Origin of the sequence: Paraburkholderia sp. CNPSo 3274 (assembly GCF_024206475.1) — a bacterium.
In the GTDB taxonomy this organism is placed as follows: Bacteria; Pseudomonadota; Gammaproteobacteria; order Burkholderiales; family Burkholderiaceae; genus Paraburkholderia.
Window position 1 is genome coordinate 1 of the sequence record NZ_JAMBPR010000070.1, and the last position, 57,671, is coordinate 57,671.

48 protein-coding genes, 1 tRNA gene, 1 rRNA gene and 1 pseudogene are annotated in these 57,671 nt (G+C 64.4%); 35 read left to right on the forward strand and 16 right to left on the reverse strand.

Annotated elements, in window-relative coordinates; genetic code table 11:
- Positions 1-105, forward strand: a 5S ribosomal RNA gene (rrf, locus tag M3I54_RS34235); the annotation flags it as partial.
- 154 nt (positions 106-259) lie between these two features.
- Here rrf and M3I54_RS34240 read toward each other — a convergent pair.
- A complete protein-coding gene (locus M3I54_RS34240; protein ID WP_254343815.1) occupies positions 260-1,453 on the reverse strand; it encodes a M20 aminoacylase family protein in 1,194 nt (397 codons plus the stop codon).
- Between the two features lie 179 nt (positions 1,454-1,632).
- Here M3I54_RS34240 and M3I54_RS34245 point away from each other — a divergent pair, with 179 nt between their 5' ends.
- A complete protein-coding gene (locus M3I54_RS34245; protein WP_254343817.1) occupies positions 1,633-3,711 on the forward strand; it encodes a molybdopterin-dependent oxidoreductase in 2,079 nt (692 codons plus the stop codon).
- A 148-nt stretch (positions 3,712-3,859) separates the two neighbouring features.
- Entirely contained in the window at positions 3,860-5,533 is a 1,674-nt protein-coding gene (locus M3I54_RS34250; RefSeq protein ID WP_254343826.1) for a long-chain fatty acid--CoA ligase, read from the forward strand.
- Between the two features lie 169 nt (positions 5,534-5,702).
- Here the strand turns inward: M3I54_RS34250 and M3I54_RS34255 are convergent, their stop codons facing one another.
- Positions 5,703-6,902 carry a porin gene (locus M3I54_RS34255; RefSeq protein ID WP_254343828.1) on the reverse strand — a complete coding sequence of 400 codons (1,200 nt, stop codon included), beginning with the start codon at positions 6,900-6,902 and terminating at the stop codon, positions 5,703-5,705.
- 306 nt (positions 6,903-7,208) lie between these two features.
- Between M3I54_RS34255 and coq7 the strand changes: the two genes are divergently transcribed.
- The 18 genes from coq7 (at position 7,209) to lpxC (ending at position 27,710) form a co-directional block, all read left to right on the forward strand.
- The gene (gene coq7, locus M3I54_RS34260) at positions 7,209-7,871 is read left to right on the forward strand and encodes a 2-polyprenyl-3-methyl-6-methoxy-1,4-benzoquinone monooxygenase (RefSeq protein WP_254343831.1); all 663 of its coding nucleotides are present in this window, start codon (positions 7,209-7,211) and stop codon (positions 7,869-7,871) included.
- 398 nt (positions 7,872-8,269) lie between these two features.
- Positions 8,270-8,698 carry a division/cell wall cluster transcriptional repressor MraZ gene (gene mraZ / locus M3I54_RS34265; protein ID WP_028207782.1) on the forward strand — a complete coding sequence of 143 codons (429 nt, stop codon included), beginning with the start codon at positions 8,270-8,272 and terminating at the stop codon, positions 8,696-8,698.
- A 17-nt stretch (positions 8,699-8,715) separates the two neighbouring features.
- Complete coding sequence (gene rsmH / locus M3I54_RS34270; RefSeq protein WP_254343833.1) at positions 8,716-9,669, forward strand: 16S rRNA (cytosine(1402)-N(4))-methyltransferase RsmH; 954 nt, start codon at positions 8,716-8,718, stop codon at positions 9,667-9,669.
- A complete protein-coding gene (ftsL, locus tag M3I54_RS34275; protein ID WP_254343835.1) occupies positions 9,666-10,022 on the forward strand; it encodes a cell division protein FtsL in 357 nt (118 codons plus the stop codon). The genes rsmH and ftsL overlap by 4 nt, the downstream gene beginning before the upstream one ends.
- The gene (locus tag M3I54_RS34280; RefSeq protein ID WP_254343836.1) at positions 10,019-11,914 is read left to right on the forward strand and encodes a penicillin-binding protein 2; all 1,896 of its coding nucleotides are present in this window, start codon (positions 10,019-10,021) and stop codon (positions 11,912-11,914) included. Before ftsL ends, M3I54_RS34280 begins: the two co-directional genes overlap by 4 nt.
- Positions 11,911-13,461, forward strand: coding sequence for a UDP-N-acetylmuramoyl-L-alanyl-D-glutamate--2,6-diaminopimelate ligase (locus tag M3I54_RS34285; RefSeq protein ID WP_254343837.1), 1,551 nt, complete (start codon positions 11,911-11,913; stop codon positions 13,459-13,461). The genes M3I54_RS34280 and M3I54_RS34285 overlap by 4 nt, the downstream gene beginning before the upstream one ends.
- Positions 13,458-14,894: a UDP-N-acetylmuramoyl-tripeptide--D-alanyl-D-alanine ligase gene (murF, locus tag M3I54_RS34290; protein ID WP_254343838.1), complete on the forward strand. Its 1,437-nt coding sequence runs from the start codon at positions 13,458-13,460 to the stop codon at positions 14,892-14,894. The genes M3I54_RS34285 and murF overlap by 4 nt, the downstream gene beginning before the upstream one ends.
- Positions 14,895-14,914: 20 nt before the next feature.
- Positions 14,915-16,084, forward strand: a complete 1,170-nt coding sequence (mraY, locus tag M3I54_RS34295; protein ID WP_028207787.1) for a phospho-N-acetylmuramoyl-pentapeptide-transferase — start codon at positions 14,915-14,917, stop codon at positions 16,082-16,084.
- Between the two features lie 28 nt (positions 16,085-16,112).
- Positions 16,113-17,630, forward strand: a complete 1,518-nt coding sequence (gene murD, locus M3I54_RS34300; RefSeq protein ID WP_254343839.1) for a UDP-N-acetylmuramoyl-L-alanine--D-glutamate ligase — start codon at positions 16,113-16,115, stop codon at positions 17,628-17,630.
- A complete protein-coding gene (gene ftsW, locus M3I54_RS34305; protein ID WP_254343840.1) occupies positions 17,627-18,889 on the forward strand; it encodes a putative lipid II flippase FtsW in 1,263 nt (420 codons plus the stop codon). The genes murD and ftsW overlap by 4 nt, the downstream gene beginning before the upstream one ends.
- Positions 18,886-19,989, forward strand: coding sequence for an undecaprenyldiphospho-muramoylpentapeptide beta-N-acetylglucosaminyltransferase (murG, locus tag M3I54_RS34310; protein WP_254343842.1), 1,104 nt, complete (start codon positions 18,886-18,888; stop codon positions 19,987-19,989). Before ftsW ends, murG begins: the two co-directional genes overlap by 4 nt.
- Positions 19,986-21,380 carry a UDP-N-acetylmuramate--L-alanine ligase gene (gene murC / locus M3I54_RS34315; RefSeq protein WP_254343844.1) on the forward strand — a complete coding sequence of 465 codons (1,395 nt, stop codon included), beginning with the start codon at positions 19,986-19,988 and terminating at the stop codon, positions 21,378-21,380. The genes murG and murC overlap by 4 nt, the downstream gene beginning before the upstream one ends.
- A 5-nt stretch (positions 21,381-21,385) precedes the next feature.
- Entirely contained in the window at positions 21,386-22,339 is a 954-nt protein-coding gene (locus M3I54_RS34320) for a D-alanine--D-alanine ligase (protein ID WP_254343928.1), read from the forward strand.
- Positions 22,340-22,399: 60 nt separating this feature from the next.
- Entirely contained in the window at positions 22,400-23,155 is a 756-nt protein-coding gene (locus M3I54_RS34325) for a cell division protein FtsQ/DivIB (protein ID WP_254343845.1), read from the forward strand.
- A gap of 27 nt (positions 23,156-23,182) precedes the next feature.
- A complete protein-coding gene (gene ftsA, locus M3I54_RS34330; protein WP_028207794.1) occupies positions 23,183-24,415 on the forward strand; it encodes a cell division protein FtsA in 1,233 nt (410 codons plus the stop codon).
- A 142-nt stretch (positions 24,416-24,557) separates the two neighbouring features.
- Positions 24,558-25,760 (forward strand): cell division protein FtsZ, encoded by a 1,203-nt coding sequence (gene ftsZ, locus M3I54_RS34335; protein WP_028207795.1) that lies wholly within the window; start codon positions 24,558-24,560, stop codon positions 25,758-25,760.
- Positions 25,761-26,023: 263 nt separating this feature from the next.
- Positions 26,024-26,533, forward strand: a complete 510-nt coding sequence (locus tag M3I54_RS34340; protein ID WP_254343847.1) for a peroxiredoxin — start codon at positions 26,024-26,026, stop codon at positions 26,531-26,533.
- A 259-nt stretch (positions 26,534-26,792) separates the two neighbouring features.
- Positions 26,793-27,710 carry a UDP-3-O-acyl-N-acetylglucosamine deacetylase gene (lpxC, locus tag M3I54_RS34345; protein ID WP_028207797.1) on the forward strand — a complete coding sequence of 306 codons (918 nt, stop codon included), beginning with the start codon at positions 26,793-26,795 and terminating at the stop codon, positions 27,708-27,710.
- A 102-nt stretch (positions 27,711-27,812) separates the two neighbouring features.
- Here the strand turns inward: lpxC and M3I54_RS34350 are convergent, their stop codons facing one another.
- A complete protein-coding gene (locus M3I54_RS34350) occupies positions 27,813-28,286 on the reverse strand; it encodes a DUF721 domain-containing protein (protein WP_254343849.1) in 474 nt (157 codons plus the stop codon).
- A gap of 383 nt (positions 28,287-28,669) precedes the next feature.
- Between M3I54_RS34350 and secA the strand changes: the two genes are divergently transcribed.
- From secA to mutT, 4 genes are all read left to right on the forward strand, one after another.
- On the forward strand, positions 28,670-31,474 hold the full coding sequence (gene secA, locus M3I54_RS34355) for a preprotein translocase subunit SecA (protein ID WP_254343851.1): 2,805 nt from the start codon (positions 28,670-28,672) through the stop codon (positions 31,472-31,474).
- 118 nt (positions 31,475-31,592) lie between these two features.
- Positions 31,593-32,834 (forward strand): bifunctional glutamate N-acetyltransferase/amino-acid acetyltransferase ArgJ, encoded by a 1,242-nt coding sequence (gene argJ, locus M3I54_RS34360; RefSeq protein ID WP_254343853.1) that lies wholly within the window; start codon positions 31,593-31,595, stop codon positions 32,832-32,834.
- Positions 32,835-32,853: 19 nt separating this feature from the next.
- Positions 32,854-33,726: an ATP-binding protein gene (locus M3I54_RS34365; RefSeq protein WP_254343855.1), complete on the forward strand. Its 873-nt coding sequence runs from the start codon at positions 32,854-32,856 to the stop codon at positions 33,724-33,726.
- A complete protein-coding gene (mutT, locus tag M3I54_RS34370; protein ID WP_254343864.1) occupies positions 33,723-34,154 on the forward strand; it encodes an 8-oxo-dGTP diphosphatase MutT in 432 nt (143 codons plus the stop codon). Before M3I54_RS34365 ends, mutT begins: the two co-directional genes overlap by 4 nt.
- Positions 34,155-34,244: 90 nt before the next feature.
- Here mutT and M3I54_RS34375 read toward each other — a convergent pair whose 3' ends face one another.
- The 9 genes from M3I54_RS34375 to M3I54_RS34415 form a co-directional block, all read right to left on the reverse strand.
- Positions 34,245-34,439 (reverse strand): DNA gyrase inhibitor YacG, encoded by a 195-nt coding sequence (locus M3I54_RS34375; protein WP_254343866.1) that lies wholly within the window; start codon positions 34,437-34,439, stop codon positions 34,245-34,247.
- Positions 34,440-34,488: 49 nt separating this feature from the next.
- A complete protein-coding gene (zapD, locus tag M3I54_RS34380; RefSeq protein WP_028207804.1) occupies positions 34,489-35,244 on the reverse strand; it encodes a cell division protein ZapD in 756 nt (251 codons plus the stop codon).
- Between the two features lie 128 nt (positions 35,245-35,372).
- Positions 35,373-35,993, reverse strand: a complete 621-nt coding sequence (gene coaE / locus M3I54_RS34385; protein WP_254343868.1) for a dephospho-CoA kinase — start codon at positions 35,991-35,993, stop codon at positions 35,373-35,375.
- 4 nt (positions 35,994-35,997) lie between these two features.
- A complete protein-coding gene (locus M3I54_RS34390; RefSeq protein ID WP_254343870.1) occupies positions 35,998-36,915 on the reverse strand; it encodes an A24 family peptidase in 918 nt (305 codons plus the stop codon).
- A gap of 28 nt (positions 36,916-36,943) precedes the next feature.
- Positions 36,944-38,164 (reverse strand): type II secretion system F family protein, encoded by a 1,221-nt coding sequence (locus M3I54_RS34395; protein WP_254343871.1) that lies wholly within the window; start codon positions 38,162-38,164, stop codon positions 36,944-36,946.
- The gene (locus M3I54_RS34400; RefSeq protein WP_254343873.1) at positions 38,161-39,453 is read right to left on the reverse strand and encodes a GspE/PulE family protein; all 1,293 of its coding nucleotides are present in this window, start codon (positions 39,451-39,453) and stop codon (positions 38,161-38,163) included. Before M3I54_RS34400 ends, M3I54_RS34395 begins: the two co-directional genes overlap by 4 nt.
- 78 nt (positions 39,454-39,531) lie before the next feature.
- Complete coding sequence (locus M3I54_RS34405; protein WP_254343875.1) at positions 39,532-40,851, reverse strand: HlyC/CorC family transporter; 1,320 nt, start codon at positions 40,849-40,851, stop codon at positions 39,532-39,534.
- A 187-nt stretch (positions 40,852-41,038) separates the two neighbouring features.
- Positions 41,039-41,115 (reverse strand) — tRNA-Pro (locus M3I54_RS34410).
- 37 nt (positions 41,116-41,152) lie between these two features.
- Positions 41,153-42,145 (reverse strand): polyprenyl synthetase family protein, encoded by a 993-nt coding sequence (locus M3I54_RS34415; RefSeq protein WP_254343877.1) that lies wholly within the window; start codon positions 42,143-42,145, stop codon positions 41,153-41,155.
- Positions 42,146-42,438: 293 nt separating this feature from the next.
- Here M3I54_RS34415 and rplU point away from each other — a divergent pair, with 293 nt between their 5' ends.
- From rplU to proB, 4 genes are all read left to right on the forward strand, one after another.
- Positions 42,439-42,750, forward strand: coding sequence for a 50S ribosomal protein L21 (rplU, locus tag M3I54_RS34420; protein WP_007180329.1), 312 nt, complete (start codon positions 42,439-42,441; stop codon positions 42,748-42,750).
- Between the two features lie 26 nt (positions 42,751-42,776).
- Complete coding sequence (rpmA, locus tag M3I54_RS34425) at positions 42,777-43,040, forward strand: 50S ribosomal protein L27 (RefSeq protein WP_028207811.1); 264 nt, start codon at positions 42,777-42,779, stop codon at positions 43,038-43,040.
- Positions 43,041-43,240: 200 nt separating this feature from the next.
- Complete coding sequence (cgtA, locus tag M3I54_RS34430; protein WP_254343878.1) at positions 43,241-44,344, forward strand: Obg family GTPase CgtA; 1,104 nt, start codon at positions 43,241-43,243, stop codon at positions 44,342-44,344.
- 85 nt (positions 44,345-44,429) lie between these two features.
- Complete coding sequence (gene proB / locus M3I54_RS34435; RefSeq protein ID WP_254343879.1) at positions 44,430-45,548, forward strand: glutamate 5-kinase; 1,119 nt, start codon at positions 44,430-44,432, stop codon at positions 45,546-45,548.
- Between the two features lie 106 nt (positions 45,549-45,654).
- Here the strand turns inward: proB and M3I54_RS34440 are convergent, their stop codons facing one another.
- Positions 45,655-46,422, reverse strand: a complete 768-nt coding sequence (locus M3I54_RS34440; RefSeq protein ID WP_254343929.1) for a CNP1-like family protein — start codon at positions 46,420-46,422, stop codon at positions 45,655-45,657.
- A gap of 14 nt (positions 46,423-46,436) precedes the next feature.
- Positions 46,437-46,920 (reverse strand): annotated as a pseudogene (locus tag M3I54_RS34445) (RNA pyrophosphohydrolase); the annotation flags it as partial.
- A gap of 265 nt (positions 46,921-47,185) precedes the next feature.
- Between M3I54_RS34445 and M3I54_RS34450 the strand changes: the two are divergent.
- Positions 47,186-48,922 (forward strand): proline--tRNA ligase, encoded by a 1,737-nt coding sequence (locus M3I54_RS34450; protein WP_254343880.1) that lies wholly within the window; start codon positions 47,186-47,188, stop codon positions 48,920-48,922.
- Positions 48,923-48,957: 35 nt separating this feature from the next.
- Positions 48,958-49,557: a MarC family protein gene (locus tag M3I54_RS34455; protein WP_254343881.1), complete on the forward strand. Its 600-nt coding sequence runs from the start codon at positions 48,958-48,960 to the stop codon at positions 49,555-49,557.
- 87 nt (positions 49,558-49,644) lie between these two features.
- Here the strand turns inward: M3I54_RS34455 and M3I54_RS34460 are convergent, their stop codons facing one another.
- Positions 49,645-50,196, reverse strand: a complete 552-nt coding sequence (locus tag M3I54_RS34460) for a hypoxanthine-guanine phosphoribosyltransferase (protein ID WP_254343882.1) — start codon at positions 50,194-50,196, stop codon at positions 49,645-49,647.
- A gap of 148 nt (positions 50,197-50,344) precedes the next feature.
- Complete coding sequence (gene ffh / locus M3I54_RS34465; protein ID WP_254343887.1) at positions 50,345-51,712, reverse strand: signal recognition particle protein; 1,368 nt, start codon at positions 51,710-51,712, stop codon at positions 50,345-50,347.
- Between the two features lie 105 nt (positions 51,713-51,817).
- Between ffh and M3I54_RS34470 the strand changes: the two genes are divergently transcribed.
- The 4 genes from M3I54_RS34470 (at position 51,818) to M3I54_RS34485 (ending at position 57,282) form a co-directional block, all read left to right on the forward strand.
- Positions 51,818-52,747 (forward strand): inner membrane protein YpjD, encoded by a 930-nt coding sequence (locus M3I54_RS34470; protein WP_254343890.1) that lies wholly within the window; start codon positions 51,818-51,820, stop codon positions 52,745-52,747.
- Between the two features lie 22 nt (positions 52,748-52,769).
- Positions 52,770-53,096 (forward strand): PP0621 family protein, encoded by a 327-nt coding sequence (locus M3I54_RS34475; protein WP_254343892.1) that lies wholly within the window; start codon positions 52,770-52,772, stop codon positions 53,094-53,096.
- The gene (gene ampD, locus M3I54_RS34480) at positions 53,093-53,731 is read left to right on the forward strand and encodes a 1,6-anhydro-N-acetylmuramyl-L-alanine amidase AmpD (RefSeq protein WP_254343894.1); all 639 of its coding nucleotides are present in this window, start codon (positions 53,093-53,095) and stop codon (positions 53,729-53,731) included. The genes M3I54_RS34475 and ampD overlap by 4 nt, the downstream gene beginning before the upstream one ends.
- Positions 53,732-54,291: 560 nt before the next feature.
- Entirely contained in the window at positions 54,292-57,282 is a 2,991-nt protein-coding gene (locus tag M3I54_RS34485; RefSeq protein WP_254343896.1) for a ribonucleoside-diphosphate reductase subunit alpha, read from the forward strand.
- Positions 57,283-57,671 lie beyond the last annotated feature (389 nt).

Below are 57,671 nucleotides of genomic sequence, written 5' to 3' on the forward strand. Positions count from 1 at the left end.
CATAGCGAGCTGGTCCCACCCCTTCCCATCCCGAACAGGACCGTGAAACAGCTCCACGCCGATGATAGTGCGGATTGCCCGTGTGAAAGTAGGTAATCGTCAGGCTCCTTATGCTGTAACGTCCAGAACCCCGGTGTCTCCGAAAGAGAGCCGGGGTTCTGGCGTTTGGGCGCGTGGGAAATAAAAGGCAGAACGCGACACGCAATGCAGGAAACAGAAAAGCCGTCCTCTGGACGGCTTTTTGCGTTACTGCGCCGAATTACTGCTGAGCGAGAAATTTCGTCGCCAAGTGCACCCAAAACGACGACCCCACCGGCAGCAGTTGATCGTTGAAGTCATAGCTCGCGTTGTGCAGCATGCAAGGGCCTGCGCCGTGTCCTGCATCCCGGTGGCCGCCTTCGCCGTTGCCGAGAAACGCGTAGCAGCCGGGCTTCTCCAGCAGCATGAACGAGAAGTCCTCGGCGCCCATGGTCGGCTCGACGTTCGCGTCAACGTGATCGGCGCCGACCACCTCACGCATGACCTCCGCGGCAAACTGCGCCTCCGCGCTGCTGTTCACCGTCGGCGGATAGTTGCGATGGAAGGTGATGTCCACCGAGCAGTCGTACGCTTCAGCCGTGCTCCCGGCGATCTTGCGCAGTCGCGATTCGATCAGATCCAGCGTTTCCGTCGTGAAGGTACGCACCGTTCCCGCGATCCAGGCCGTATTCGGCACCACGTTGACCGCATCGCCCGCGTGAATCTGTGTGATCGAGAGCACGGCCGTATCGAGCGGCTTCTTGTTGCGCGTGATGATGCTTTGCAACCCATTCGCGATCTGCACCGCCGTAAAGACCGGATCGCGGCCATTGTGCGGCAACGCCGCATGCGAACCTACGCCCTTGATTTCAATGCGGAATTCATTGCTCGACGCCATAATCGGCCCTTCGGTCACGCCGAAGGAGCCAGCCGGCATGCCCGGCCAGTTGTGAATGCCGAAAACGGCGTCCACAGGAAATTGTTTGAAGAGGCCATCTTCGATCATGGCTTTCGCGCCGGCGCCGCCTTCTTCGGCGGGCTGGAAAATGAAGACGATCGTGCCGTCGAACTGTCCGTGCCGCGCGAGATATTGCGCAGCGCCAAGCAGCATCGCCGTATGGCCGTCGTGGCCGCACGCGTGCATTTTGCCTTCGTTGCGCGAGCGATGATCGAACGTGTTGAGCTCCTGGATCGGCAACGCGTCCATATCGGCGCGCAATCCGACCATACGTTTGCCGGTGCCGCGTTTGAGCACGCCGACGACACCGGTCTTGCCCATACCGCGATGCACTTCAATGCCCCATTCTGTGAGCTGCGCCGCAACGAGGTCGGAGGTCTGGGTTTCTTCGTAGCGCAGTTCGGGATGCGCGTGGATCGTTCGTCGGAGGCCCTGAATTTCGCCTTGGGCGGCCTGGATTTCCGGAATCAGTTTCATGGCGGACGGTGCTCAAAAGGTGGGTGCCCGGCCTTCGTCTCCAAAATAAGCCGGGTCTAGACGGACCATTCTACGCCGAACCTTTTTTTTCGCGCCTACCTACAGAGTGCGTACAGGGCGCGCGCGCCGAACATAATAAAATCGCACTTACGACAGAACGCCTCACCCACGGATTTCCGATGAACGCCCCAACCGAATTTGCGCGTGCAGTTTGCCCGCACGATTGTCCCGATACTTGCGCGATGCGCGTGACCGTCGAAAAGGGCCGGGCGGTCAAGGTGAGCGGCGACCCAGACCACCCGCCCACGCAAGGCGTGCTGTGCACGAAGGTGACCCGCTATGCCGAGCGTGTCCATCATCCGAAGCGTCTGACGCAGCCGATGAAGCGTGTGGGGCGCAAGGGGGAAGGGCATTTCGAGCCGATCAGCTGGGACGAAGCCTGTCGCATTGCAGCCGAACGCCTCGGCGAAATCGGGCAGCGCGCGCCCGAAGCGATCCTGCCGTACAGCTACGCCGGCACGATGGGACTCGTTCAGGGCGATAGCATCGCCCAGCGCTTCTTTCACAAGCTCGGCGCATCGCGCCTCGAGCGCGCGATCTGCGCGGCGGCGGGCGCCGCCGGCCTGCGTTATACGTTCGGCTCGAGCCTCGGCATGCTCACCGAGTATTTCGCGGAAAGCGAAGTGATCCTGATCTGGGGCGCCAACCCGATCGCGTCGAACCTGCACTTCTGGACCCGCGCGCAAGAAGCGAAACGCAACGGCGCGAAGCTGATCGCGATCGACCCCTATCGCTCGCTGACGGCCGAGAAGTGCCATCAGCACATTGCGCTCAAGCCCGGCACGGACGGCGCGCTCGCGCTCGGCATGATGCACGTGCTCATCACCGAGGACCGTCTCGATCACGATTACATTGCGGCCCATACGCACGGCTTCGACGCGCTGAAGGCGCGTGCGCTCACCTACACGCCCGCGCGCGTCGCCGGGATCTGCGGCATCGAGGAGCAGGTCGTCGTCGATCTCGCGCGCCTCTACGCCTCGACGCGCAAGGCCGCGATTCGCATGAACTATGGCTTGCAACGCGTGCGCGGCGGCGGCAACGCCGTGCGCGCCATCGCCTGCCTGCCCGCGTTGACCGGTGCGTGGCGCGAACGCGCGGGCGGCGTGCTGCTTTCGTCGTCGGGCTGGGCCCCTGTCGATGCGAACGCGCTCCAGCGTCCGGATCTGATCCCGGGTTGGCCGCAGCATCAGCCGCGCATCGTCAACATGAACCAGATTGGCGACGCGCTCACGCACACAGGCGACGCCGCGTTCGGGCCGAAGGTCGAAGCGATCGTCGTCTACAACTCGAATCCGGTTGCGGTTGCGCCCGAGTCGGCGAAGGTCGCGGCTGGCTTTGCGCGCGAGGACCTCTTTACTATCGTGCTCGAGCAGTTCCAGACCGATACTGCCGACTACGCCGACCTGCTGCTGCCTGCCACGACCCAGCTCGAACATCTCGACGTCCACAAGTCCTACGGCCACACGCACGTCATGGCGAATTTGCCTGCCATCTCGCCCGTTGGCGAGGCGCGGCCGAATACCGAAATCTTCCGTTCCATCGCGCGTGCGATGGGCCTGACCGAGCCGGCGCTGTTCGAAAGCGATGAAGACGTGGCGGCCCACGCATTCGACTGGAGCGATCCCGCGCTGGGCGGCGCCGACTGGGCCGCGCTCAAGCGCGAAGGCTGGCTGAAGCTGAACATTGCCGAAGCGCCGTTCGCGAACGGCGGTTTTCGCACGCCCACGGGCAAGTGCGAGTTCCATAGCGAGGTGCTTGCGAAGGCCGGGCTCGATCCGCTGCCCGATTACCTGCCGCCGCACGAGTCGGCGGACGGCTCGCCCGAGCTCGCCGCGCGTTATCCGCTCGCGATGATCTCGCCGCCTGCACGCAACTTCCTGAACAGCACCTTCGTGAACGTGGAGAGCCTGCGCGCGACAGAAGGGGAGCCGCACGTGGACCTCCACCCGGCGGACGCCGCCCACCGCGAGATTGCCGACGGCGATGAGGTTCGCGTGTTCAACGACCGCGGCTCGATGCGCGCGCGGGCGCGAGTGACCGATCGGGCACGCAGCGGTCTCGTGGTGGGCCTGTCGATCTGGTGGAAGAAGCTTGCGCCGGACGGGCGCAACGCCAACGAGGTGACGAGCCAGGCGCTCACCGACCTTGGCGGCTCGGCGACCTTCTACGATTGCCTCGTCGAGGTCGAGCGCGCCTGAAAGCGCCTCACCACACCGCTAGCGGCCCCGCAACGCGCGTTCGAGGGGCCTTTCTAACTCGCTGATTTGCTGACATAAAAACTGGGTCGCCATGCTACGATCCAACTTTTTAGCACGACCATTCGAAAAACCAAGGAGGAGACGCTGCATGGAAAAAGTCTGGCTGAAATCGTACCCGCCCGGCGTTCCCGCTGAAATCGACGCGAGCCGTTACGCGTCCATCACTGCGCTGCTCGAGGAGAGCTTCAGCGAATTCCGTGCAAAGCCCGCGTTCGCCTGCATGGGCAAGACGATCACCTACGGCGAGCTGGACCAACTCTCCCAGCGACTGGCCGCGTGGTTCCAGTCGTGCGGCATCGCACGTGGCGCGCGCATCGCACTCATGATGCCCAACGTGCTCCAGTATCCGGTCGCGCTCGCCGCAGTGCTGCGCGCGGGATACGTCGTCGTGAACGTGAACCCGCTCTACACGCCGCGCGAACTCGAGCACCAGTTGAAGGACAGCGGCGCCGAGGCAATCGTCGTCCTCGAGAATTTCGCCGGGACCGTGAGCGCGGTCGTCGCCAATACGCGCGTGAAGCACGTGCTGGTCGCGGCGATGGGCGACCTCCTTGGCGCGAAGGGCTTTATCGTCAACTTCGTCGTGCGGCGCGTGAAGAAGATGGTGCCCGCCTGGAACCTGCCTGGCCACGTGAGCTTCAACGATGCGCTCGCCGAAGGTGCGCGCAAAGGCTTCAAGCGCGTCGAGCAGACGCCCGAGGACGTGGCCTTCCTTCAGTACACGGGCGGCACGACCGGCGTGGCCAAGGGTGCGACGCTGCTGCATAGCAACCTGATCGCCAACGTGCTGCAGTCGGCGGCATGGACCGAGCCCGCGCTTGCGAAATTGCCGTCCGGAACGCAACCGGTGACGGTCGCGGCGCTGCCGCTTTATCACGTGTTCGCGTTGACCGTTTGCGGGTTGCTGACGCTGCGCACCGGCGGTCTCGCGATCCTGATTCCGAATCCGCGCGATATCGCCGGCATGATCAAGGAACTGCGCGGCTACTCGATCACGTGTTTCCCCGCGGTGAACACGCTCTACAACGCGATGCTCAATCATCCGGAATTCGGCAATCTGGACTTCACGCACCTGCTCGTTGCAAACGGCGGCGGCATGGCGGTGCAGGAAGCCGTGGCCAAGCGCTGGTACGAGCGCACGCATACGCCGATCGTCGAAGGCTATGGCCTCTCGGAAACCTCGCCCAGCGTGACCTGCAACCCGGTCACGGCGACGGAATATACCGGCACGATCGGCTTGCCGCTGCCTTCCACCGAAATCTCGATTCGCGACGACGCCGGCAACGAGCTGCCGATTGGCGAGGCCGGCGAAATCTGCATCCGCGGGCCGCAGGTGATGGCGGGCTACTGGCAGCGCCCCGAAGAAACGGCGAAGGTCATGACGCCGGACGGCTACTTCAAGTCGGGCGACGTCGGTATCATGAACACGCGCGGCTACATCAAGCTCGTCGACCGTAAGAAGGACATGATTCTGGTCTCGGGCTTCAACGTTTACCCGAACGAAGTCGAGGATGTCGTGGCCAAGTTGCCGGGTGTCTTCGAGGTGGCGGCGGTGGGCGTGCCGGACCAGAATTCGGGCGAGGCGGTGAAGCTCTATATCGTCAAGAAAGACCCGGCGCTCACCGACAAGGACGTGTTCGAGTACTGCAAGACGCAGCTCACCGGCTACAAGCGGCCGAAGATCATCGAGTTCCGCAACGACTTACCCAAGAGCAATGTCGGCAAGATCCTGCGCCGAGAGCTGCGCGACGGTCGCGCCTGAAAACGCAAAAACGAAGCGAAAGGCTGGCGAGTCACATGCGAAAAGCGGCCTGCACATCGAGGGCAGGCCGTTTTTTTTTGGGGGGCGTGCGCACTGTGGCGAAACGACAAAACGCACCAAAGAAAAAAGGCGCCCGGAGGCGCCTTCGAGATTACAGCGACTGTTCTTCTTAGAACTTGTGACGGATACCGACGCGAGCCGTGAACACGTTGTTGGTCGACGACGCGGTCAGGTTGTTGATCGAAGCGACAGCTGCGACATCGTTCGAGTTCGTGCCCGTAGCGTGCTGGTAGACGCCGATCAGGTAGACGTCCGTGCGCTTCGACAGGAAGTAGTCCGTGCCCAGCGCGTACTGGAAGTACTTCGCGCCGCTGTTGCTCGAGCCGTTCGCCAGGGCGACGCTGCGGCCGTCCGTGTAGTCGAACGCGAAGCCTGCGAGCAGGGCCGGCGTGAACTGGTACTTGAAGTTCGCTTCGACGTTGTTGAACGTGGCGTTCGCGCCGCGCTGGTAAGCCGGCGTGCCGTTGATCGCGACAGCGCCGAGGTTGCGGAAGCTGACGTTCGAGTACGTCAGGCCGAACGTTGCTGCGCCGAACGTGTATGCACCACCTGCACCGATGACCTGGTACGTGTTGGCCGTCTGGAAGCCGGAATACACGGGAGTCGTCGAGCTGCTCACCGCTGCGGCCGGCGGCGTCGTCGGGGTGCTGCCGGTGTTGAACATACCGCCAGAAGCCGACGGCGTGCGTGCGTTCAGGTAGCCAACGCCGAGAACGAGGGGGCCGTTGTTATAGCCAGCGCCCAACGACCAGATTTGATTACCCGTGAAGTTGCCAGCCTGGCCACCGAAGCTGTAGGTGCCGCCGAACGTCAGACCAGCGTAGTTCGCGCTGGTGAACTTGATCGTGTTGTTCGTACGGTAGGCATTGTTGAAGTTGTCGAGGTCATCCGGGTGAGCTGCGATGTAGCCGCCCCACTGGTCGCCTACTTCGAGCGGGCCGACATAGTCGACGACGGAATCGTACTGGCGACCCAGCGTGACCGTGCCGAACTGCGAGCTCGAGAGGCCGACGTACGCTTGACGGCCGAACAGCAGGCCACCCTGGCCGAGCTTGCCGTTGTTCACGTCGAAGCCGTTTTCCAACACGAAGACTGCCTTCAGGCCGCCGCCGAGGTCTTCAGCGCCGCGCAGGCCGAAACGGCTGCCTTGCAGAACGCCGCTCGACAAGTTGTACAGGTGATGGCCACCCGAATTCGTGTTGATGTTGAAACCTTCGTCGATGATGCCGTACAGCGTGACGCTGCTCTGAGCGTGAGCAACGCCCGCGAACGCGCCCAGCGCAGCCAGCGCGAGAAGCGACTTCTTCATTGAATGATCTCCAGTGTTTGCGAATCTTTTGCGTCTTTTAACAGGACCAGTTTTTTATAGTGCGGGGTCCTGTCCTTCGAACTTCGCGAGAAGTTGCACGTAATGTAACAAAAGGGTTAATAGTCACAAAGGAAAAGCCAGGGCCTCGCTAAGTACCTGTTTCGTTTACACAACATGGTCTAGAATGTGCGGCTATCTATCGGCGCTGCCCCGGATTGACGGATGTCCGTGAGTTTGTGTAGTGATGAAAGGGCAGTCCGGGCGAGCGACAAATCGGGCTCGCCAACGAAACGAAAGGGAGGCTGGATGACGCTAGATGATTTGATTACCGAATTCGACCGGGGCCTGCGCTCTCTCACCGGCGTGTCGCGCATGACGCGTCCGATGCCGCAGCCTTCCCCCGTTACCATCGAAGTGACGCCCGAGGGCGATGCCGTACCAGCCGGCAGCGAGCTCACGGCCGCCGAGCGCACGCACGCCGCCGGCCTCATGCGAGTCAATCACGTGGGCGAAGTCTGCGCGCAGGCGCTGTATCAGGCGCAGAAAATCTCGGCGCGCTCGCCCTCGCTCAAGGCTGCCTTCGAGCAGGCCGCGCGCGAAGAAGAGGATCACCTTGCGTGGACCTCGCGCCGGCTGCAGGCGCTCGACTCGCGCCCGAGCCTGCTTAATCCGCTCTGGTACGCGGGCGCGCTCGCGATCGGCTTGGCCGCCGGCCGCCTGGGCGACAAGGTGAGCCTCGGCTTCATGGCGGAAACCGAGCGTCAGGTCGAGCACCATCTCGACAGCCATCTCGACAGCCTACCGCCCGCCGATCTCGAATCGCGCGCGGTCGTCGAGCAAATGCGCGCCGACGAAATCTCGCACGCGAAATCGGCCACCGATCTCGGCGGAGTCGAATTGCCTCTGCCGGTACGTTCGCTAATGCGTGTAGCATCGAAAGTCATGACGCGCACCGCCTACTACATCTGATTAATGGGCAGGGCCGGCAATCGCTGTCGGCCCAAACCCGGATTAATCTTTCAGAGCTTTCAGCCCCCGGTTTTAATCCCCGCCAGCCCCCCGCTCGATCCCGCCATAGGCCGTTTATCGCCGCGCTTTTCACGTATCACCTTCAGAACCTGCGTTAGCTCATTCATTCATAACGGTTTTTGGTTTTTGTCCCGACTTCAACAAGTGCCGCTAAGTCCTTGTTCTAGCGGATAAATTTCGTCAAAAAACGTCCGGTCTCCCTTGACCCTCGTTGGGCGTTCCTCTAAAGTGGGAGACAGTGTGAGAAAGTGTATTTTTGTGTGATTTCAGGCGCGTATTCAGGTAGATTTTCCGAGATTTAGGTGGGCGGCGAAAAGCGCCGCATTAGGGGGCGCAAATTGTTCCAGGGGGCGTCGGCGCTAACACTCGATGCGAAAGGACGGATGTCGATTCCGTCTCGCTATCGTGAAGCGCTGCAACAACAGGCAGAAGGACGGGTGACGATCACCAAGCACCCGGACGGCTGCCTGTTGCTATTTCCGCGCCCCGAATGGGAGGTGTTCCGCTCGAAGGTCGCCGCCTTGCCGATGGATGCGCACTGGTGGCGCCGCATTTTTCTGGGCAATGCGTCCGACGTCGATGTCGACAGTGCCGGCCGCGTGCTCGTCTCACCTGAATTGCGTCTGGCAGCAGGAATGGAAAAGGAAGTCATGCTGCTTGGCATGGGTAGTCATTTTGAGTTGTGGGATGCGCAGACCTACGCCGCCAAGGAACAGGCGGCGATGGCGCAGGGCATGCCCGACGCCTTGAAAAATTTCACGTTCTGATCGCGGTTCAAAAAGCTATGGCATCTGCGATGGGACAGGGACTGCAGCATCGCACGGTGCTGCTCGACGAAGCGGTGAACGCGCTGGTCACGCGCGCGGACGGCGTCTATGTGGACGGCACGTTCGGCCGCGGCGGGCATAGTCGCGCGATCCTCGGGCGTCTCGGCGAGGCCGGGCGCCTGATCGCGTTCGACAAGGACCCGCTGGCGATCGCGACGGCACAAACCGTCGGCGACGCGCGGTTTTCGATCGTGCATGAGAGTTTTGCTTCGCTGCGCGACGAGCTCGCGTCGCGCGGGGTAGGGCGTGTGTCGGGAATATTGCTGGACCTTGGCGTGTCGTCGCCGCAAGTCGACGATCCGCAGCGCGGTTTCAGTTTCCGCGCGGATGGTCCGCTCGACATGCGGATGGACCCGACGCGCGGCGAGTCCGCCGCTGACTGGCTCGCTCGGGCCACGGTGCAGGAACTGACGGAGGTAATTCGGGATTATGGGGAAGAACGGTTTGCTTTTCAGATTGCAAAGGCGCTTGTTGCTCGCCGGGCAGAGTCCGACCGTCTCGGGCCTCTCGACAGCACGGGCGAGCTTGCCCAAATCGTGGCTAACGTCGTCAAAACCCGTGAGAAGGGTAAGGACCCGGCAACCCGCACCTTTCAAGCTATACGGATTCACGTCAATCAAGAGCTTGCGGAGCTGCAGGTCGTTCTAGAAGCAGCACTGTCGTTGCTGGAACAGGGGGGGCGGCTGGTGGTCATCAGCTTTCATTCGCTCGAAGACCGGATCGTCAAGCGGTTCATGCAGGCGCACGCGAGCGCGCCGGCGGTGGACCGCCGCCTGCCGATCCGCGCCGTCGACCTGCCGAGCCCGCCGCTCAAGCTGCTCGGCCGCGTGTTCGCGAGCGACGAGGAAGTCGCCGCGAACCCGCGCGCCCGCTCGGCCGTGATGCGCACCGCGGAGCGCGTCACGCCATGAATCGTCTGAACATCTTCCTGCTGATCGTCGTCATGGGGTGCGCGCTTTCCGTCGTGAACGCCACCAATCAGCAGCGCCAGATCTTCATCCAGTTGCAACGCGCGCAGTCGCAGGAGCATCAGCTCCAGCAGGACTACGCACAGCTTCAATATCAGCAGAGCGCGCTGTCGAGAACGTCGCGCATCGAACAGATCGCCACCGACTCGCTCAAGATGCAGGCCGTCACGACCGGACGCACGCAATATCTGACGCTCGCGCCCGGCAGCGCAACCGCCGTCGACGCACCCGTGCCAACCTCGGCGCCCCCACAGGGCGCCGCGCCCACGCCTGCCCGTCGCGGAGGCACGCGATGAAAAAGGACAATCGCCGCAAGAGCGTAGCCTTTAGCGCCAACCCCATTCTTTCCGTGCGCCTGCCGATGTGGCGCTCGAAGCTCGTCGTGTTCCTGCTATTCATGGCGTTCGTCGCGCTCGCCGCGCGCGCGTTCTGGATTCAGGGCCCGGGCAACGCGTTCTATCAGAAGCAGGGCGAAAGCCGCTACCAGCGCACGATCGAGTTGCCGGCGACGCGCGGCAAGATTCTCGACCGTAACGGTCTCGTGCTCGCCACGAGTTTGCCCGTGCGCGCGATCTGGGCGATTCCCGAAGCCGTGCCCGACGATCTCGGCGCCGATAAGCTCAACCAGCTCGGCACGCTGCTCGGCATGAACACGAAAGAGCTGCGCGCGAAGCTCTCCGAAGACAAGACGTTCGTCTACGTGAAGCGCCAGGTGCCGCTCGACGTGGCGCAGAAAGTCACGGCGCTCGATATTCCCGGCGTTTATCAGCGTAACGAATACAAGCGGTTCTATCCGGAAGGCGACGTCACCGCGCACTTGATCGGCTTCACCAACGTCGAGGACGAAGGCCAGGAAGGCGTCGAGTTGTCGGACCAGAAGGTGCTCGCGGGCGTGGCGGGCATTCGCCACGTCATCAAGGACCGCATGGGCCACATCGTCGAGGACGTCGACGAAACGGTCGTGCCCCACGATGGCAAGGACGTCGAACTGTCGATCGATAGCAAGATTCAGTACATCGCCTATTCGAACCTGAAAGCCGCCGTCGAGAAGTTCAAGGCCAAGGCCGGCGCTGCGATGGTGGTAGACGTGCGCACGGGCGAAGTGCTCGCGCTCGTGAACTATCCGACCTACAACCCGAACGACCGCTCGCACCTCACGGGCGAGCAGCTGCGCAACCGCATTCTCACCGACGTGTTCGAGCCAGGCTCGATCATGAAGCCCTTCACGGTGTCGCTCGCGCTGGATCTGCACCGCGTCTCGCCGAGTACACTGGTAGATACGGGCCCGGGCCACTTCACGCTCGACGGCGCGACCATCACCGACGACGCGGCGTTCGGCGTCCTGACGGTCGGTGGCGTGATCCAGAAGTCGAGCAACATCGGCGCGACCAAGATCGCGATGACGCTCAAGCCCGAAGAAATGTGGGACATGTACACCAGCATCGGTCTCGGTCAGGCGCCGAAGGTCGGGTTCCCCGGCGCGGCGGCTGGCCGTTTGCGTCCGTGGAAAAGCTGGCGCCGCATCGAGCAGGCGACGATGTCCTACGGCTATGGCCTCTCCGTTTCGCTGTTCCAGCTTGCGCGCGCGTACACGGCGATCGCCCACGACGGCCAGATTCTGCCTGTGACGATCTTCCGCCACCCCGGCGATACGCAGCCGGTGCAGGGCACCCAGGTCTTCGCGCCTACCACGGCGCGTGAAGTGCGCACGATGCTGGAGAGCGTGGTGTCGAAGGACGGCACCTCGCCCGACGCCGCCGTGCCCGGCTACCGCGTGGGCGGCAAGTCCGGTACGGCGTACAAGCATGGCCCGCACGGCTACGATCATTCGAAGTACCGCGCGTCGTTCGTCGGCATGGCGCCGATGCCCAATCCGCGCATCGTCGTGGCCATCACGGTCGACGAACCGACGGCCGGCAGCCACTTCGGCGGCGCGGTGTCGGGTCCGGTGTTCTCGGGCATCGTCGGCGATACGCTGCGCTCGCTCAACGTCCCGCCGGATATGCCGGTGAAGCAGCTCGTCGTCGAAGACAATAGCGCCGCCGGCGCCTCGGCCCCGGCCGTCGCGAACGCGCCAGCTACGCCTGTGAAGCACGTGGCGAACGCGGCCGCCGCGAAAAGCGCCGCAGCCGCGCATCACATGACCGTCGCGGACAACGCAAAAAATCGACCCGGAGTCGTCCGATGAGCGCCACGCGCACCCAGCATCCCGCGCACCGGCAGATCGCGGACGCGCTCGTATGGCTGCGCGCGCACGTCGCGCCCGCAGCCGGCCTGCACGCCGACACGCGCTCGCTCAAGCCGGGCGACGTGTTTCTCGCCTACGCCGTCGAGGGCGCGGACAACCGCCCGCACATCGTCAATGCGATCGAGCGTGGCGCCGCAGCCGTGCTGTATCAGCCGGAAGGGTATGCGGGCGAAACGCTCGACGCGTCGATTGCGCTCGCTGTGCCGCAGCTCGACGTGCTCGCGGGGGAAATCGCAAGCGGCTGGTATGGCGACCCGAGCGATGCCATGCTCGTGGTCGGCGTGACCGGCACGAATGGCAAGACGTCGTGCAGCCAGTGGATCGCCTCGGCGTTCACGGCCATCGGCCAGAAGTGCGCGATCGTCGGCACGCTGGGCACGGGTTTTCCGGGCCAGCTCGCGCATACGGGCTTCACCACGCCCGACGCGCCGCAACTGCAACGCAGCCTCGCGCAATTGCGCAGTGCTGGCGCACAGGCTATTGCGATGGAAGTTTCCTCGCACGCGCTGCATCAGGGCCGCGTGAACGGTACCTCGTTCGACATCGCCGTCTTCACGAATCTTACGCAGGACCATCTCGACTATCACCACACGTTCGAGGCCTACGAGGCCGCGAAGGCGCGTCTGTTCGCATGGCCGGGCCTGCGCGCCGCGATCATCAACGCCGACGACGCAGCGGGCCGCCGCCTGATCGCCGCTACGCGCGGCAAGGCTCGCACGATTGCGTATAGCGTGGCGACGCCCGCCGCCGACGCACCCGTTGCCGACGCGTGGCTGCGCGCGAACGACGTGCGAGCGACTGCCACCGGCACGGCGTTCCATCTGGAAACGTCGGAGTGGGGCGAGGCGCAAGTCGAGGCGCATGTTCTCGGCCTCTTCAACGTGAGCAATCTGCTCGGCGTGCTCGGCGCGCTGCTTGCGGCGAACGTACCGCTCGCCGCGGCGCTCAACGAGATCTCGAAGCTGCAGCCGGTGAACGGCCGCATGGAGCGTCTTGGCGGCCGCGCCGATCACGACGAGCCGCTCGTCGTGATCGACTACGCGCATACGCCGGACGCGCTCGAAAAAACGCTCGAAGCACTGCGCCCGATGGCAGCCGCACGCGGCGGCCAGCTCATCTGCATGTTCGGCTGCGGCGGCGATCGCGACGCGACCAAGCGCCCGCTCATGGGGGCGATCGCGGAACGCATCGCCGACCAGGTCGTCGTGACGAGCGATAACCCGCGCAGCGAATCGCCGGCCGCGATCATCGAGCAGATCGCGCAAGGCATGCGCGATGCCGCGAAGGCGCGCCGCATCGAGGATCGCGCGAGCGCGATCCTGCAGGCGGTGCGCGGCGCGGCGCGCGAAGACGTCGTCGTGCTGGCCGGCAAAGGCCACGAGGCGACCCAGGAAATCATGGGCAAGAAGCGCGCGTTCTCCGACCAGGACCATGCGCGGCTTGCACTCGCCGCCCGTGTCACGCACGGGCGCGGAGGTGGTGAATGACGATGCTTTCCCTGCGGGAAGCCGCGGCGCTGATTCCCGGCGCGAGCGTACTCGGCGACGAGAACGCAACGTTCGAGCGCATTTCGACCGACAGCCGCACCACGGGCCCCGGCGATCTCTTCGTCGCGCTCAAGGGCGACCGCTTCGACGCGCACGACTTTCTCGGCGAGGTCGCGAACCGCCACGTGAGCGCGGCGCTCGTTTCGCGCAGCCCCGGCGACTGGCGCATGCCCGCGCTGCGCGTGGACGACACGCGTACGGCGCTCGGCGCACTCGCGCTCGGCTGGCGCCGCCGCTTCTCGATGCCGCTCGTCGCCGTGACGGGCAGCAACGGCAAGACGACGGTCAAGGAAATGATCGCGTCGATCTTCGCGGCGGCCGTTGGTGAAAATTTGCGTCTCGCGACCACCGGAAACCTCAATAACGACATCGGCGTGCCGTTAACGTTGCTGCGCTTGAGCGACGCACATCGGCTGGCGGTGGTCGAACTCGGCATGAATCACCCGGGCGAGACCGAGTTGCTCGCGAAATTCGCTGAGCCGACGGTCGCGGTGGTGAACAACGCGCAACGGGAGCATCAGGAATTCATGGCGACGGTGGAAGCCGTCGCGCTCGAGCATGCGAGCGTGATTCACGTGCTCAAGCCCACGGGCGTCGCGGTGTTTCCCGCTGACGATGCCTACGCGAGCATCTGGCGCGTGGCGGCTACGGGTTCGCGCATTCTCGACTTCGCGCTGCATACGGATACGAGTGCGGTTGCAGCGGCAGTCACCGGCAAGCTCGTTGACAAGGTGGGGGGCAACCGTCTCGCGATCGCGACGCCGGAAGGCCATCTCGAAGTGGAGTTGAAGGCGCTGGGCGCGCATAACGCGCACAACGCGCTCGCGGCCACGGCGGCGGCGATTGCGTCGGGCGTATCGCTCGAAGCGATTGGCCGCGGGCTCGAGGCGTTTGAGCCGGTAAAGGGCCGCTTGCAGGTGAAGCGCGCGGCGCTTGGCGAACTCACGGGCGCGACGGTGATCGACGACACCTACAACGCGAATCCCGATTCGGTGCGTGCGGCGATCGACGTGCTGGCTTCGCGCAACTCGCCGCGCGTGCTCGTGCTCGCAGACATGGGCGAAGTCGGCGACGACGGCCCCGCATTTCACCGCGAGGTGGGCGCTTACGCGAAGGAACGCGGCATCGACGCGCTCTATACGCTCGGCGACGCAGCGCGTGACAGCGCGGCGGCGTTCGGCGCGCAGGCGCTGCATGCCGCGGACGTGGGCGAACTCGTGCGCGCGCTGGCTGGCGCCGGTTACGGCGCTGGCGCAACGATTCTCGTGAAAGGTTCGCGCTTCATGCAGATGGAACGCGTGGTGGCGGCTTTGACAAACCCGCTCACGAATCCGCAAAACCCTGCACCGGACGCCAAGTCCGGTGCGCACTGAAATACGAAGGAATACAAGGCATGCTACTGGCGCTGGCGCAATGGCTGCAGAATGACGCAAGCTTCTTGCGCGTGTTCAGTTATCTGACGTTCCGTGCGGTGATGGCCACCATCACCGCGATGGCGATCGGGCTTTTTCTCGGCCCGTGGGTGATCCGCAAGCTCACCGCGATGAAGGTCGGCCAGGCCGTGCGTACGGACGGCCCGCAAACTCACCTCGTGAAGTCCGGCACGCCCACCATGGGCGGCGTGCTCATTCTGCTGGGCATCGCGGTTTCCACCTTGCTGTGGGGCGACCTCACGAACCGCTTCATCTGGATCGTGATGCTCGTCACGTTCGGCTTTGGCGCGATCGGCTGGGTCGACGACTATCGCAAGGTCGTCTACAAGGACCCGCGCGGCATGTCTTCGCGCGAGAAGTACTTCTGGCAGTCGGTGATCGGTCTGTTCGCTGCGGTGTACCTCGCGTTCAGCGTGTCCGAGGCGAGCAACGTGCGTGTGTTCGATCTCTTTATGGCGTGGGTGCGTAGCGGCCTTTCGATGGGTCTCCCCGCGCGCGCCGACTTGCTGCTGCCGTTCCTCAAGTCGATCAGCTATCCGCTCGGCGTGTGGGGCTTCATCGCGCTCACGTATTTCGTGATCGTCGGCGCGAGCAACGCCGTGAATCTCACCGACGGCCTCGACGGTCTCGTGATCATGCCGGTCGTGCTGGTCGGCGCGTCGCTCGGCGTGTTCGCCTATGTGATGGGCAGTTCGGTCTACTCGAAGTATCTGCTCTTTCCGCACATTGCCGGAGCTGGCGAACTGCTCATCTTCTGTTCGGCGATGGGCGGGGCAGGGCTCGCGTTCCTCTGGTTCAACACGTATCCGGCTCAGGTGTTCATGGGCGATGTGGGCGCGCTCGCACTCGGTGGCGCGCTTGGAACCATTGCGGTGATCGTGCGTCAGGAAATCGTGCTCTTCATCATGGGCGGCATCTTTGTCGCGGAGACGCTCTCCGTGATGCTGCAGGTCACCTGGTTCAAGTACACGAAAAAGCGTTACGGCGAAGGGCGCCGCATCTTCAAGATGGCGCCGCTGCATCACCATTTCGAGCTGTCTGGCTGGAAGGAAACGCAGGTTGTCGTGCGTTTCTGGGTCATCACGCTGATGCTGTGTCTGATCGGTTTGTCCACGCTCAAGCTGCGTTGAGCCTTTAAGCAATCAAGGGAAGCAAGCGATGTTTGGCGAGAAGTTTCGGGATCGGCATAAGCCGATGGTGCTCGTGCTGGGACTCGGGGAATCGGGTCTCGCGATGGCGCGCTGGTGCGCGCGGCATGGTTGCCGCCTGCGCATTGCCGATTCGCGTGCAGCGCCGCCCAATCTTCCCGAACTCGCCGCGCGTGGCATCGACGCCGATTTCGTAGGTGGTCCGTTCTCGACGGCGCTGCTCGACGGCGTCGAACTCGTCGCAATCAGCCCGGGCCTCTCGCCGCTCGCCGAAGATCTCGTGCCGCTGATCGCGGCGGCGCGCGAGCGCGGCATCGAAGTGTGGGGCGAGCTCGAACTCTTCGCGCAGGCGCTGCGCCATCTCGGCGAGAGCGGCTACGCACCAAAGGTGCTCGCCATTACCGGCACGAACGGCAAGACCACCACGACGAGCCTCACAGGCATGCTCTGCGAGCGCGCGGGCAAGCGCGTGGCGGTGGCGGGCAACATCAGCCCGGCCATGCTCGACAAGCTCGCCGACGCCATCGACAACACCGCGCTGCCCGACGTCTGGGTGCTCGAACTGTCGAGCTTCCAGCTGGAGACGGCGCACACGTTCGAGCCGGACGCCGCAGCGGTCCTCAACATCACGCAGGACCATCTCGACTGGCACGGCGGCCTCGACGCCTACGCGGCCGCGAAGGGCCGCATCTTCGGGCCGCGCACGACGCGCGTGCTCAACCGCGATGACGCGCGCGTCATGTCGCTCGCGAGCGTGAAGGCGAGTGGCAACGCAAAGGTTGTGACCTTCGGCCTGAACGAGCCTGAGAACGACGGCGACCTGGGTCTGTTGCGCGAGAACGGCATGCAGTGGCTCGTGCAGGCCCACGATCTCGACGCGGCCGACGTGCCTGTGTCCCCGCGTCGCCGCAAGCAGCAGGAAGCGGCGCCGGTGAATCTCGGCATGAAGCGCCTCATGCCCGCCGACGCCCTGCGCATTCGCGGCCTGCACAACGCAGCCAACGCGCTCGCGGCGTTCGCGCTCACGCGCGCGATCGACCTGGCGCCCGCGCCGCTTCTGCACGGACTGCGCGAGTATCGCGGCGAGCCGCATCGCGTGGAGCTGATCGCATCGATCGAGGGCATCGACTACGTGGACGACAGCAAGGGCACGAACGTCGGCGCGACGGTTGCGGCGCTCGACGGTCTCGCGCAGCGCGCGGTGCTGATTGCTGGCGGCGACGGCAAGGGCCAGGACTTCGATCCGCTCGCAGCGCCGGTTGCGCGCTGGTGCCGCGCCGTGATGCTGATCGGCCGCGACGCGCCGAAGATCCGCGCGGCGCTCGAAGAAACCGGCATTGCGATGAGCGACCACGCGACGCTCGAAGAAGCCACGCGCGCGGCGACGGCGCTCGCGCAACCCGGCGACGTCGTGCTGCTCTCGCCCGCTTGCGCAAGCCTCGACATGTTCCGCAATTACGCCCATCGCGCGGCCGTGTTCCACGACACGGTGGAAGAAATCGCCGCAGAACGGGGGACGATGATATGAGCTGGTCCGAGCGATTCGGTGCGCGCCTCTCGCGCGAAGACGGTCAGGCCGGCGGTTCGTCGGGCGGCGCGCGCTCGGGCGGTCTTGCGAGCGTCGTCAACGGCGTACGTCCCGGCCGCTCGCGCATGCTCGACTACGACCACTCGCTCCTGTGGGCCGTGATCGCGCTGCTCGGCCTTGGCGTCGTGATGGTCTACTCGGCCTCGATCGCCATGCCCGATTCACCCAAGTACGCCTCGTACCGCGACTGGGCGTTTCTCGTGCGCCACATCGTCTCACTCACGATCGCCACGGTCGCCGCGCTCGTCGCGTTCCGCATTCCCGTTTCCACTTGGGACCGCTACGCGCCGAAGCTCTTTCTCATTGCGCTCGCCATGCTGGTGGTCGTGCTGATTCCGCACATCGGCAAGGGCGTGAACGGCGCGCGTCGCTGGATTCCGCTCGGCATCACGAACATGCAGCCGTCGGAAATCATGAAGCTCGCCGTGACGATCTACGCGGCGAACTACACGGTGCGCAAGCAGGAGTACATGCATAGCTTCGCGAAAGGCTTCCTGCCGATGGCATTCGCCGTGGGCGTGGTCGGCGCGCTGCTGCTGCTCGAGCCTGACATGGGCGCATTCATGGTGATCGCCGCGATCGCCATGGGCGTGCTGTTCCTCGGCGGCGTGAACGGCAAGCTGTTCGGCGGCCTCGTGGCCACGGCAGTGGGCACCTTCACGCTGCTCGTGTGGGCGTCGCCGTGGCGCCGCGAGCGGATCTTCGCGTACCTCGATCCGTGGGACGACCGCTACGCGCAGGGCAAGGCGTACCAGCTCACGCACTCGCTCATCGCGTTCGGTCGCGGCGAGTGGTTCGGCGTGGGTCTTGGCGGCAGCGTCGAGAAGCTCAACTATCTGCCGGAAGCACACACCGACTTCATTCTTGCCGTCATCGGCGAGGAACTCGGTTTCGTCGGCGTGCTCGTCGTCATCCTGCTGTTCTACTGGATCGTGCGCCGCGCGTTCGAGATCGGCCGCCAGGCCCTCGCGCTCGACCGCACGTTCGCGGGCCTCGTCGCCAAGGGGCTTGGCGTGTGGTTCGGCGCGCAGGCCTTCATCAACATGGGCGTGAACCTGGGTCTGTTGCCGACCAAGGGTCTCACGCTGCCGCTCGTGAGCTACGGCGGCTCGGGCATCTTGCTGAACTGCATCGCGGTGGCGCTGCTGTTGCGTGTGGATTATGAGAACCGGGTCTTGATGCGCGGAGGCAAGGTATGACCGCAGCAACGCGCACGCTCATGGTGATGGCCGGCGGCACCGGGGGGCACGTGTTCCCGGGGCTCGCCGTCGCGCATCGCATGGAGCAGTGGGGCTGGCGCGTGGTGTGGCTCGGCAATCCCGCAGGCATGGAAGCGACGCTCGTGCCCAAGCACGGCATCACGATGGAATACGTGCGCTTTGGCGGCGTGCGCGGCAAGGGCATCAAGACCAAGCTGATGCTGCCGCTGAACCTGCTGCGCGCCTGCACGCAGAGCCTTGCGGCGCTGCGCCGCGTGAAGCCCGACGTCGTGCTCGGCATGGGCGGCTACATCACGTTCCCGGCGGGTGTGATGAGCGCGCTTTCGGGCCGTCCGCTCGTGCTGCATGAACAGAATTCGATTGCGGGTCTCGCGAACAAGGTGCTCGCAAAGCTGGCGAAGCGCGTGCTCGTAGCGTTTCCGGGCGCGTTGCCAAACGCCGAGTGGACCGGCAACCCGATCCGCGAGGCGCTCGAACACGTCGACGCACCGGCGGCGCGGTACGCCGCGCGCAGCGGTCCGCTGCGCGTGCTCGTGGTGGGCGGCAGTCTCGGCGCGACGGCGCTCAACGAAGTCGTGCCGCGCGCGCTGTCGCTGCTTGCGCCAGAAGAGCGTCCGTACATCGTGCATCAGGCGGGCGCGAAACACATCGACGCCTTGCGTCAAAACTATCTCGACGCCGGACTCGAACTGAACGACACGGTGCAGCTCGTGCCGTTCATCGACGACATGGCGAGCGCCTACCGGAACGCGGATCTCGTGATCTGCCGTTCGGGCGCAATGACGGTGGCCGAAATCGCGGCCGTGGGCGTGGCGGCATGCTTCGTGCCGTTCCCCTACGCCGTGGACGACCACCAGACCACCAATGCCGCGTTCCTTGCCGACAAGGATGCAGCGCTGGTGGTGCAGCAACGCGACCTGACGGCGGAAGGACTCGCCGACTGGTTGCGGCATCAGACCAGAACATCGCTGGCGGAAATGGCCGGGCGCGCTCGCGCGCTCGCGAAACCCGACGCCGCCGATCAGGTCGCGCGCATCTGCGCGGCCGTGGCGGGCGTAAGTGCGGGAGGAAAGCAATGAAACACATCGTCAAACATATCCATTTCGTCGGCATCGGCGGCGCGGGCATGAGCGGCATCGCCGAAGTGCTCGTCAATCTCGGCTATCAGGTAAGCGGCTCGGACCTCGCGAAGAACGCGGTCACCGATCGACTCGCCGCGCTCGGCGCGCGCATCGCGATCGGCCATGCCGAAGAGAACATCGAAGGCGCGAATGCCGTGGTCGTTTCGACCGCGGTGCGCAGCGACAACCCCGAAGTCCTCGCGGCACGCCATCGCCGCATTCCCATCGTGCCGCGCGCCGTGATGCTCGCGGAACTGATGCGTCTGAAGCAGGGCATCGCGATCGCGGGCACGCACGGCAAGACCACCACGACCTCGCTCGTGGCGAGCGTGCTGGCCGCGGGCGGACTCGACCCGACCTTCGTGATCGGCGGGCGTCTGATCAGTGCGGGCGCGAACGCGCGCCTCGGCACGGGCGACTTCATCGTGGCGGAAGCCGACGAATCCGACGCATCGTTCCTGAACCTGTTCCCGGTGATCGAAGTCATTACGAACATCGACGCCGATCACATGGACACCTACGGGCACGACTTCGCGCGCCTGAAGCAGGCCTTCATCGAGTTCACGCATCGGTTGCCGTTCTATGGCATTGCGGTGCTGTGCGTCGACGACCCGAACGTGAAGGAGATTCTGCCGTTCGTCTCGAAGCCGATCATCCGCTACGGCTTCGCGTCCGATGCGCAGGTGCGCGCGGTGAACGTGGTCGCGCGCGAAGGCAAGATGTACTTCACGGTGATGCGCGAAGACGCGCCGTCGCTCGACATCGTGCTGAATTTGCCGGGCACGCACAACGTGCAGAACGCGCTCGCCGCGATTGCGATCGCGACCGAACTTGAAGTAAAGGACGTCGATATTCAACGCGCGCTCGCGGAATTCAACGGCGTGGGCCGTCGTTTTCAGCGTTTTGGCGAGATTCCCGTCAACGGCGGCGGCGCCTGGACGTTGATCGACGACTATGGCCATCACCCGGTGGAAATGGCAGCGACGATCGCAGCGGCGCGCGGCGCGTTTCCCGAGCGCCGTCTCGTGCTGGCGTTCCAGCCGCACCGCTATACGCGTACGCGCGACTGTTTCGAAGACTTCGTGCGCGTGCTGTCGACCGTCGACGCGCTCGTGCTGACCGATGTCTATTCGGCTGGCGAAGCGCCGATCGTCGCAGCGGATGGCCGCGCGCTCGCACGCGCGATTCGCGTGGCGGGCAAGGTCGAGCCGGTGTTCGTCGAGACCGTGGATGAAGTGCCGGAGGCGCTTGCAGCAGTGGTGCGCGACGGCGATGTGGTGATTACGATGGGCGCGGGTTCGATCGGCGGTGTGCCGGGCCGGATCGCAGCCCAGGAACAGAAGGCGTGAGCGACATGAGCAGTATCGATCCGAAATTCGACCCGAAGCAGTTCGGCAAGGTGGCGGTCTTGTACGGCGGCGTGTCCGCCGAGCGCGAGGTATCGCTCAAGTCGGGCACGCTGGTGCTGCAGGCGCTGCAGAGCGCCGGCATCGACGCGCATCCGTTCGACCCGTCCGAACGCCCGCTTTCGGCATTGAAGGATGAAGGTTTCGTGCGCGCGTTCAACGCGCTGCACGGCGGCTATGGCGAGAACGGCCAGATCCAGGGCGCGCTCGACTTCTACGGCATTCGCTATACGGGCACGGGCGTGCTCGGCTCCGCGCTCGGGCTCGACAAGTTCCGCAGCAAGCTCGTGTGGCAGCAGCTCGGCATTCCCACGCCGCCGTTCGAAGCGGTGCTGCGCGGGGACGACTACGCGGCGTGCGCGCCGCAGATCGTCGCGAAGCTCGGCCTGCCGCTCTTCGTGAAGCCCGCGAGCGAAGGCTCGAGCGTGGCCGTGATCAAGGTGAAGGTCGAAGCCGATCTCGTGCCGGCGCTCGAAGAAGCCGCGAAGTTCGACAAGATCGTGCTGGTGGAAAAGAGCATCGAAGGCGGCGGTGAGTACACCGCGTGCATCGCGGGCGACCTCGATCTGCCGATCATCAAGATCGTGCCGGCGGGTGAGTTCTACGACTACGACGCGAAGTACATCCTCGACACGACGCAGTATCTGATTCCCTGTGGCGTCGCGCCCGAGAAGGAAGCGCAACTGAAGAAGCTCGCGCGCCGCGCGTTCGACGTGCTCGGCTGCACCGACTGGGGCCGCGCCGATTTCATGATGGACGGCGCTGGCAACGCGTACTTCCTCGAAGTGAACACGGCGCCGGGCATGACCGATCACTCGCTGCCGCCGAAGGCCGCGCGCTCGGTAGGCATCGAGTATCGCGATCTCGTGGTGCGCGTGCTGGCACAGACGCTGAAAGATTGAACCCCTAATGAATCTCTGACCGACGAATTGCCGAACCTGTATTGAACCGACAATCTCGAAATGTGGAATAACGTACGCCAGCTCAATCTTGCCGCCAACGCGTTGCACGCGCTGCTCGCGCTCGCGCTGCTGGCGGCTGGCTGCTACTGGCTCGTGCAGCGGCCGAACTTCACGCTGCGAGAGATCCGCATCGAGGGCGACACCGAGCACATCAACTCGCCGACGGTGCGTGCGAGCGTGGTCGGCCGGCTGAAGGGCAACTTCTTCACGGTCGATCTCGATACGGCGCGCGCCGCGTTCGAGCAGATGCCGTGGGTGCGTCACGCGAGCGTGCGTCGCGTGTGGCCCAACGCACTGGCTGTCACGCTCGAAGAGTACAAACCGCTGGGAACGTGGGGCAGCGATCAGCTCGTGAGCACGGACGGCGAGCTGTTCACGGCGAATCAGGGCGAACTCGACGAAGAGTTGCCCGCGTTCGACGGGCCCGACGGCACTGCGCCCGAAGTGGTCGCGCGCTACCGCGACCTGGAGAAGTGGTTCGCACCGCTCGGGCTCACGGCCGACGAAGTGACGCTCTCGTCGCGTTACGCATGGACGGTGAAGCTCTCGAACGGCATGCAGGTGGAGCTGGGCCGCGAGCGTAACGCCGACACACTGAGCGAGCGTTCGCACCGCCTCATCGCGGCATGGTCGGCGGTGACGCAACGTTGGGGCAAAGAGATCGAATACGCGGACTTGCGTTATCCGAACGGTTTTGCGATAAGGGCGGCCGGCATGCGCTTCATCAGTGACACGCCCGCTCCGGGCAAGAAGTAACAGGACATCACACGCAACGAGCACGATATGAGTAAAGACTATAAGGATCTGCTGGTCAGCCTCGACATCGGGACGTCGAAGGTGGTGGCCGTCGTCGCCGAATTGAAGGGCGAAGGCCACTACGAAGTGATCGGTCTCGGCCAGAGCGAATCAAAAGGTCTCAAGAAGGGCGTGGTGGTGAACATCGAGGCCACGGTGCAGTCTATCCAGCGAGCGCTCGAAGAAGCGGAACTCATGGCCGACTGCAAGATCACTAACGTATTCACCGGCATTGCGGGCAGCCACATTCGCAGCTTCAACTCGAGCGGCATGGTCGCCATCAAGGAGAAGGAAGTCACGCAGGCAGACGTCGCGCGCGTGATCGAAACGGCGAAGGCGATCAACATCCCGACCGACCAGCAGGTGCTGCATATCCTCACGCAGGAATTCATCATCGACGGCCAGGAAGATGTGCGCGAGCCGATCGGCATGAGCGGCATCCGCCTCGAAGTGAAGGTGCATATCGTGACGGGCGCGGTGAGCGCGGCGCAGAACATCGTGAAGTGCGTGCGCCGCTGCGGCCTCGAAGTGAACGACCTCATTCTGCAGCCGCTCGCTTCGTCGCTGGCGGTGCTGACCGAGGACGAGAAGGAGCTGGGCGTGGTGCTCGTCGATGTCGGCGGCGGCACGACCGACATCGCGATCTTCAGCGAAGGCGCGATTCGCCATACCGCGGTGATTCCGATCGCGGGCGACCAGGTGACGAGCGACATCGCCATGGCGCTGCGCACGCCCACGCCCGACGCGGAAGACATCAAGGTGAGCTACGGCATCGCCAAGCAGGCCCTCGCCGATCCGGACGAGATGATCGAAGTGCCGGGTCTTGGCGAGCGCGGTCCGCGCACGCTGTCGCGCCAGGCGCTCGCCGCCGTGATCGAGCCGCGCGTGGAAGAGCTTTTCTCGCTCGTGCAGCAGGTGGTGCGCGAGTCGGGCTACGAAGAACTGCTGAGCTCGGGTGTTGTGCTCACTGGCGGTGCCGCGATGATGCCGGGCATGGTGGAGCTGGGCGAGGACATTTTCCTGAAACCGGTGCGCATAGGCGTGCCGGAATACGCGGGCGGTCTGGCCGACGTGGTGCGCAATCCGCGCTACTCGACGGCGATGGGCCTGCTCGTTGAAGGCCGCTCGCAGCGCATGCGCGGGCGCAAGGTTGCAGTGCAGTCGGGGTCGATGGGCCAGGTCTTTTCACGCATGAAGGACTGGTTCCTCGGCAGCTTCTAAGTACAGAAGTCGCAGGACAGAAGGCGAAGTACAAGCTTCGAAAAATCGCGCTGGTGACGGCGGCTAGCGCGCAGTGGAAGGTTGCCCGATCTTCCACTGAATAACGGCCGAGGAGCGGAATCTTTTTCTTGACGGAGGCAACATGGAATTCCAGATGCTGGAAACGGAAACCAACGGCACCATCATCAAGGTGGTAGGCGTTGGTGGTGCGGGCGGCAATGCCGTGCAGCACATGATCAACCGCGGCGTGCAAGGCGTCGATTTCATCGTGATGAACACGGACGCACAGGCGCTCTCGCGCTCGCGTGCATCGGCTGTGATTCAGCTCGGCAACACGGGCCTTGGCGCCGGTGCGAAGCCGGAGATGGGGCGCGCGGCGGCTGAAGAAGCACGTGAGCGCATCGCCGACGCACTGCGCGGCGCGCACATGGTGTTCATCACCGCCGGTATGGGCGGCGGCACCGGCACGGGCGCAGCCCCGGTCGTCGCGCAGATCGCCAAGGAAATGGGCATTCTCACCGTTGGCGTGGTGAGCAAGCCGTTCGAGTTCGAAGGCGGCAAGCGTATGCGTGTGGCGGAAGCCGGCTCGCAGCAACTGGAGGATCACGTCGACTCGCTGATCGTCGTCCTGAACGACAAGCTGTTCGACGTGATGGGCGATGACGCCGAGATGGACAAGTGCTTCCAGTGCGCGGACGACGTTCTGAACAACGCAGTTGCAGGCATCGCCGAAATCATCAACGTCGACGGTCTCGTGAACGTCGACTTCGAAGACGTGAAGACGGTGATGGGCGAGCAGGGCAAGGCGATGATGGGCACGGCGACGGTTGCCGGCGTCGATCGCGCACGCCTCGCGGCAGAACAGGCCGTGGCGAGCCCGCTGCTCGAAGGCGTCGATCTGTCGGGTGCGCGCGGCGTGCTGGTCAACATCACGTCGAGCCGTTCGCTGCGTCTGTCGGAAACGCGCGAAGTGATGAACACCATCAAGAGCTATGCTGCGGAAGATGCAACCGTGATCTTCGGCGCCGTGTACGACGACGCGATGGGCGACGCGCTGCGCGTGACGGTGGTGGCAACGGGCCTTGGCCGCGCGGCGAAGAAGCAGCAAGCCGCGCCGATGCAACTGCTGCGCACGGGCACGGACAACCAGCCGATCCCGGCGCCGGCGGGTTCGTACGCACCGCAGCACAGCGGCCACGGCAACACGGCCGACTACGGCGCGCTCGACACGCCGGCAGTGTGGCGCACGTCGCGCGACACCGCGGCTTCGCACGTGCAGGCGCTGCAGGAAAAGGGCGTCGACACGTACGATATCCCGGCGTTCCTGCGCAAGCAGGCGGACTGACACGCGAGCCGATCTGACTGCGGCAGGGCACGCGTTGCCCTCGCCCGCAGACAGATAGCGCGCTGCGTAGCAATGAAGGCGAGCACGACCAGCAAGGCCGCATCCGCGAGGATGCGCGGCAGGGACGGTTGCCCGCCACGCGTTGAGCGTGGGGGACAGGCGCGGTGTCGCCCAACGAACCTGTTTAACCTTGGAGCACATCGTTGCCCAACATTGCACGACGCCAGCGCGACACGCTTGCGCATCGTTGCGAAGGACGAGTCATGATCAAACAGGGTGAAACGCTGCCCGAAGCGACCCTCTTCGAGTTCGTCGAAGACGCGCGCGAGGGTTGCACGCTGGGGCCTAACAGCTTCGACGTGCAAAAGGAAGCGGCGGGCAAGCGCGTGGTGATCTTCGGATTGCCGGGCGCATTCACGCCCACGTGCTCCGCGAAGCACGTGCCGGGTTACGTCGAACACTTCGACGCGCTGCGCGTGGCCGGTGTCGACGAGGTCTGGTGCGTGTCCGTCAACGACGCGTTCGTCATGGGCGCGTGGGGACGCGATCAGCGTACCTCGGGCAAGGTACGCATGATGGCCGACGGCAGCGCAGCGTTGACTCGTGCACTCGGACTGGAGCAGGATTTGTCGGCGCGTGGCATGGGAATCCGCTCCCAGCGCTATGCGATGGTGGTCGACGACGGCGTGGTCAAGACGCTGCACGTCGAAGCACCCGGCAAGTTCGAAGTGAGCGATGCTGCGAGCATACTTGCCACGTTGACCCGCGCATGAGCGCGTTCGCGGGCGCTGCGTTGCCCTGATGCAACGCGAACCTGCGGCGTAAATGTGACAGGCGATTACGTGAGCCCAGCGGGCCGATCACCCCGGGAACGCCTCCGTTCCGGGCATCGGCCCGCGCCCCATCCCTGGCGGGTAACACAGGGAAACAGTTTGTCACGCCGGTGACAACGACGGACTTGGCGCAACTGGAGTATAATTCGTGCTATGAATTAAAAAGTCCCGATTGGGATTTTCAATGAGCAAGAAGACCATGTTGAAGCAGCGAACCATCAAATCAATCGTGAAGACAGTCGGCATCGGCCTGCACTCGGGCCGCAAAGTCGACCTGACGCTCCGTCCGGCGGCGCCGAACACGGGCATCGTGTTTTCGCGCGTGGATTTGCCGACGCCGGTGGACATCCCCGCATCGGCGATGGCGATTGGCGACACCCGCCTGGCCTCGGTGCTGCAGAAAGACGGCGCACGTGTCTCGACGATCGAGCACCTCATGTCCGCCTGCGCAGGCCTTGGCATCGACAACCTCTATGTGGATGTGACCGCCGAGGAAATTCCGATCATGGACGGCAGCGCAGCTTCGTTCGTGTTCCTGATCCAGTCGGCGGGTATTGAGGAGCAGAACGCTCCGAAGAAGTTCATCAAGGTCAAGAAGCCGGTGGAGATCCGCGACGGCGACAAGTTCGCACGCCTCGAGCCTTACTTCGGCTTCAAGCTCAAGTTCACGATCGACTTCCGCCACCCGGCCGTCGACAAGACGGGCCAGGCGCTCGAAGTGGACTTCGCGAATACCTCGTACGTGCGCGAAATCGCGCGCGCCCGCACGTTCGGCTTCGCGCACGAAGTCGAGATGATGCGCGAATTGGGCCTCGCGCGCGGCGGCAGCATGGACAACGCCATCGTGCTCGACGAGTACCGCATTCTGAACAACGACGGCCTGCGCTACGACGACGAGTTCGTGAAGCACAAGATGCTCGACGCAATCGGCGATCTGTACGTGGTCGGCCATCCGCTGCTGGCGGCGTACGACGCATATAAGTCGGGCCACGGCCTGAACAACGCGCTGCTGCGCGAGTTGCTCGCGAACGAGGACGCCTACGAGATCGTTACGTTCGACGATCCGCAGAAGGCGCCGCGCGGCTTCGGCTATGAGGCGCAGACGGCATTCGCCTGAGTTTCGAGCGCGATTTGCCAGTAAAAAGGGCAGCTTCAGGCTGCCCTTTTTTCTTTTTGCGCGCCTTCGTTGCGCAGTTTCGTGAGATTGAGGCGCCTCGGATTAGCGCTTTTTCGTGTGGCGCGCCGCCATCTTCGCGAGGGCTGCCTGCAGCGGCGAGGCCTCCAGCGTTTCGCTCAGCGCCTGGAGCGCTGCCGCGCCAGCCGGCGTCATGCGCGCCTGCTTGGGCGGCACGGGATCTTTCAGGGCCTGAGGGCGCACGCGGATGCGCACGCTGTTCAACGCCCAGCCGCGCGCCTGCAAGTCGGCCACGAGCCGCGGCTCCAGATGACGCAACCGCGCGGCGAGCGCGTTGTGCGCAGTGAAAAGGGCCAGCGTGCCGTCCTTGATGAAACCGGGCTCGACGCTAGCCGCGAGATAGTCGGGCAGCAGCGCGTTCAGGTCGCGCTGGATCGCCGCGATCTGCTCAACGCCGGCGCGCAGCGGCGCGAACGCGTCCGTGCGGCTCAGCACTTCAGCGAGCGGCTGGGGGGTGCGTGGTCCCCTGGACCTTGAAAACGGCGAGAAACGGCTCATGTGGCGTAAGGATGGGCGAGCGCAGGCGGCGTCTCGTTGCTGAACGCGGGAAGCACACGCGCACTACGGGACTGCGATGCCGTCATTGTAGCTTGCGCAACGCTCATCCAAGCGCCTTCAGGCCATTCGGCCAGGGCCGCATCGCGGCCCTTCGCCGCACGGCGGGAAGGCCGTCCGTGCGGGCACCGCGCGCGCCAGAGCCGTCTTCGCGCTGACACAGGCGGGTGAGAGGGCGCGTGCTAAAATGCCCGATTCGAATCCACCATTTTTGGGCTAAAGCCGCCGAGGTCCCTCCGGTCCGGATGCGTAGTGCACACACTGCACAACCCGCTGAACCCGCCCTCGGGAATCCCGGCCAAAGCCGCGACGCAGACACTCTTCCGATGACCACCGGTTTCTTACAGAAAATCTTTGGCAGCCGCAATCAGCGCCTGATCAAGCAATATCAGAAGACGGTCGCGGCGATCAACGCGCTCGAACCGAAGATCGAGCAGTACACCGACGAGCAACTGCGCGCGAAGACGGTCGAGTTCCGCGAGCGCGTGGCCAATGGCACTGCGCTCGACGAACTCCTGCCCGAGGCGTTCGCCGTTTGCCGCGAGGCGAGCAAGCGCGTGCTGAAGATGCGCCACTTCGACGTGCAGCTGATCGGCGGCATGGTGCTGCATTACGGCAAGATCGCCGAAATGCGCACCGGCGAAGGCAAGACGCTCGTCGCCACGCTGCCCGTGTACCTGAATGCGCTGTCGGGGCGCGGTGTGCACGTCGTGACGGTGAACGACTACCTCGCGCAGCGCGACGCCGAATGGATGGCGCGCCTCTACAACTTCCTCGGTCTCTCCGTCGGCATCAACCTGTCGCAGATGGACCACGCGACGAAGCAGGAAGCTTACGCGGCGGACATCACCTACGGCACGAACAACGAGTTCGGCTTCGACTACCTGCGCGACAACATGGTCTACGAGACCGAGGCGCGCGTGCAGCGTGCGCTGAACTTCGCCGTGGTCGACGAGGTCGACTCGATCCTGATCGACGAAGCGCGTACGCCGCTCATCATTTCGGGCCAGGCCGAAGACCACACCGAACTCTACGTGCGCATGAACGCGCTGCCGCCGCTGCTCGAGCAGCAGATCGGCGAAGAGAAGGCCGACGGCACGGGCGTGGAAAAGCCGGGCGACTACACGCTCGACGAAAAGGCGCGCCAGGTGTTCCTCACCGAATCGGGCCACGAGAAGGCCGAGCGCATGCTCGCCGAGTGGGGCCTGATCGGCCAGGGCGAGAGCCTCTACGCGCCGCAGAACATCACGCTGATGCACCACGTGTACGCCGCGCTGCGCGCCCACACGCTGTTCTTCAAGGACCAGCACTACGTGGTCCAGAACGGCGAAGTCATCATCGTCGACGAATTCACCGGCCGTCTCATGGCCGGCCGCCGTTGGTCGGACGGTTTGCACCAGGCTGTGGAAGCGAAGGAGCACGTGAAGATCCAGAGCGAGAACCAGACGCTCGCTTCGATCACGTTCCAGAACTATTTCCGCATGTACGCAAAGCTGTCGGGCATGACGGGTACGGCCGACACCGAAGCGTACGAATTCAACGAGATCTACGGTCTCGAAACGGTCGTGGTCCCGACTAACCGCCCGCCCAAGCGGATCGACAAGCAGGACCAGATCTACAAGACCGCTAAGGAGCGTTACGACGCTGTCATTCGCGATATCCGCGATTGCTACGAGCGCGGTCAGCCGGTGCTCGTGGGCACGACGTCGATCGAGAACTCGGAACTGCTCTCGAACCTGCTGACCAAGGCCGGTTTGCCGCACGAAGTGCTCAACGCGAAGCAGCACGCGCGGGAAGCTGCGATCGTTGCCGAAGCGGGCCGTCCGAAGCGCGTGACCATCGCCACCAACATGGCGGGTCGCGGTACCGACATCGTGCTGGGCGGCAATGCCGAAAAGCAGGCCTCGTTCATCGAAGCCGACGACGCCATCCCCGCCGACGAAAAGGCGCGCCGCATCCAGCAACTGAGCGACGAGTGGCAGACGCTGCACGATCAGGTGAAGGCCGCGGGCGGTCTGCACATCATCGGCACCGAGCGTCACGAGTCGCGCCGGATCGACAACCAGCTGCGCGGCCGTGCGGGCCGTCAGGGCGACCCGGGCTCGTCGCGTTTCTATCTCTCGCTCGAAGACCCGCTCCTGCGCATTTTTGCGGGCGACCGCGTGCGCGCGATCATGGACCGCCTGAAGATGCCGGAAGGCGAGGCGATCGAGGCGGGTATCGTCACGCGTTCGATCGAGTCGGCGCAGCGCAAGGTCGAAGCGCGCAACTTCGACATCCGCAAGCAGCTGCTCGAATACGACGATGTCTCGAACGATCAGCGCAAGGTGATCTACCAGCAGCGCAACGAATTGCTCGAAGCGCATGACATCACCGAAACGATCGGCGCGATGCGTCATGGCGTGATCAACGACATCGTGCGTCAGTTCGTGGCGCACGGCAGTATCGAAGAGCAGTGGGACGTGCCCGAGCTCGAAGAAGTGCTGCGCAACGAATGGCAGCTCGACCTCGCGATCCAGGAGATGATCAACGAGTCGTCGTCGATCGACGCCGATGAAATTCTCGAAGCCGTGCTCGCCGCCGGCGACGAAGCGTACGAGCAGAAGGTCGCGCTCGTGGGCCGCGAATCGTTCAGCGCGTTCGAGCGCTCGGTTATGCTGCAAACGCTCGACCGCAGCTGGCGCGAACACCTCGCGGCGCTTGACCACCTGCGTCAGGGCATCCATCTGCGCGGCTATGCGCAGAAGAACCCGAAGCAGGAGTACAAGCGCGAGGCATTCGAACTGTTCGCCGCGATGCTCGAAGCCGTGAAGCTCGAAGTCACGCGTGTCGTGATGAACGTGCAGATCCAGTCGCCGGAGCAGCTTGAACAGGCGGCCGAGCAGATCGAAGAGCAGGGCCATCATGTCGAGAACGTCGAGTTCCGCCATGCCGAGTTCGCCGAAGCCGACGCAGCGCCGGCTCCCGCGGCTGCTGTACCCGTGGCCGCCGACGCCGCCGCCGCAATGGTGGGCGCGGCCATGAGCCATACGCCGCCGGTGGGCAGCGAGCTGCCGAAGGTGGGCCGCAACGATCCGTGCCCGTGCGGCAGCGGCAAGAAGTACAAGCAGTGTCACGGCAAGATCGCGTGACGCAGGCTTGAACGTAGATTCAGGTGGCCCGCTTTTCCAGGCGGGCCTTGCGTTTTGAATCCCGATGCCGGCCAGGCTCCAGCCCTCGCCGGCATTGCCTTTTCGACAGGTCGCCACCATGGCTGTCAATTTCCCCTCGATTGATCCCGCTCAACTTCATTCGGTCGCCGGCGTGACGCTCGGCTGGGCGGAAGCCAACATCCGCAAGCCCAATCGCAAGGACGTCCTGGTGATTTCCGTCGACGAAGGCGCGAGCGTGGCCGGCGTGTTCACGCTGAACCGCTTCTGTGCCGCGCCGGTGACGGTGTGCCGCGAACATCTCGCGAAGGTGCGCGCGGGCGGCAAGGGTATTCGCGCACTGGTGGTGAACACCGGCAACGCGAACGCGGGCACCGGCGAGCCGGGCATGAAGCACGCACGCGAGACCTGCGATGAACTCGCGCGCCTTGCCCGCCTCGAGTCCTCGCAGGTGCTGCCGTTTTCGACCGGCGTGATTCTCGAGCCGCTGCCCATCGACCGTTTGAAGGCGGGCCTTCCCGCCGCGCTGGCGAACCGCAAGGCCGCGAACTGGTACGACGCCGCGCAGGCCATCATGACGACCGACACGCTGCCGAAGGCCGTGTCGCGTCAGGTCACGGTCGACGGCCACACCATCACGTTCACGGGCATCAGCAAGGGCGCGGGCATGATCAAGCCGAACATGGCGACCATGCTCGGCTTCCTGGCTTTCGATGCGAACGTTGCGCAGCCCGTTCTCGACGAGCTCGTGAAGTACGTGGCCGACCGCTCGTTCAACTGCGTTACCATCGACGGCGATACCTCGACCAACGACTCGTTCATCATGATCGCCTCGGGCAAGTCGAGCCTGCCCGCGATCACCTCGACGGACACGCCCGCCTACGCCGCGCTGGGCGACGCCGTGACGGCCGTCGCCCAGGAACTCTCGCAGCTCATCGTGCGCGATGGCGAAGGCGCGACCAAGTTCATGACCGTGCAGGTGGAAGGTGGCAAGGACGTGGCCGAATGCCGCCAGATCGCTTATGCGATCGGCCATTCGCCGCTCGTGAAGACGGCGTTCTACGCATCGGACCCCAACCTCGGCCGTATCCTCGCCGCGATCGGCTATGCCGGCGTGACGGACCTCGACGTCGACAAGATCGACCTGTATCTCGACGACGTGCTCGTGGCGAAAGCGGGCGGACGCAACCCGGCTTACCGCGAAGAAGACGGTCAGCGTGTCATGAAGAAGAGCGAGATCCTGATTCGCGTGCTGCTTGGCCGCGGCGACGCGCAGGCCACGATCTGGACCTGCGACCTCTCGCACGACTACGTGAGCATCAACGCTGACTACCGCTCCTGATTTCAAGCGCCTTCACCACATGGACAAGCTCGAACAGTTTTTGACCCGCGCCGAAGCGCTGCTCGGCCGCCTCGAAGCCGTGCTGCCGCCATCTGCACCCGATGTCGACTGGAACGCGGCCATCGCGTTTCGCTGGCGCAAGCGCCAGGGGCGCGGCTACCTGCAGCCGGTGCCCGCGATCTCGCTGATCTCGCTCGACGACCTGCAGAACATCGACCGACAGAAAGATCTTATCGACCGCAACACGCGCCAGTTCGTGCAGAAGAAGCCCGCGAACAACGTGCTGCTCACCGGCGCGCGCGGCACCGGCAAGTCGTCGCTGATCAAGGCATGCCTGAACGCGTACGCACAAGAGGGCCTGCGCCTGATCGAAGTCGACAAGGACGATCTGCATGACCTCGGCGATATCGTCGATCTCATCTCGGCGCGCCCCGAGCGCTTCATCGTGTTCTGCGACGACCTCTCGTTCGAGGAAGGCGAATCGGGCTACAAGGCGCTGAAGGTGGCGCTGGACGGCTCGGTGGCCGCGCAGTCGGACAACGTGCTGATCTACGCGACCTCGAACCGGCGCCATCTGCTGCCCGAATACATGAGCGACAACGAGACGTACAAGCACATGCCCGACGGCGAGATTCATCCGGGCGAAGTGGTGGAAGAGAAGATCTCGCTGTCCGAGCGCTTTGGCCTTTGGGTGAGCTTCTATCCGTTCAAGCAGGACGACTATCTGACGATCGTCGGTCACTGGCTGCGCCATTTTGGCTGCGACGATGCCGAAGTCGAATCGGCGCGCGGCGACGCACTCGTCTGGGCGCTGGAGCGGGGCTCGCGTTCGGGCCGCGTGGCGTGGCAATTCGCGCGTGACTGGTCGGGCAAGAAGGCGCAAGAGGCATGAGCGCCGAAGCCAACGCCGCAAACGATGCTTGCGCAAACGCACGCCCCGTGACGGAAGTCGCGGTGGGCGTGCTGGTGCAGCCCGATGGCCGCTACCTGCTCGCGCAGCGCCCCGAAGGCAAGCCGTATGCAGGCTACTGGGAGTTTCCGGGCGGCAAGCTGGAAGCGGGCGAAACAGTCGAAGCGGCGCTCGCGCGCGAGTTGCACGAGGAACTGGGCATCGACGTGAAGGCGTGCCACCTGTGGCACACGCTCGAACATGACTATCCGCACGCCTATGTGCGGCTCTACTTCTGCAAGGTGACCGAGTGGACCGGCGAGCCGCATGGCCGCGAAGGCCAGGCGTTTGTCTGGCAGTCGCTGCCGGCGAGCGTCGCGCCGCTCCTGCCCGCGACGATTCCTGTGCTGGAGTGGCTCGCCGCGGAGTGACATCCCACGGGCCACCACGATGCAAAAGGCCGCTGTGCGTGATGATGCACAGCGGCCTCTTTTTCGTCTGGCGCAAGCGCGTCGCGGCGCTTATTGGCGCGTATCCGTGGGCGGCGCGTCTTCCGGCGGCGTTTCGTCGTCGGCGCCGCCAACACGGTATTTTTCGGCTGCCCATGCGCCGAGATCCATTTGCTTGCAACGCTCGGAGCAGAAGGGCCGGAAGCGGTTTTCAAGCACCCAGCGGACTTCCTTGCCGCAGGTCGGACATTTGACGACAGTAGTCATGCGATAGAACTTTGATTGCGTTGGGTCTGGCGTGGCGGCGCGTTCGGTTTTACAGGCTGCAGAGCGTGAGCTGGAACGGCACGTCCTGATCGACGGCTCGCGGACGCAGATCGCCATCCTGCACGGTGAAGCGCACCCACAGCATGTACTTGTTGGCGCTTGCTTCGGGAATCATGCGCAATTCCGGTGCCACGCGTACTTGCATGAGCTGATAGGCACGGCCCGACAGCATCTGCTGATAGCTGCCTTGCATCGCCATCACCTTCGACGCCTGGCCCGACTCGCGCGCGAGGCGCAGCACGATGGCGGCGGCGTCGCGCAGCGGCAGCAGCGGCGTGACCCATTTCGCGATGTCCTGACGGCGTTGATCAGGATGCAACTGTTGCCAAGCGTAATACGACGGCAGATCGAACTTGCAGGTGCCACCGGGAATGATCGCGCGGCTGCGGATGCTCGTGAGCCACTCGTTATCCATCAGATGCTGGCCCGTCTTGCCTTGCATCTGCGTGAGGCCAGCGAGCGTTTGCTCGATTTCGCCCAGCACGGTTTCGAGTGCGTTCTGCTCGATGCCGGGATTGCCGCGGAACGGCGCGAGCGTTTGGCGCTGCCGCTCGAGTTCCTTCATGAGATCCGACTTCAGGTCGGCGCGGCCTGCGACTTCGGCGATTTCGAAGAGCGTCGTGAGCGCGACGTGATGTTCCCTCGGATCCTCCTGGGTCAGGAAAAACGTGAAGCGCTCGAACAGGTCTTCGAGGCGCAGCAGCGTTCGGATTCGCTCGTTGAAGGGATACTCGTAAAGAATCAAGCGCGCTCGCCTCGGGCGTGGTAGGTGACGGATTGCAGGACATTCTAATGCCGTGGGACTACGGTCGCAATCGCGCCGGCCCGGCGCGTTGCCGATGTGTCCCGCTAATCGCGCGTGGATGGTGCGTTTTAAGCTTTGCTGGCCTTTGCAACAGCGAGCTTGAGATACGTCCGATGCAATGCGTCGACGTCCTGGTCGAGCGTTTCGAGCGTCGCGCCGTTGTCGTTCACCACCACGTTGTCGGCGGCCGCGAAGCGCGCTTCGCGCGAGGCCTGCCGCGCGATGATGGCGAGCACCTGCTCACGTGTGAAGCCATTGCGGCGCATGACGCGGGCGATTTGGGTTTCCACGCTGCAATCGACGGTGAGCACACGATCGACCCGCGTCTTCCAGGTGCCCGATTCCACGAGCAAGGGCACGACCACGATTACGTAAGGCCCGTTGGCTTCTCGCGTTTCGCGTTCGGTCTCGGAGCGGATCAGCGGGTGCGTGATGGCCTCGAGCCGCTTGCGCGCGGACTCGTCGCCGAACACGAGTGTGCGCATGCGCGCGCGGTCCATCGAGCCGTCCGGCGCGACGAATTCAGGGCCGAATTCCGCGGCGATCTGCGCCATCGCGACGCCGTGCGGCGCCGTAATGCGATGCGCGATGAGATCGGTGTCGACGATCGTCACGCCGCGTGCTGCAAAGCAATCCGCGACCGTGGACTTGCCGCTGCCGATGCCGCCCGTCAATCCGACCGCAAACATTTGATCAGTTCCCCCACGCAAATACGCCATAGAGCGGTGTGCCCGCAAATAATGTGACGAGCGCGCCAGCGGCCAGATACGGGCCGAACGGCAGCGGCTCTTCGAAACGCATGCGTCCCGTCAGCGTAGCGACTATGCCGACGAGCGCGCCGGCCACTGCGGCGATTACGACGATCTGCGGCAGCGCGCTCCACCCGAGCCATGCGCCGAGCGCGGCGAGCAGTTTGAAGTCGCCGTTTCCCATGCCTTCTACACCACGCAACAGCTTGAAGACCCAATAGACGCACCAGAGCGCCAGATAACCCGCGACCGCACCGATCACCGCTTCGCGCAGCGTGACGAAGGTGCCGGCAAAATTGACCAGCAACCCGGCCCACAGCAGCGGCTGTGTGATCTCGTCGTGCAGCATCTGGTGTTCGAGGTCGATGGCGCTCGCGGCGATGAGCGTCGCGCACAGCACGAAGGCGGCGAGCGCCTTGCCGGTGGGCCCGAAGGCAAGCAATGTGCCGGCCGCGCAAGCCGCGCTCGCAATTTCGATGAGCGGGTAGCGCACGCTCACGTGTGTATGACAGTGCGAGCAGCGCCCGCGCAGCGCGACCCAACTGAGCAGCGGAATGTTTTCCCAGGCGCGCAAAACGTGACCGCAGTGCGGGCACGCGCTGCGTGGGAGCCAGAGGTTGTAGCGCGCGGGCAGCCCGTCGTCTTCGAAGAGCGGACCGGGTGTGCCGGTCGCTTCGGCCACATCGGCGCGCCACGCGCGCTCCAGCATGATCGGCAGCCGGTGCACGACGACGTTGAGAAAGCTGCCGATGACGAGCCCGAACGCAATGGCGAAGACCATGAGCACGCCGAAAGGCAGACCGGCGAGAGCGGCTGCGAGTGGCGTTGCGGTGTCGGGCGCGGAAAAAAGTTGGGCGGGCATGAGACGGAACCGGAATCTGGCAGCGATGCTACACCACGTTGCCCAGTTGAATGATGGGAAGATACATCGCAACGACGAGGCCGCCGACCAGCGCACCAAGCACGACAATCACGAGCGGCTCGCACAGGCTCGACACGAGTGCGATCTTTTCGTCGACCTGACGGTCCGCGAGCGAGGCCACATCGAGCAACATCGCGTCGAGCGCGCCCGATTCTTCCGCGACCGCAACGGGCTGAACCACATCGGCCGGAAAGCATCCCGCCGCGCGCATGGCTGCGGCGAGCCGCTCGCCGTGCCGCAGGCGCTCGCTGATAACTGCGCTCGCACGATCGAAGAATGCGTTGCCGCTTGCGTGCGCGAGCGAATCGAAGGCGTCGGCGAGTGGCGTGCCGGCGGCGAGCAGCGTGCCGAGCGCACGGCTCCAGCGGGCGGCGCACAGTGTGGTGAGCAGCGCGCCGCAAAGCGGGAGCTTCAGCATCGTGCGTCCGAACGCAATGCGTGCGGCTTCCGAGCGGCGTAAGCCCGCTTGCAGGGCGAGCGCGCCGGTGGCTGCGGCTACGGTGGCCGGCACGCTCCAGCGCGCGGCGCCCGCCGAGAGCATCAGCACGAACTGCGTGGGCGCGGGCAGTGCGGCGCCGAAGCCGTCGAAGATCTGCTTGAAGGTGGGCACGACCCAGACCAGCAACGCCGCGGTAATGACAAACGCGAGCAGCAGCACCGCGACAGGGTAGGTGAGCGCGGCGCGCACTTTGGCGCGCTGTGCGGCGGCGCGCTCGCGGTCGTCGGCGAGGCGCACGAGTACGGCGGCGAGCGCACCCGAGGCTTCGCCAACGGCGACGAGCTGGCAATACAGCGCGTTGAAGCGCGCCGGATGTTGCGCGAGCGAGTCGGCAAAGCGCAGGCCGCCGGCGATGTCGCGCGCGAGCGTCGCGGCAACGCGCGGCATGCCGTTCGGCCCCGGTGAGAGCGCGAGCAGGTCGAGCGCGTTCGCAAGCGGCAGGCCGGCGCGCAGAAGGCTTGCGAGCTGGCGTGTGAAGCGCGTGACGTCCGCGTGGCTTGCTCTGGGCGCGCCCGCGCTCGATCTGCGTTCGATGGCGAGCACGGTGATGCGCTCGCGCTTGAGCGCGACGCGCACAGCCGTGGCGTCGAACGCGATCACCGTGCCACGCTTCGTCGCGCCTGATGCATCGAGACCGCGCCACGCGAAGCGCCACTCGGATGGGCCGCGATGGGCGCGCGCGGCGCTCATGGCGCTTCCGTTGCGGCAAGCGCTTCGGCAAGGCTCGTGGTGCCGTCGCGCACGCGTGCGAGCGCTGCGTCGCGCAAAGTTGCCACACCGCTTCTGCGTGCTTCGCGAGCGATTTCGTGCGCGCCGCGCCCTGTGACGATCAGGTCGCGTATGGTCTCCGAAATCGGCAAGACCTCGTGAATACCCACGCGACCGCGATAGCCGATGCCGTGGCAAGCCTCGCAGCCGCGCGCGACATAAGGCTGCGTCATGTCACTGTCGTGCACGGTCAGGCCCGCTGCGATGAGCGCCCCCTGCGAAGCTTCGCCGCGCACGCGGCATTGCGGACATAGCCGCCGCACGAGACGTTGCGCCGTGACGAGCCGCAACGAGCCCGCCAGGTTGTACGGTTCGACGCCGATGTCGACGAGCCGTGCGCAGGCCGCGCTGGCGTCGTTCGTGTGCACGGTCGAGAGTACGAGATGGCCGGTCTGCGCGGCCTTGACGGCCACGCTGGCGGTTTCTTCGTCGCGAATTTCGCCAATCATGATGACGTCCGGGTCCTGGCGCAGCAGCGCACGCAGTGCTACCGCAAAGGTGAGCCCGGCTTTCTCGCGCACGTTGACCTGATTGATGCCCGCGAGCTGGATTTCGGCGGGATCTTCCACCGAGCAGAGATTATGCGCCGTGACGTTGAGCCTTTGCAGGAAACAGTAGAGCGAGAGCGTCTTGCCGCTGCCGGTGGGGCCCGTGACGAGGACAAGACCATGCGGCGCGCTGATCGCTTCGGCTACTGCGTGCAGTTGAGCTTCATCGAGCCCGAGCTCGGTAAGAGACAGATCTGCGGGAAGCGCTTCGAGCCTGCGCAACACGAGCTTTTCGCCGTGAAGCGTAGGCAGCGAATTCACGCGATAGTCATCGGCGGCTTGCGACGCCGCGGAGGGCGCAAGCCGCAGTCTGCCGTCCTGCGGAATGCGCCGCTCGGCGATGTCCATGCGCGCGAGCACCTTGATGCGCGTGACGAACGCATCGCGCAGATGCGCAGGCGGCCGCGCCATCTCGTGCAGCACGCCGTCGATGCGCAGACGCACGCGCCAACCCTGTTCCATCGGCTCGATGTGCAGATCCGAAGCGTTGCGCCGCGCGGCTTCGCGCAGCGTTTCGGATAGCAGGCGAACGGCGGGTGCGTCATCGATCTGCGGTGCAGAAAGAGGTGAGGGTGTGCGCGCCGTTGACCCACCGCCGGTACCGCCTTCGGAAGCCACGGCGGCGAAAGGGCGCGCACGATAAGGAGCAGAAAGCATCGACATGCCGGCGCGAAGCCGCCTCGAACAGATGACGCCTTCATCATGGCGTGCGGCGCACTGCGCCGCCACCTGGCCGAACGGCTAACGTCCCGGCAGCAGCTTCTTCGCCTTTTGCAGCGTACCCTGGCGCGGCTTGGCGCCAGGCTTGAAGAGCTTGACCGTACGTACGGCCTGGTCGTCGCTGCGTAGCACTTCGAGCTTCACGTCGCCGATCTGCAGGCATACGTCGCCTTCGGGAATCTCTTCGAGCATTTCGAGGATCAGGCCGTTGAGCGTCTTGGGCCCATCCGTGGGCAGCTTGATATGAAGCCAGCGATTGAGTTCGCGCAAAGGCATGCTGCCCGGCACGATGCATTCGCCTTCGTCGTTCCAGCCGCCGCGTCCGGTGCCGCTGCGCGGCATCGACGTGGTGAATTCGCCTATCAGCTCCTCGATGATGTCTTCGGGCGTCACGAGCCCTTCCATTTCGCCGTACTCGTTCACGACGAGCGCGATGCGATGGCGGCTTTCCTGGAAGTACTGAAGTTGCTGGAACCCGGGCGTGCCCGTGGGCACGAAGTACGGCTCGGCGAGCAGTTCGCGCAGCGTCTCGCGCTCGAACTCCTGGTTATGGAGCGCGGCCAGCGTCTTGCGCACATGCAGCACGCCAAGCACGCGGTCGATGTCGCCTTGATAGACGATCAGCTTGTTGTGATAGCAAGTCTCGAGCTGATGCAGGATGTCTTCGAGCGGGGCATCGTAGTCGAGCGCCTCGATGCGCCGGCGCGGAATCATCACGTCGTCGACGGTGATGTTTTCCAGATCGAACAGGTTGAGCAGGATGCTGCGGTGCTTGGTCGGCATGAAGCTGCCCGACTCGAGCACGATGGTGCGCAACTCCTCGGTGGATAGCCGCTGGTCATGCGCCTTGTGCGTATTGATGTGGAGTATGCGCAGGATGGTGTTCGCAAACATGTTGACGAACCAGATGAGTGGCTTCGTCACACGCATGAGCGGCGCGATCAAGAGGCTAGCGGGCAGCGCGATTTTTTCCGGAAACGTTGCGCCCACAATCTTCGGCGTGATTTCCGCGAACACGATGATGAGAAACGCGACGATGCCCGTAGCGATCGAGAGTACGAGGTTGTTGCGGCCGAAGGTATGGAGCGCGATCGAGGTCGTGAGGACCGGGATGATGGTGTTGAAGAGATTGTTGCCGATCAGGATCACCGAAAGCAGCAGGTCGGTGCGCGCGAGCAGCTTCTGGGTGGTCTTCGCGCCGAGCGTGCCGTGATTGGCAAGGTATTTGAGCCGATGGCGATTGAGCGCCATCATCGCCGTTTCGGAGATGGAGAAGAAGCTGGAGCAGATGAGCAGGACGAAGACGGCGCAAATCTGCGCCCATAAGGGAAGGTGGTCCACGCGTCGAGAAAATGAGGGGGAGCGGATGGGGAAACTATAACAGAGGGGTACCGTAGTACCAGGGCCACTGGCCGAACGGACAAGGCCGCTGCCATCTGCGCGAAGCGTGGTGCGTCGGACAGGACTCAGTGCAGGAGATACAGGCGAAAAAAAACCGCGCAATGCATGCGCGGTTTTTCTCGAATTCTGGTCGGGGTGAGAGGATTCGAACCTCCGGCCTCTACGTCCCGAACGTAGCGCTCTACCAGGCTAAGCTACACCCCGAATTTACTGCGGGACTCCACAACCAGCTTCGTCTGTTTCAAGACTGGCGCGTCGTCGAGTAAGAACATAATTCTAGCAGGCTATCTTTGTAAATGGAAGGGGGGAACGCTGAAATCGCATCGGCGGCGGCCTGCGCCTCGGTGCGCGCGCATTGCAGCGTGTGTTCGAGCGCGCCCGAACGCGTGATCGCCGCGAAGATCTCGTCGAAGCGCGTCGTGCCGCCTTGCTCGATCGCTTCGCGCGCAAGCGCGGCTTCCGCGGCCGTGCCGTGCTCGATCAGCCAGATGAGCGGCAGCGTGGGCTTGCCTTCGCGCAGGTCGTCGCCCGCGTTTTTACCCATCGATTCAGGCGTGCCCGTGTAGTCGAGCCAGTCGTCCATGATCTGGAATGCCGTGCCGATGCGCCGCCCGTATTCGGCCGCGGCTTCCTCGGTGCACGCATCGGCCCCCGAAAGCACCGCGCCGAGCTGTGCCGCGGCTTCGAAAAGCTTGGCGGTCTTGTAGCGGATCACCTGCATGTAGCGGTCGGTGTCCACGTCGGCGTCGTGCATGTTCAGGAGCTGCAGGACTTCACCTTCGGAGATGATCGTCGTGGCGGCGGACAGAATTTCCATCACGCGCATCTTGCCGACGCCCACCATCATCTCGAACGAGCGCGAATACAGGTAATCGCCCACCAGCACGCTGGCGGCGTTGCCGAACAGCGCGTTGGCCGTCTGGCGGCCGCGCCGCAGGTCCGATTCGTCGACGACGTCGTCGTGCAGGAGCGTCGCCGTGTGAATGAACTCGACGACCGCCGCGAGCACATGGCGCTCCGTGCCGTGGTCGCCGAGCGCGCCGGCCACCATCAGCAGAAGCGCCGGACGCAGCCGCTTGCCGCCCGCGCCGATGATGTACTCGGAGATCTGGTTGATCAGCATCACCTCGGACGCCAGGCTCTGCCGGATGACACGATTCACCTGCTCCATGTCACTGGCGATGGGTGCAAGCAGGGTGGCTGCGCTGGGGGATGGGGTGGCGGTGGACGACATGATGGCAAATATGGGTAGTGCCGCGGATTATAAGGCGAATCGACTGCATGCCGGACGCTCCGCTGCCGTCCGGCCGATGGCTCCCTCTATTTTCGAGCGGCCCGGGCGGCCGCATGGGTGCTGGCGCTATGCCGCGCGGATAGCCCTGGGGCCCATCTGGCGGGCCCCAAGTCCCTTGCGCACACTCGCGCAACCGAGTTGCATGTGTTTTGACCGCGAAGCTAACTCTATGTATAATCTAAGGTTTCGGGCGCGCAGTGTGCCTGAAAAGATTACTCAGAGTGAGGTTCTCAATGTACGCGGTCATAAAAACCGGCGGCAAGCAGTACAAAGTTGCCGTTGGCGAAAAACTTAAAGTAGAACAGATACCGGCTGACATTGACGCAGAAATCACGCTCGACCAGGTTCTCGCAGTGGGCGAAGGCGAATCGATTAAGTTCGGTACGCCGCTGGTCAGTGGGGCTTCCGTCAAGGCCACCGTTGTGTCGCAAGGCCGACACGCCAAAGTGACCATCTTCAAGATGCGTCGCCGGAAGCACTACCAGAAGCATGGCGGCCACCGCCAGAACTACACCGAACTGCGCATCGACGCGATCAACGCGTAAGCGCACGCAGGTAAAGGAGCAAACAAATGGCACACAAAAAGGCAGGCGGGTCGTCACGTAACGGCCGCGACTCAGAGTCGAAACGACTTGGCGTCAAGGTGTACGGCGGCCAGGCGATCCTCGCAGGCGGCATCATCGTTCGCCAGCGCGGCACGCGCATGCACCCGGGCCTGAACGTCGGCATCGGCAAGGACCACACGCTGTACGCGCTGGTCGACGGCCACGTCGCGTTCACGATCAAGGGCGCAGCCAACAAGCAACTGGTCAACGTCGTCCCGGCAGCGGCCTAAGCTTTAGACCGCTTGCGAGCGGGCTGCACGCGACGCAAAGAAGGCCCCGCGAAGTTTGCGGGGCCTTTTTATTTATCTGCAGTCTTTCGGGGTCGTAACGACCTTCCGTTGGCTTGCGGAACGTCGTTGGCCGTTCGGCCAGGTTGGCCAGTTTCGGCCATGGCGGGCAAAATATCGATATTCACGGGACGGAGTAACTCATGAAGTTCATTGACGAAGCGAAGATCGAAGTCATCGCCGGCGATGGGGGCGATGGCAGCGCGTCGATGCGACGCGAGAAGTTCGTCCCGTTCGGCGGGCCGGACGGCGGTGACGGCGGGCGCGGCGGCAGCGTCTACGCGGTCGGTGACCGCAACATCAACACGCTCATCGACTACCGCTACACAAAGAAGCACCAGGCGCGCAACGGCGAGAACGGCCGCGGCTCGGACTGCTACGGCAAGGGCGGCGACGACATCACGCTGCGCATGCCGGTGGGCACAGCCATCACCGACCAGGACACGGGCGAGTTGATCGCAGACCTGACCGAGCACGATCAGCAAGTCATGGTCGCGAAGGGCGGCGCGGGTGGCCTCGGCAACCTGCATTTCAAGTCCTCCACGAACCGCGCGCCGCGTCAGAAGACCGACGGCAAGCCCGGCGAGCGCCGCATGCTCAAGCTGGAACTGAAAGTGCTGGCCGACGTCGGCCTGCTCGGCATGCCGAACGCGGGCAAGTCCACGTTCATCTCCTCGGTGTCGAACGCGAAGCCCAAGATTGCCGACTACCCGTTCACGACACTCGCGCCGAATCTGGGCGTGGTGCGCGTGGGGCCGAGCAAGAGCTTCGTGATCGCCGACATTCCGGGCCTGATCGAAGGCGCCGCCGAAGGCGCGGGCCTCGGTCACCAGTTCCTGCGCCACCTGCAGCGCACGAACCTGCTGCTGCATCTGGTCGACCTCGCGCCGTTCGACGAAAGCGTCGATCCGGTTGCGGAGGCGAAGGCGATCGTCGGCGAGCTGCGCAAGTACGACGAGACGCTCTATGAAAAGCCGCGCTGGCTCGTGCTGAACAAGCTCGACATGGTGCCGGAGGAAGAGCGCGCCGAGCGCGTTGCCGACTTCGTGAAACGGTTCGAGTGGGACGGTCCCGTGTTCGAGATTTCCGCGCTCACGGGGCAGGGCTGCGAAAACCTGTGTTACGCGGTGTACGACTACGTCAGTGCGCACTCGGACGCGCGCCGTGCAGCGGAAGCCGAAGACCTCGCATCCGACGTGCGCTTCCGTGAGGGGCAAGGCGGGAACGCGGAGCAGCCTCAGGAGTAATTCGCCGCGCCGGCCGGCGCGCGAGCCGCGCAGGCCGAGCCAAGGAAACGTCACGCGTCATCAGTCATTTGGGAGACCGCGCAGCATGCGTTCCGTCATCGCCGATTCGCGGCGTCTGGTAGTGAAAGTCGGTTCGAGCCTCGTCACCAACGACGGTCGCGGGCTCGATCATGCGGCAATCGGCCGCTGGGCCGCGCAGATTGCGGCGCTGCGAGCGCAGGGCAAGGAAGTCGTGCTCGTGAGTTCGGGCGCGATCGCCGAAGGCATGCAACGGCTCGGCTGGACGAAGCGGCCGCGCGAGATCGACGAGCTTCAGGCTGCCGCGGCAGTCGGGCAGATGGGGCTCGCTCAAGTCTATGAAAGCCGCTTTGCCGAGCACGACATTCGCACTGCGCAGATCCTGCTCACGCATGCCGACCTGGCTGACCGCGAGCGCTATCTCAATGCGCGTTCCACGTTGCTCACGCTGCTGCGCCTGGGCGTCGTGCCGATCATCAACGAGAACGACACCGTGGTCACCGACGAAATCAAGTTCGGCGACAACGACACGCTCGGCGCGCTCGTCGCGAACCTGATCGAAGGCGATGCGCTCATCATCCTCACCGACCAAAGCGGCCTTTATACGGCCGATCCGCGCAAGGATCCGAGCGCGACGCTCGTGCAGGAAGCCGACGCAGGCAAGCCGGAGCTCGAGGCAATGGCGGGCGGCGCAGGGTCGAGCATCGGCCGCGGCGGCATGCTCACCAAGATCCTCGCGGCCAAGCGCGCCGCGCATAGCGGCGCGAACACGGTGATCGCGAGCGGGCGTGAAGCGCAAGTGCTCGTGCGTCTGGCTGGGGGCGAGGCGATCGGCACGCAACTCATCGCACGCACGGCGCGCATGGCGGCGCGCAAGCAGTGGATGGCCGACCACCTGCAGGTGCGCGGCCACGTCGTGATCGACGACGGCGCGGTGCAGAAGCTCATGGCAGACGGCAAGAGCCTGCTGCCCATTGGCGTGACCGGCGTGCAGGGCGCGTTTGCGCGCGGTGAAGTGATCGCTTGCCTGAGCGGTGCGGGCGTGGAAGTGGCGCGCGGGCTTACCAACTACAGCAGCGCGGAAACGAAGCTGATTCAGCGTCATCCGAGTGGCGAGATCGAGGGCATCCTGGGCTATATGCTCGAGCCGGAGCTGATCCACCGCGACAATCTCGTGCTGGTTTGACGGCTGTTTCCAGCCAGCCGCGCATCGCCAAAAGTTAAAAAGCCGCTGTGGCCAAAGGCCGCAGCGGCTTTTTTCATGCCCATTACAGCATGCGGTGGCGCAACTTTTAACGCACCAGCGTCGACTGCGTGCGGCCGTAGCGCAGGTTCTCGATGAGGGTCGACGCCTTCGCGATCGGCATCTTGTTGGCGCAGAAGTAGTCCTGATAAAGCCTCGACTGGTACGCATTGAGCGTACCGTTCTCGATGCGCGACCAGTTGTTCGCGACGGTCTGGTCCCAGCCGTTGTGATCGGCGTCGAGGCTCGCGTAGAGGCGCCACTCGTAGGTGTCGCAGCGAATCCCTTCGTAATTCACGTTACGTGCGCCAGTCGGGCTCGTGATAACGATCGTGTAGCGCACGACGCCATCCGTGCCGACCGTGAGCGATGCAGGATCGACGGCGAACTTTAGCGGCGAATTGTTCGAGACGTCGAACGGCAGCAGCGTCGCGCCTGCCTGCGGCAGCGGCGGCAGACCCTCGAGCTTGTTTTCCTGCCATTCGCCCTTGCGGTCCAGAAGGTAGACGAACGTGCTGTCGTCCTTGTTCGTGGGACCGGAACTGGAGCACGCGGCCAGTCCTGACACAAGCAGCACACCGCCTGCGGCGCATGCCGCAGCAAGAGCAAATCGTTTCAAATTGGTTTTCCTCGAAGCACGGGCGCGAGTGACGAACGAACTGCGCCGCGAATGCGAACCGGCGGGGCCCGGCGCGGGTTGCGCGCGGGGCGTACGTTCGGGCACGCTTTCTGCCGCGACATCGTACGGCTCGGCGTGCACCGCGTCTGCGTGTGCCGACGTCACGATGCGCGGGTAGCGCACCTCGTGAGCCTGCACGCCCAGGCGCTCCTGACGCGGCGCGGGCCGTCGCAGGAAGCGCGAGAGCTCGGTCAGCGCGAGCTGATAGACGTCACGCTTGAACTCGATGACCGCTTCGAGCGGTACCCAGTATTCGTTCCAGCGCCACGCATCGAACTCGGGATGCTCCGTTGCCCGCAGGCAGATATCGCAGTCGCGCCCGACCATACGCAGCAGAAACCAGATCTGTTTCTGACCGCGATAATGGCCGCGCACCTCTCGCTTGATGAACTTGTCCGGCACCTCATAACGCAACCAGTCGCGTGTGCGACCGACGATCTTGACGTGCTCCGGATGCAAACCGGTTTCTTCGTGCAACTCCCGAAACATTGCCTGCATGGGGGTTTCACCATACTTGATGCCCCCTTGCGGAAACTGCCAGGAATGTTCGCGAACCCGCTTGCCCCAAAACACCTCGTTTCGCGCGTTCAAGAGGATGATGCCGACGTTCGGGCGAAACCCCTCACGATCCAGCATACAACCACCTTCGAATCCTTTAAAATTGCTTTGATTATAAACAGATAACGGTCCTCACGCACCCGGCGTCCGTGACCCGGCGTCCGGAAAGTTGAGCGAATGGCCGCGACCGCGCAAAACGGTCTCGGAGCGCGATCGGCTTCGAATCTGGCCGGCTTCATCGGCACGGCACCCGGCGCGTTGTCATAATGGCGGGTTCGTGAACTCCTCCGTTGGTCACTTTTTCGGGCGGTCTGCACCGGGCCGCCGCTTTTGGATAATTTGAATGAAAGCCTCCCGTTTCTTTATCGGCACCCTGAAGGAAGCGCCCGCTGACGCGGAAATCGTCAGCCACAAGCTGATGGTTCGCGCGGGCATGATCCGTCGCATCGCTGGCGGCATTTATAACTATCTGCCGATCGGCCTGCGTTCGATCCGCAAGGTCGAGCAGATCGTGCGCGAGGAAATGAACCGCGCTGGCGCAATCGAGCTGCTCATGCCGGCCGTGCAGCCGGCCGAGCTGTGGCAGGAATCGGGTCGCTGGGAACAATACGGGCCGGAACTGCTGCGCTTCAAGGATCGCAAGCAGAGCGACTTCGTGATGGGTCCGACGCACGAAGAGGTCGTCACCGACATCGCGCGTGGCCAGATCAAGAGCTATCGCCAACTGCCGGTGAACTTCTATCAGGTGCAGACGAAGTTCCGCGACGAAATCCGTCCCCGTTTCGGCGTGATGCGCGGGCGCGAATTCATCATGAAGGACGCGTACTCGTTCGATAAGGACGTCGAAGGTCTCAAGCTCTCCTACCAGAAGATGTACGACGCTTACGTGCGCATCTTCACGCGTCTCGGCCTGCAGTTCCGCGCAGTCGCGGCCGACAACGGCTCGATCGGCGGCAGCGGCTCGCACGAATTCCACGTGATCGCGGAAACGGGCGAGGACGATATCGCCTACTGCCCGACCTCGGAGTTCGCGGCCAACGTCGAAGCCGCCGAAGCGCTGCCGCTCGTCGCGCAGCGCGGCGCCCCTACGCAGGTGCTCACGAAAACGCCCACGCCGGGCGCGGCCAAGTGCGAGGCAGTTGCTGAGTTGCTCGGCATTCCGCTTGAAAGCACGATCAAGTCGATCATCCTCGCGACGGACAACGAGGGCGCCGAGCCCACGATCTGGCTGCTGATGCTGCGCGGCGACCACGACCTGAACGAGATCAAGGTCGGCAAGCTCGAAGGCCTGAGCGGCTTCCGCTTCGCTACCGAAGCGGAAATCGTCGAGTGGTTCGGCACGCCGCCGGGCTACCTCGGTCCGCTCAACACGAAGAAGCCGGTCAAGGTGATCGCCGATCGCACGGTCGCGAACATGAGCGATTTCGTGGTCGGCACGAACGAAGTCGATTTCCACACCACGGGCGTGAACTGGGGCCGCGACTTGCCCGAGCCGGTCGTCGCCGACATCCGCAACGTGAAGAAGGGCGATCCCTCGCCGGACGGCAAGGGCGTGATCGACATTTGCCGTGGCATCGAAGTGGGCCACGTGTTCCAGCTCGGCACGAAGTACTCGGAAGCGATGAACGCCACCTTCCTCGCCGAGAACGGCAAGCCTGCGCCGATGCAGATGGGCTGCTACGGCATTGGCGTCACGCGTATTCTCGGTGCAGCCATCGAGCAGAACTTCGACGAGAAGGGCATCATCTGGCCTGAGTCGATCGCGCCGTTCCAGGTCGTCGTGTGCCCGATGGGCATGGACCGCAGCGAGCTCGTGCGCGAGCGCGCCGAGCGCGTCTACAACGAACTCGTCCAAGCGGGCGTGGACGCGATTCTCGACGACCGCGGCGAGCGCCCGGGCGTGATGTTCGCCGACTGGGAGCTGATCGGCGTGCCGCATCGTCTCGTGATCGGCGAGCGCGGCCTGAAGGACGGCAAGATCGAGTACCAGGGCCGCCGCGATACCGAAGCGACGCTGCTGCCGGCCGATGAGGCCGTGCAGACGGTGGCGCAGAAGATCCGCGCGGCGCTCGCGGTTTAACGACGATCCATCACGGTTAAAGGGGCGCTGCGAGCGTGGAGTATAGTTTTCTGTCCGCTACGGTCCTGCTGCTCCTCATCACCGACCCGCTCGGTAATATTCCGCTCTTCATCAGCTGCTTGCGCGGCGTCGCCAAGCAGCGCCGCGCGATCGTGATCCTGCGCGAGGTCGCGATTGCGTTCGTGATCCTGCTCATCTTCATGGTCGCCGGCAACAGCTTCCTGCGCATGATGGGGCTCACGGATACCTCGCTGCGCATCGGCGGCGGCATCGTGCTGTTCCTCATCGCGCTGCGCATGATCTTTCCGCATCCGGGCGGCCCGTTCGGCGGCGGCGACAAGGGCGGCGAGCCGCTCATCGTGCCGCTCGCCATTCCCGCGCTGGCGGGGCCTTCGGCGCTTGCTACGGTCATGCTGCTCACCTCGCAGGCGCCTGGCAAACTCTATGAATGGATGACGGCGCTCGTCGTGACGATGGTGATCTGCGCGATCGTGCTGGTGATGGCGGAGCGCATCCAGCAGTTGCTGGGCGAGCGCGTGGTGACGGCCTTCGAGCGGCTGATGGGTCTCGTTCTCGTGGCGATATCGGTGGAGATGATCCTCGCGGGAATCGCCAACTTCGTGCATCACCTCTGACGTCGCGTGCAGCGGGCGTCGCAGGCAACAAAAAAGCAGCCCGCGGGCTGCTTTTTTTCATGGTGCGTCAGAAAGTCGACGCGCGCTTCACGCGCCTTCGGTCAGCGCGCGGATGGTCGGCAAATTGCGCCAGTAACCCTTGGCGTCCATGCCGCAGCCGAACACGTAGCGGTCCGGCACCGAAAAGCCGCAGTAGTCGGGATGCAGCGGCTTGGCCTTCGTGAGGGTCTTTTCGCACAGCACGGCCGAGAGGAAACGCTTCGCGCCCATGTCCATGATGCGGTCGCGAATCGCGGCCATGGTCTCGCCTTCGTCGAGGATGTCGTCGAGCACGAGCACTACCCGGTCCTTCACCGACTCGCGCGGCGCCACGCGCCACTGCATCTCGGCGCTGCCCTTGATCGCGTTGCGGTAGCGCGTGAGGTGGATGTAGTCGAACTCGAGCGGGAAGTCGAGGTGCGGCAGCAGCATGCCGGTGAACACCGCGGCACCGCCCATCACCGACAGCACGAGCGGGAAGTCCTCGCTGATCTCGGCGCGGATGGCTTCGGCCATCCGGCCGATCGACGCATTGACGTCGCCCTCCGAAACGATCTCTTCGGAGTGGCGGATAATGTGCAGGGCTTCTTCGCGATTCATGACTCTGGCGGGAAGGTAGCTGTAGCTATTGAAGTGTGGAAAATAACGGCGGCGCGCGCTACAGCATAAACCCGCGCATTTGGTCCGTCGCGCGCCGCGTCGAGTGGGGCCGCCAGCGCGCGCGATGTGCGCCGCGCGGCCCGCAGGATCAGCGCATGCCCGGCATCATGCCCTTCATGCCGCGCATCATCTTTTGCAGATTGCCGCCTTTGAGCTTCTTCATCATGGTGCGCATCTGCTCGTACTGGTTGAGCATACGGTTCACTTCCTGAACCTGCACGCCGGCGCCCGCCGCAATGCGGCGCTTGCGCGTGGCCTTGATGAGTTCGGGCTTGGCGCGCTCGGCGGCCGTCATCGAGTTGATGATGCCTTCCATGCGGCGCATCTGCTTCTCGGCCTGGCCCATGTTGGCGCCCGAGGCGGCCTGCTGGAACTGCGCGGGCAGCTTGTCCATGAGCGACGACAGGCCACCCATGTTCTTCATTTGCGAGAGCTGCGCGCGGAAATCGTTGAGGTCGAAGTCGCCGCCTTTCTTGACCTTGTCGGCGAGCTTTTGCGCGGCCTGGACGTCCACGCCGCGCTGCGCTTCCTCGACGAGAGCGAGAATGTCGCCCATGCCGAGAATACGGTTCGCCATGCGGTCCGGGTGGAACACCTCGAGGCCGTCGAGCTTTTCCGCGACGCCGACGAACTTGATCGGCTTGCCCGTGATGTGGCGCACAGAGAGCGCCGCGCCGCCGCGCGAGTCGCCGTCGAGCTTGGTGAGCACGACGCCGGTGAGCGGCAGGGCGTCGTTGAACGCCTTCGCGGTGTTGACCGCGTCCTGGCCGAGCATGGCGTCCACCACGAAGAGCGTTTCAGCCGGCTTGAGCGTGGAGTGCAGCGCGGTGATCTCGTTCATCATCGCCTCGTCGATACCGAGGCGGCCGGCCGTGTCGACGAGCAGCACGTCGTGATAGTGGCGTTTGGCCCAGTCGACCGCCGCGGCGGCGATCTCGACGGGCTTCTGGTCAGGCTGCGAGGGGAAGAAGTCGGCGCCGACCTGTTCCGTCACCGTCTTCAACTGCGCGATAGCGGCAGGGCGGTAGACGTCGCACGAAACGGTGAGTACCTTCTTCTTGTACTTCTCGCGCAGGAGCTTGGCGAGCTTGCCGGTGGTGGTGGTTTTACCGGCGCCCTGCAGACCCGCCATGAGGATGACGGCAGGCGGCGTGACGGCGAGATCGAGTTCGGCGGCCTTGCCTTCGTAGTCGCCGCCGATCACGGCGGTCAGCTCGCGCTGCACCACGCCGACGAGCGCCTGGCCCGGCGAGAGGCTGGCGATCACATCCTCGCCGAGCGCCTTCTCTTTCACCTTGGCGATGAATTCGCGCACGACGGGCAGCGCCACGTCCGCTTCGAGCAGGGCGAGACGCACCTCGCGCAGCATTTCCTGCGTATTGGCTTCGGTCAGCCGGGCTTCGCCGCGCAGCGTCTTGACGACGCGCGCCATCCGTTGAGTGAGATTGTCGAGCATGGGGAGGCGGTGAGCAGTGCGGCCCCGCCCGCGCACGCAAAACGGGAAAGCGCCGCGATTCGTCGCGATCCCGCGCGGCCAGGGGGCCTATAGTAAACTTCGAACATGGATATTGTACTGTATGCCCTCACCATGCTCCTGTACGGCGGATTGTGCGCCGCCGACTGGCGTGCGCTGCGCCGCGCGGGCACCGCGCCGCTGCTAGGCAGCGTGCCGCCCGTTCCGGTGACGGTCGGCGCGGGCGGCGACGCCGTGCGCGCGCGGACCTTCGGCCCGCTTTCCCGTGCGCTGCTCTTCGTCGCGCTCGCCGCGCACGGCGTGCTGCTGCACATGACGATCTTCCCCGCCAACGAAATGGTGTTCGGCTTCGCGTTTGCGTTGTCGGCCATGTTCTGGCTCGGCGCGGGCATCTACTGGATCGAGAGCTTTTTCTTTGCGCTCGACGGCCTGCGTCTCTTGCTGCTGCCGTTGGCCGCGGTCGCGTCGATCCTGCCGCTCGTGTTCGGCGGCGTGCGCGTGCTGCCCTATGCGGCCGCGCCGATGTTCAAGCTGCACTTCGTCATCGCGAATGTCGCCTATGGGCTCTTCGCGATCGCCGCGTTGCATGCGGTGCTGATGCTCGCCGTCGAGCGCCGGCTGCATGCGCTCAAGGGCGCCGGCTTCCAGCGCAACGCGAGCAATCGCGGCGGCGGCTGGCTCTCGAACTGGATCGAGACGTTGCCGCCGCTCCTCACGATGGAAAAGCTGCTGTTCCGCCTGATCGGCGCGGGCTTCGTGCTGCTCACGGCCACGCTCGTCTCCGGCATCGTGTTCAGCGAGCAGTTGATCGACCGGCCGCTTTCGCTCGATCATAAGACCGTCTTCGCGATTCTTTCGTGGCTGATGTTCGGCGCGCTGCTCACCGCGCGCAAGATTTCCGGCTGGCGTGGCCGCGCTGCACTGCGATGGGTGATCGCATCGTTCATCGCCTTGCTGCTCGCTTATGTGGGCAGCCGTTTCGTCTTCGAGGTGCTGCTGCACCGCCCTGTGGTTTGAGTCGCATGAGTCGCGTGTTCCGATGAGACAGATTCTTCTCCTCGTACTGTTGTTCGTGGTCGGACAGTGGTTCGTCAAGGCGCTGCGCCGTGCGCAGACGCAAACGCGTGCCGGTGCGCAACCGGGGCAAGGCGCGCAGCCGGAGCAGGGCGCCGCGCGCAACGCCAATGGCGGCGCGAGCGCGAGCGGTAAAGCTGCGCTGCCCGAGCCGATGGTCCGCTGCGCCGAGTGCGGTGTGCACGCGCCGCGCAGTGAATCGGTGAATGTCGGCACGCGCTCGTTCTGCAGTTCCGAGCACGCGCGCGCCTACGACGCGCGCACCACGGCCCAGGATCGCCCCGCACGATGAGCGCTGCCGCATCGCCAGGCTTGCCAGGATCGCGCGCGTACGAAGTCGATGCGCAGGGCTGGGTGCCCGGCGCGCGCCACCTGCCTTCGCCCAACTTCGAGGCCCGCCCGCAAGGCGCCGTGCCGACGCTCATCGTCGTCCACAACATCAGTCTGCCGCCCAACGTCTTCGGCGGCCCTGAGATCGCCGATCTCTTTCTCAACCGCCTCGACTGCGACGCGCATCCTTACTTCGATGCCAACCTGCGCGGCGTGCGCGTCTCGGCGCACTTCGTCATTCATCGCGATGGCGCCCTCGAGCAGTTCGTCTCGTGCGACGAGCGCGCGTGGCACGCGGGCGCGTCGAGCTTCTTCGGGCGCGAGCGCTGCAACGATTTCGCCATCGGCATCGAGCTGGAAGGCAGCGACACGACGGCCTTCGAGGCGCCGCAATACGCCACGCTCGCGGCGCTCGTGAAGGCGCTCGTCGCGCACTATCCGATCGAGGCGCTGGCGGGCCATTCGGACATCGCGCCTGGGCGCAAGACCGATCCCGGCCCGCACTTCGACTGGGCGCGCCTCAAACACGATACGCAGCTCGCCGATGCCAGCTTCCCCTATATCCAGGGGCACGGCGCTCAGAACGCGGCGTCGTGACACGCTCAAGCGCCCGCTAAACCCTCGCCAGCTGCACAAGAAATAAGCACCTCTCGCGCGCAAACGCAGGGTCTTTGCGCGCGTCTCGCAGACCACTCGAAGGGGGGGCTCGCCGCCAAGGCCCGCGCTGCTTGGCTTGTAGCCTTGTCAAGATAGGACCAGCAAAAAAAGCCGTTTGATCGTATTGTTTCTTCCACTATACTTTGTACCTGAAACAAGGCTTCACACCATATGTTGTGTTGTACTGCGGCGCCCCGCTTCACGCGCAAGGCGCCGCGCGCGTTACCAGCATAGAAAAAACAGAAACTTTGTACGGTGCCGTCGGCCGAGAGAACCGGCGCACCGGCTGTAATCGAGAGAGAAGGTACAGCCAATGATCGCGACATCCACGATGAAGACCGAAGCAGTCCGTGTTTCATCTGCCTTGTCGCATCCGGCAGCCTCGCCAGGCTGGACTTTCTTCTCTGCCCGATCGCGCGTGCTCACGGGGGCACGGCGTCGGCGTCCGTACTAATCCGCGAACTCTCTTCGCACCTTTCCAGGACCCAGGAGCTTTGCACATGCAAACGACCGATAACGTCTCGACCCGGTATGAAGGCGCGCCCGCCGCGCACGCACTGGGTGGCCAACCGCAAGACGGCCAGACGAGCGCGCAGCAGTTCGCCGACCACAAGGTGATTCGCCGCAACGGTAGCGTGGTGTCGTTCGAACCTTCGAAAGTCGCGATCGCGATGACGAAGGCCTTCCTCGCCGTGAACGGCGGCCAGGGCGCGGCTTCGGCGCGCGTGCGCGAGCTCGTCGAGCAGCTCACGCAGAACGTCGTGCGCGCACTCGTGCGCAGCCGTCCGAACGGCGGCACGTTCCATATCGAAGACATCCAGGATCAGGTCGAACTCGCGCTGATGCGCGGTGGCGAGCACAACGTCGCGCGCGCCTACGTGCTGTATCGCGAGAAGCGCAACCAGGAGCGCGCGCAAGCGCCGGAAACGGCAGCGAGCGCAGCGCCCGGCATCAACGTCACGGACAACGGCGTGACGCGCCCGCTCGACATGCAAGGACTGCGCGCGCTGATCGTCTCGTCGTGCGACGGTCTCGGCGACGCGGTCAACGCTGACCCGATCGTCGCGGAAACGGTGAAGAATCTGTACGACGGCGTGCCGATGACCCAGGTCTACGACTCGGCCATCCTCGCTGCGCGCACGATGATCGAAAAGGACCCGGCGTATAGCCAGGCGACCTCGCGCATCCTGCTGCACACGATCCGTCGCGAAATTCTCGAAGAGGAAGTGACGCAAGCCGAAATGGCCGCGCGTTACGCCGACTACTTCCCGCAGTTCATCAAGCGCGGCGTGGAAGCCGGCCTGCTCGACGACAAGCTCCAGCAGTTCGACCTCAAGCGTCTCGGTAACGCGCTCGACGCGAGCCGCGACCTGCAGTTCGGCTACCTCGGCCTGCAGACGCTGTACGACCGCTACTTCCTGCACGTGCACGGCACGCGCATCGAAATGCCGCAGGCATTCTTCATGCGTGTCGCAATGGGCCTTTCGCTCAACGAGATCGACCGCGAAGCGCGCGCGATCGAGTTCTACAACGTGCTCTCGTCGTTCGACTTTATGTCGTCCACGCCCACGCTGTTCAACTCGGGCACGCACCGCTCGCAGCTCTCGTCGTGCTATCTCACGACGGTTGCCGACGACCTCGACGGCATCTACGAAGCGCTCAAGGACAACGCGCTGCTCTCGAAGTTTGCCGGCGGTCTGGGCAACGACTGGACGCGCGTGCGCGCGCTCGGCTCGCACATCAAGGGCACCAACGGCAAGTCGCAAGGCGTCGTGCCGTTCCTGAAGGTCGTGAACGACACGGCTGTGGCCGTGAACCAGGGTGGCAAGCGCAAGGGCGCGGTGTGCGCATACCTGGAATCGTGGCACCTCGACATCGAAGAATTCCTCGAGCTGCGCAAGAACACGGGCGACGACCGCCGCCGCACCCACGACATGAACACGGCGAACTGGATTCCCGACCTGTTCATGAAGCGCGTGATGGAAGGCGGCGACTGGACGCTCTTCTCGCCCTCGACCTGCCCGGATCTGCACGACAAGTTCGGCGCCGAGTTCGAACAGGCTTACACGGCTTACGAAGAGAAGGTCGCGCGCGGCGAGATCAAGCTGTTCAAGAAGCTGCCGGCCGCGCAACTGTGGCGCAAGATGCTCGGCATGCTGTTCGAAACCGGCCATCCGTGGATCACGTTCAAGGATCCGTGCAACATCCGTTCGCCGCAGCAGCACGTGGGCGTCGTCCACTCGTCGAACCTGTGTACGGAAATCACCCTGAACACCAGCGACAGCGAAATCGCCGTCTGTAACCTGGGATCGGTGAACCTGGTCGCGCACATGGTCGAACAGGCCGACGGCACGTACGCACTCGACCACGACAAGCTCAAGCGCACCATCGGCGTGGCGATGCGCATGCTCGACAACGTCATCGACATCAACTACTACGCGGTGTCGAAGGCGCGCAACTCGAACCTGAAGCACCGTCCGGTGGGCATGGGCATCATGGGCTTCCAGGACTGCCTGCACGTTCTGCGCACGCCGTTTGCTTCGCAAGAAGCCGTGGAGTTCGCCGACCGCTCGATGGAAGCCGTCTGCTACTACGCGTACTGGGCGTCGACGGAGCTGGCAGCCGAGCGCGGCCGCTACTCGACCTACCGCGGCTCGCTGTGGGATCGCGGCATCCTCCCGCAGGACACGCTCAAGCTGCTCGCCGAAGCGCGCGGCGGCTACGTCGAAGTCGACTCGAGCGAGTCGATGGACTGGACGTCGCTGCGCGAGCGCATCGCGACGCACGGCATGCGCAATTCGAACTGCATCGCGATCGCACCGACCGCGACCATCTCGAACATCATCGGCGTGTCGCCTTGCATCGAGCCGACGTTCCAGAACCTTTACGTGAAGTCGAACCTCTCGGGCGAATTCACGGTGGTGAACGACTACCTGGTGCGCGACCTGAAGGCACGCGGCCTGTGGGACGAAGTCATGGTCGCCGACCTGAAGTACTTCGACGGCATGCTCTCGCGTATCGACCGCGTGCCGGCCGATCTACGCGCTGTGTATGCAACGGCGTTCGAAGTCGACCCGACGTGGCTCGTCGAAGCCGCATCGCGTCGTCAGAAGTGGATCGACCAGGCGCAATCGCTGAACATCTTCATGGCGGGCGCATCGGGCAAGAAGCTCGACGAGATCTACAAGCTCGCATGGGTGCGCGGTCTGAAGACCACGTACTACCTGCGCACGATGGCGGCGACGCACGTCGAGAAGTCGACGGTTGCGCACGGCGCGCTCAACGCCGTGCCGACGGGCGGCGAAGGTGGCGGCAATGCGGGTGGCGCGTTCGGCGGTGCAACGGGCGGCGCATTCGGCGGTGCAGCAGGGTCGACCACGATGCACGCCGCACCGGAAGCCGCGGTTGAAGCGGCACCGGAAGCAGATGGCCCGGTGTGCATGATGCGTCCGGGCGACCCCGGCTTCGAAGAGTGCGAGGCTTGCCAGTAAAGCGGGTTGAGCATGATGCGTGCGGTGCAACGCCGCGCGCATCATGCGAGGACCAAAGCATCGGTAGTAAACAGTAGTAGAAGCAGTCGCAGCGAGATGTAACAACGAAAGAGGCGCGCGCAATGCGCGCCGACTCTCCCGGCAACTCGCACCACGCGCGTTGCAGTACGCGAATGAGGCAACAGGAAGGAATCCCTGGAGTTTCTCGCAGGGACAAGACTCAGGCCGCGCGAGCTTCCAGCGCCGCGCGCGGCAAGCAGTGAGCGGCGAGTGAAAACGCACTCGCAGCGCGAGCGAAAAGCGCGCGGCGAACATCGTCTTTCACACACGCTCTCGATGTCGCGAAGACCTTCGAAGCACATCGCACATGCGAAGTGAGCACGCCGAAT

What these genes read in the sequence shown, in the direction of transcription:
- M3I54_RS34240 (WP_254343815.1), bottom strand. Translation starts at nt 1,453, where the DNA reads ATGAAACTGATTCCGGAAATCCAGGCCGCCCAAGGCGAAATTCAGGGC.
- M3I54_RS34245 (WP_254343817.1), top strand. Translation starts at nt 1,633, where the DNA reads ATGAACGCCCCAACCGAATTTGCGCGTGCAGTTTGCCCGCACGATTGT.
- M3I54_RS34250 (WP_254343826.1), top strand. Translation starts at nt 3,860, where the DNA reads ATGGAAAAAGTCTGGCTGAAATCGTACCCGCCCGGCGTTCCCGCTGAA.
- M3I54_RS34255 (WP_254343828.1), bottom strand. Translation starts at nt 6,902, where the DNA reads ATGAAGAAGTCGCTTCTCGCGCTGGCTGCGCTGGGCGCGTTCGCGGGC.
- coq7 (WP_254343831.1), top strand. Translation starts at nt 7,209, where the DNA reads ATGACGCTAGATGATTTGATTACCGAATTCGACCGGGGCCTGCGCTCT.
- rsmH (WP_254343833.1), top strand. Translation starts at nt 8,716, where the DNA reads ATGGCATCTGCGATGGGACAGGGACTGCAGCATCGCACGGTGCTGCTC.
- ftsL (WP_254343835.1), top strand. Translation starts at nt 9,666, where the DNA reads ATGAATCGTCTGAACATCTTCCTGCTGATCGTCGTCATGGGGTGCGCG.
- M3I54_RS34280 (WP_254343836.1), top strand. Translation starts at nt 10,019, where the DNA reads ATGAAAAAGGACAATCGCCGCAAGAGCGTAGCCTTTAGCGCCAACCCC.
- M3I54_RS34285 (WP_254343837.1), top strand. Translation starts at nt 11,911, where the DNA reads ATGAGCGCCACGCGCACCCAGCATCCCGCGCACCGGCAGATCGCGGAC.
- murF (WP_254343838.1), top strand. Translation starts at nt 13,458, where the DNA reads ATGACGATGCTTTCCCTGCGGGAAGCCGCGGCGCTGATTCCCGGCGCG.
- mraY (WP_028207787.1), top strand. Translation starts at nt 14,915, where the DNA reads ATGCTACTGGCGCTGGCGCAATGGCTGCAGAATGACGCAAGCTTCTTG.
- murD (WP_254343839.1), top strand. Translation starts at nt 16,113, where the DNA reads ATGTTTGGCGAGAAGTTTCGGGATCGGCATAAGCCGATGGTGCTCGTG.
- ftsW (WP_254343840.1), top strand. Translation starts at nt 17,627, where the DNA reads ATGAGCTGGTCCGAGCGATTCGGTGCGCGCCTCTCGCGCGAAGACGGT.
- murG (WP_254343842.1), top strand. Translation starts at nt 18,886, where the DNA reads ATGACCGCAGCAACGCGCACGCTCATGGTGATGGCCGGCGGCACCGGG.
- murC (WP_254343844.1), top strand. Translation starts at nt 19,986, where the DNA reads ATGAAACACATCGTCAAACATATCCATTTCGTCGGCATCGGCGGCGCG.
- M3I54_RS34320 (WP_254343928.1), top strand. Translation starts at nt 21,386, where the DNA reads ATGAGCAGTATCGATCCGAAATTCGACCCGAAGCAGTTCGGCAAGGTG.
- M3I54_RS34325 (WP_254343845.1), top strand. Translation starts at nt 22,400, where the DNA reads ATGTGGAATAACGTACGCCAGCTCAATCTTGCCGCCAACGCGTTGCAC.
- ftsA (WP_028207794.1), top strand. Translation starts at nt 23,183, where the DNA reads ATGAGTAAAGACTATAAGGATCTGCTGGTCAGCCTCGACATCGGGACG.
- ftsZ (WP_028207795.1), top strand. Translation starts at nt 24,558, where the DNA reads ATGGAATTCCAGATGCTGGAAACGGAAACCAACGGCACCATCATCAAG.
- M3I54_RS34340 (WP_254343847.1), top strand. Translation starts at nt 26,024, where the DNA reads ATGATCAAACAGGGTGAAACGCTGCCCGAAGCGACCCTCTTCGAGTTC.
- lpxC (WP_028207797.1), top strand. Translation starts at nt 26,793, where the DNA reads ATGTTGAAGCAGCGAACCATCAAATCAATCGTGAAGACAGTCGGCATC.
- M3I54_RS34350 (WP_254343849.1), bottom strand. Translation starts at nt 28,286, where the DNA reads ATGAGCCGTTTCTCGCCGTTTTCAAGGTCCAGGGGACCACGCACCCCC.
- secA (WP_254343851.1), top strand. Translation starts at nt 28,670, where the DNA reads ATGACCACCGGTTTCTTACAGAAAATCTTTGGCAGCCGCAATCAGCGC.
- argJ (WP_254343853.1), top strand. Translation starts at nt 31,593, where the DNA reads ATGGCTGTCAATTTCCCCTCGATTGATCCCGCTCAACTTCATTCGGTC.
- M3I54_RS34365 (WP_254343855.1), top strand. Translation starts at nt 32,854, where the DNA reads ATGGACAAGCTCGAACAGTTTTTGACCCGCGCCGAAGCGCTGCTCGGC.
- mutT (WP_254343864.1), top strand. Translation starts at nt 33,723, where the DNA reads ATGAGCGCCGAAGCCAACGCCGCAAACGATGCTTGCGCAAACGCACGC.
- M3I54_RS34375 (WP_254343866.1), bottom strand. Translation starts at nt 34,439, where the DNA reads ATGACTACTGTCGTCAAATGTCCGACCTGCGGCAAGGAAGTCCGCTGG.
- coaE (WP_254343868.1), bottom strand. Translation starts at nt 35,993, where the DNA reads ATGTTTGCGGTCGGATTGACGGGCGGCATCGGCAGCGGCAAGTCCACG.
- M3I54_RS34390 (WP_254343870.1), bottom strand. Translation starts at nt 36,915, where the DNA reads ATGCCCGCCCAACTTTTTTCCGCGCCCGACACCGCAACGCCACTCGCA.
- M3I54_RS34395 (WP_254343871.1), bottom strand. Translation starts at nt 38,164, where the DNA reads ATGAGCGCCGCGCGCGCCCATCGCGGCCCATCCGAGTGGCGCTTCGCG.
- M3I54_RS34400 (WP_254343873.1), bottom strand. Translation starts at nt 39,453, where the DNA reads ATGTCGATGCTTTCTGCTCCTTATCGTGCGCGCCCTTTCGCCGCCGTG.
- M3I54_RS34415 (WP_254343877.1), bottom strand. Translation starts at nt 42,145, where the DNA reads ATGTCGTCCACCGCCACCCCATCCCCCAGCGCAGCCACCCTGCTTGCA.
- rplU (WP_007180329.1), top strand. Translation starts at nt 42,439, where the DNA reads ATGTACGCGGTCATAAAAACCGGCGGCAAGCAGTACAAAGTTGCCGTT.
- rpmA (WP_028207811.1), top strand. Translation starts at nt 42,777, where the DNA reads ATGGCACACAAAAAGGCAGGCGGGTCGTCACGTAACGGCCGCGACTCA.
- cgtA (WP_254343878.1), top strand. Translation starts at nt 43,241, where the DNA reads ATGAAGTTCATTGACGAAGCGAAGATCGAAGTCATCGCCGGCGATGGG.
- proB (WP_254343879.1), top strand. Translation starts at nt 44,430, where the DNA reads ATGCGTTCCGTCATCGCCGATTCGCGGCGTCTGGTAGTGAAAGTCGGT.
- M3I54_RS34450 (WP_254343880.1), top strand. Translation starts at nt 47,186, where the DNA reads ATGAAAGCCTCCCGTTTCTTTATCGGCACCCTGAAGGAAGCGCCCGCT.
- M3I54_RS34460 (WP_254343882.1), bottom strand. Translation starts at nt 50,196, where the DNA reads ATGAATCGCGAAGAAGCCCTGCACATTATCCGCCACTCCGAAGAGATC.
- ffh (WP_254343887.1), bottom strand. Translation starts at nt 51,712, where the DNA reads ATGCTCGACAATCTCACTCAACGGATGGCGCGCGTCGTCAAGACGCTG.
- M3I54_RS34470 (WP_254343890.1), top strand. Translation starts at nt 51,818, where the DNA reads ATGGATATTGTACTGTATGCCCTCACCATGCTCCTGTACGGCGGATTG.
- M3I54_RS34475 (WP_254343892.1), top strand. Translation starts at nt 52,770, where the DNA reads ATGAGACAGATTCTTCTCCTCGTACTGTTGTTCGTGGTCGGACAGTGG.
- ampD (WP_254343894.1), top strand. Translation starts at nt 53,093, where the DNA reads ATGAGCGCTGCCGCATCGCCAGGCTTGCCAGGATCGCGCGCGTACGAA.
- M3I54_RS34485 (WP_254343896.1), top strand. Translation starts at nt 54,292, where the DNA reads ATGCAAACGACCGATAACGTCTCGACCCGGTATGAAGGCGCGCCCGCC.